At 66.8% G+C, this 57,671-nt stretch carries 54 protein-coding genes and 1 riboswitch (1 of these 55 cut by a window edge); of the genes, 26 read left to right on the forward strand and 28 right to left on the reverse strand.

All coding sequences use genetic code 11. From position 1 onward, the window contains the following. Positions 1-156 precede the first annotated feature (156 nt). A riboswitch (SAM riboswitch) is annotated at positions 157-276 on the forward strand. A gap of 170 nt (positions 277-446) precedes the next feature. From AB0I14_RS11275 to AB0I14_RS11285, 3 genes are read left to right on the forward strand one after another with little or no spacing between them, the layout of a single operon-like run. Further along, positions 447-1,775 (forward strand): bifunctional o-acetylhomoserine/o-acetylserine sulfhydrylase, encoded by a 1,329-nt coding sequence (locus AB0I14_RS11275; RefSeq protein ID WP_358020349.1) that lies wholly within the window; start codon positions 447-449, stop codon positions 1,773-1,775. A 20-nt stretch (positions 1,776-1,795) separates the two neighbouring features. Beyond that, on the forward strand, positions 1,796-2,926 hold the full coding sequence (locus tag AB0I14_RS11280; RefSeq protein WP_358020352.1) for a homoserine O-acetyltransferase: 1,131 nt from the start codon (positions 1,796-1,798) through the stop codon (positions 2,924-2,926). Beyond that, entirely contained in the window at positions 2,923-3,651 is a 729-nt protein-coding gene (locus tag AB0I14_RS11285; protein ID WP_358020355.1) for a class I SAM-dependent methyltransferase, read from the forward strand. Before AB0I14_RS11280 ends, AB0I14_RS11285 begins: the two co-directional genes overlap by 4 nt. Positions 3,652-3,657: 6 nt before the next feature. Here the strand turns inward: AB0I14_RS11285 and AB0I14_RS11290 are convergent, their stop codons facing one another. Beyond that, a complete protein-coding gene (locus AB0I14_RS11290; protein ID WP_358020358.1) occupies positions 3,658-4,155 on the reverse strand; it encodes a helix-turn-helix domain-containing protein in 498 nt (165 codons plus the stop codon). Positions 4,156-4,237: 82 nt separating this feature from the next. On the opposite strand from AB0I14_RS11290, the gene AB0I14_RS11295 reads away from it, so the two are divergent. Next, positions 4,238-4,657 carry a nuclear transport factor 2 family protein gene (locus AB0I14_RS11295; protein ID WP_358020361.1) on the forward strand — a complete coding sequence of 140 codons (420 nt, stop codon included), beginning with the start codon at positions 4,238-4,240 and terminating at the stop codon, positions 4,655-4,657. Here the strand turns inward: AB0I14_RS11295 and AB0I14_RS11300 are convergent. Together AB0I14_RS11300 and AB0I14_RS11305 are read right to left on the reverse strand one after the other, a co-directional pair. After that, a complete protein-coding gene (locus tag AB0I14_RS11300) occupies positions 4,647-6,191 on the reverse strand; it encodes an FAD-dependent monooxygenase (protein WP_358020364.1) in 1,545 nt (514 codons plus the stop codon). The genes AB0I14_RS11295 and AB0I14_RS11300 overlap by 11 nt on opposite strands. Continuing rightward, a complete protein-coding gene (locus AB0I14_RS11305; protein WP_358020366.1) occupies positions 6,188-6,811 on the reverse strand; it encodes a TetR family transcriptional regulator in 624 nt (207 codons plus the stop codon). The genes AB0I14_RS11300 and AB0I14_RS11305 overlap by 4 nt, the downstream gene beginning before the upstream one ends. Before the next feature lie 105 nt (positions 6,812-6,916). Between AB0I14_RS11305 and AB0I14_RS11310 the strand changes: the two genes are divergently transcribed. Further along, positions 6,917-7,264, forward strand: coding sequence for a type II toxin-antitoxin system Phd/YefM family antitoxin (locus AB0I14_RS11310; RefSeq protein WP_358020369.1), 348 nt, complete (start codon positions 6,917-6,919; stop codon positions 7,262-7,264). Positions 7,265-7,273: 9 nt separating this feature from the next. Next, the gene (locus AB0I14_RS11315) at positions 7,274-7,897 is read left to right on the forward strand and encodes a zeta toxin family protein (protein WP_358020372.1); all 624 of its coding nucleotides are present in this window, start codon (positions 7,274-7,276) and stop codon (positions 7,895-7,897) included. Between the two features lie 17 nt (positions 7,898-7,914). On the opposite strand, the gene AB0I14_RS11320 is transcribed toward AB0I14_RS11315, so the two are convergent. Genes AB0I14_RS11320 through AB0I14_RS11350 form a run of 7 tightly spaced genes read right to left on the reverse strand, consistent with a single transcriptional unit; the run spans position 7,915 to position 14,681 of the window. Further along, on the reverse strand, positions 7,915-9,564 hold the full coding sequence (locus AB0I14_RS11320) for an AMP-binding protein (RefSeq protein WP_358020375.1): 1,650 nt from the start codon (positions 9,562-9,564) through the stop codon (positions 7,915-7,917). Beyond that, positions 9,551-10,393 carry an SDR family NAD(P)-dependent oxidoreductase gene (locus tag AB0I14_RS11325; RefSeq protein ID WP_358020378.1) on the reverse strand — a complete coding sequence of 281 codons (843 nt, stop codon included), beginning with the start codon at positions 10,391-10,393 and terminating at the stop codon, positions 9,551-9,553. Before AB0I14_RS11325 ends, AB0I14_RS11320 begins: the two co-directional genes overlap by 14 nt. Before the next feature lie 18 nt (positions 10,394-10,411). After that, complete coding sequence (locus AB0I14_RS11330) at positions 10,412-11,272, reverse strand: alpha/beta hydrolase (protein ID WP_358020381.1); 861 nt, start codon at positions 11,270-11,272, stop codon at positions 10,412-10,414. Between the two features lie 4 nt (positions 11,273-11,276). Further along, positions 11,277-12,164, reverse strand: coding sequence for an SDR family oxidoreductase (locus AB0I14_RS11335; protein ID WP_358020384.1), 888 nt, complete (start codon positions 12,162-12,164; stop codon positions 11,277-11,279). A 1-nt stretch (position 12,165) separates the two neighbouring features. Next, positions 12,166-12,597: an SRPBCC family protein gene (locus tag AB0I14_RS11340; RefSeq protein WP_358020387.1), complete on the reverse strand. Its 432-nt coding sequence runs from the start codon at positions 12,595-12,597 to the stop codon at positions 12,166-12,168. A 33-nt stretch (positions 12,598-12,630) separates the two neighbouring features. Continuing rightward, positions 12,631-13,833: a lipid-transfer protein gene (locus AB0I14_RS11345; RefSeq protein WP_358020390.1), complete on the reverse strand. Its 1,203-nt coding sequence runs from the start codon at positions 13,831-13,833 to the stop codon at positions 12,631-12,633. Beyond that, positions 13,830-14,681, reverse strand: a complete 852-nt coding sequence (locus tag AB0I14_RS11350) for a MaoC/PaaZ C-terminal domain-containing protein (protein ID WP_358020393.1) — start codon at positions 14,679-14,681, stop codon at positions 13,830-13,832. Before AB0I14_RS11350 ends, AB0I14_RS11345 begins: the two co-directional genes overlap by 4 nt. 91 nt (positions 14,682-14,772) lie before the next feature. On the opposite strand from AB0I14_RS11350, the gene AB0I14_RS11355 reads away from it, so the two are divergent. From AB0I14_RS11355 to erm, 4 genes are all read left to right on the forward strand, one after another. Further along, complete coding sequence (locus AB0I14_RS11355) at positions 14,773-15,792, forward strand: AraC family transcriptional regulator (RefSeq protein WP_358020396.1); 1,020 nt, start codon at positions 14,773-14,775, stop codon at positions 15,790-15,792. Between the two features lie 74 nt (positions 15,793-15,866). Further along, positions 15,867-17,015 (forward strand): acyl-CoA dehydrogenase family protein, encoded by a 1,149-nt coding sequence (locus AB0I14_RS11360; protein WP_358020399.1) that lies wholly within the window; start codon positions 15,867-15,869, stop codon positions 17,013-17,015. Then, positions 17,012-18,193, forward strand: coding sequence for a CaiB/BaiF CoA-transferase family protein (locus tag AB0I14_RS11365; protein ID WP_358020402.1), 1,182 nt, complete (start codon positions 17,012-17,014; stop codon positions 18,191-18,193). The genes AB0I14_RS11360 and AB0I14_RS11365 overlap by 4 nt, the downstream gene beginning before the upstream one ends. 135 nt (positions 18,194-18,328) lie before the next feature. Then, positions 18,329-19,066, forward strand: a complete 738-nt coding sequence (erm, locus tag AB0I14_RS11370; RefSeq protein WP_358020404.1) for a 23S ribosomal RNA methyltransferase Erm — start codon at positions 18,329-18,331, stop codon at positions 19,064-19,066. On the opposite strand, the gene AB0I14_RS11375 is transcribed toward erm, so the two are convergent. Further along, on the reverse strand, positions 19,063-19,356 hold the full coding sequence (locus tag AB0I14_RS11375; RefSeq protein ID WP_358020407.1) for a DUF3017 domain-containing protein: 294 nt from the start codon (positions 19,354-19,356) through the stop codon (positions 19,063-19,065). The genes erm and AB0I14_RS11375 overlap by 4 nt on opposite strands. Beyond that, on the reverse strand, positions 19,353-20,204 hold the full coding sequence (locus AB0I14_RS11380; RefSeq protein WP_358020410.1) for a bifunctional methylenetetrahydrofolate dehydrogenase/methenyltetrahydrofolate cyclohydrolase: 852 nt from the start codon (positions 20,202-20,204) through the stop codon (positions 19,353-19,355). The genes AB0I14_RS11375 and AB0I14_RS11380 overlap by 4 nt, the downstream gene beginning before the upstream one ends. A gap of 37 nt (positions 20,205-20,241) precedes the next feature. On the opposite strand from AB0I14_RS11380, the gene AB0I14_RS11385 reads away from it, so the two are divergent. Both AB0I14_RS11385 and AB0I14_RS11390 read left to right on the forward strand, forming a co-directional pair. Further along, entirely contained in the window at positions 20,242-21,465 is a 1,224-nt protein-coding gene (locus AB0I14_RS11385) for an NADH:flavin oxidoreductase (RefSeq protein ID WP_358020413.1), read from the forward strand. A 23-nt stretch (positions 21,466-21,488) separates the two neighbouring features. Beyond that, positions 21,489-22,379, forward strand: a complete 891-nt coding sequence (locus tag AB0I14_RS11390; protein WP_358021247.1) for a diphosphate--fructose-6-phosphate 1-phosphotransferase — start codon at positions 21,489-21,491, stop codon at positions 22,377-22,379. Here AB0I14_RS11390 and AB0I14_RS11395 read toward each other — a convergent pair. Then, positions 22,367-24,136: a PQQ-binding-like beta-propeller repeat protein gene (locus AB0I14_RS11395; protein ID WP_358020416.1), complete on the reverse strand. Its 1,770-nt coding sequence runs from the start codon at positions 24,134-24,136 to the stop codon at positions 22,367-22,369. The two genes, AB0I14_RS11390 and AB0I14_RS11395, sit on opposite strands and share 13 nt — an antisense overlap. 76 nt (positions 24,137-24,212) lie before the next feature. Here AB0I14_RS11395 and AB0I14_RS11400 point away from each other — a divergent pair, with 76 nt between their 5' ends. Beyond that, entirely contained in the window at positions 24,213-26,852 is a 2,640-nt protein-coding gene (locus AB0I14_RS11400) for an FHA domain-containing protein (RefSeq protein ID WP_358020419.1), read from the forward strand. Positions 26,853-26,855: 3 nt separating this feature from the next. Here AB0I14_RS11400 and AB0I14_RS11405 read toward each other — a convergent pair whose 3' ends face one another. From AB0I14_RS11405 to AB0I14_RS11425, 5 genes are read right to left on the reverse strand one after another with little or no spacing between them, the layout of a single operon-like run. Further along, on the reverse strand, positions 26,856-27,419 hold the full coding sequence (locus tag AB0I14_RS11405; protein WP_358020422.1) for a pentapeptide repeat-containing protein: 564 nt from the start codon (positions 27,417-27,419) through the stop codon (positions 26,856-26,858). Positions 27,420-27,422: 3 nt separating this feature from the next. After that, a complete protein-coding gene (locus AB0I14_RS11410; RefSeq protein WP_358021250.1) occupies positions 27,423-27,959 on the reverse strand; it encodes an ATP/GTP-binding protein in 537 nt (178 codons plus the stop codon). Positions 27,960-28,014: 55 nt separating this feature from the next. Beyond that, complete coding sequence (locus tag AB0I14_RS11415; RefSeq protein WP_358020425.1) at positions 28,015-28,380, reverse strand: DUF742 domain-containing protein; 366 nt, start codon at positions 28,378-28,380, stop codon at positions 28,015-28,017. 34 nt (positions 28,381-28,414) lie between these two features. Further along, positions 28,415-28,822: a roadblock/LC7 domain-containing protein gene (locus AB0I14_RS11420; protein ID WP_029107096.1), complete on the reverse strand. Its 408-nt coding sequence runs from the start codon at positions 28,820-28,822 to the stop codon at positions 28,415-28,417. Further along, entirely contained in the window at positions 28,819-31,815 is a 2,997-nt protein-coding gene (locus tag AB0I14_RS11425) for a sensor histidine kinase (protein ID WP_358020428.1), read from the reverse strand. The genes AB0I14_RS11420 and AB0I14_RS11425 overlap by 4 nt, the downstream gene beginning before the upstream one ends. Before the next feature lie 331 nt (positions 31,816-32,146). On the opposite strand from AB0I14_RS11425, the gene AB0I14_RS11430 reads away from it, so the two are divergent. Then, positions 32,147-32,611 carry a tRNA (cytidine(34)-2'-O)-methyltransferase gene (locus AB0I14_RS11430; RefSeq protein WP_358020431.1) on the forward strand — a complete coding sequence of 155 codons (465 nt, stop codon included), beginning with the start codon at positions 32,147-32,149 and terminating at the stop codon, positions 32,609-32,611. Positions 32,612-32,722: 111 nt separating this feature from the next. Here the strand turns inward: AB0I14_RS11430 and AB0I14_RS11435 are convergent, their stop codons facing one another. Then, positions 32,723-33,376, reverse strand: a complete 654-nt coding sequence (locus AB0I14_RS11435) for a nitroreductase family protein (RefSeq protein WP_358020434.1) — start codon at positions 33,374-33,376, stop codon at positions 32,723-32,725. Between the two features lie 157 nt (positions 33,377-33,533). After that, complete coding sequence (locus tag AB0I14_RS11440) at positions 33,534-34,106, reverse strand: XRE family transcriptional regulator (RefSeq protein ID WP_358020437.1); 573 nt, start codon at positions 34,104-34,106, stop codon at positions 33,534-33,536. Positions 34,107-34,448: 342 nt separating this feature from the next. Here AB0I14_RS11440 and AB0I14_RS11445 point away from each other — a divergent pair, with 342 nt between their 5' ends. Continuing rightward, entirely contained in the window at positions 34,449-35,333 is an 885-nt protein-coding gene (locus AB0I14_RS11445; RefSeq protein WP_358020439.1) for a hypothetical protein, read from the forward strand. 4 nt (positions 35,334-35,337) lie between these two features. Here the strand turns inward: AB0I14_RS11445 and AB0I14_RS11450 are convergent, their stop codons facing one another. Then, positions 35,338-38,649: an error-prone DNA polymerase gene (locus AB0I14_RS11450; RefSeq protein ID WP_358020442.1), complete on the reverse strand. Its 3,312-nt coding sequence runs from the start codon at positions 38,647-38,649 to the stop codon at positions 35,338-35,340. A 131-nt stretch (positions 38,650-38,780) separates the two neighbouring features. On the opposite strand from AB0I14_RS11450, the gene AB0I14_RS11455 reads away from it, so the two are divergent. Continuing rightward, on the forward strand, positions 38,781-39,803 hold the full coding sequence (locus AB0I14_RS11455) for a hypothetical protein (RefSeq protein ID WP_358020445.1): 1,023 nt from the start codon (positions 38,781-38,783) through the stop codon (positions 39,801-39,803). Between the two features lie 23 nt (positions 39,804-39,826). Here AB0I14_RS11455 and AB0I14_RS11460 read toward each other — a convergent pair whose 3' ends face one another. The 3 genes from AB0I14_RS11460 to AB0I14_RS11470 all read right to left on the reverse strand — a co-directional run bounded on the left by AB0I14_RS11460 (position 39,827) and on the right by AB0I14_RS11470 (position 43,248). Continuing rightward, positions 39,827-41,383, reverse strand: a complete 1,557-nt coding sequence (locus tag AB0I14_RS11460) for an APC family permease (protein ID WP_358020448.1) — start codon at positions 41,381-41,383, stop codon at positions 39,827-39,829. Continuing rightward, positions 41,380-42,282: a universal stress protein gene (locus AB0I14_RS11465; RefSeq protein WP_358020451.1), complete on the reverse strand. Its 903-nt coding sequence runs from the start codon at positions 42,280-42,282 to the stop codon at positions 41,380-41,382. The genes AB0I14_RS11460 and AB0I14_RS11465 overlap by 4 nt, the downstream gene beginning before the upstream one ends. A 96-nt stretch (positions 42,283-42,378) precedes the next feature. Further along, the gene (locus AB0I14_RS11470; RefSeq protein WP_358020454.1) at positions 42,379-43,248 is read right to left on the reverse strand and encodes a MaoC/PaaZ C-terminal domain-containing protein; all 870 of its coding nucleotides are present in this window, start codon (positions 43,246-43,248) and stop codon (positions 42,379-42,381) included. Between the two features lie 80 nt (positions 43,249-43,328). Between AB0I14_RS11470 and AB0I14_RS11475 the strand changes: the two genes are divergently transcribed. Next, positions 43,329-45,356 carry an SDR family oxidoreductase gene (locus tag AB0I14_RS11475; RefSeq protein ID WP_358020457.1) on the forward strand — a complete coding sequence of 676 codons (2,028 nt, stop codon included), beginning with the start codon at positions 43,329-43,331 and terminating at the stop codon, positions 45,354-45,356. A gap of 1 nt (position 45,357) precedes the next feature. Here AB0I14_RS11475 and AB0I14_RS11480 read toward each other — a convergent pair whose 3' ends face one another. Continuing rightward, positions 45,358-45,993: a TetR/AcrR family transcriptional regulator gene (locus tag AB0I14_RS11480; RefSeq protein WP_358020460.1), complete on the reverse strand. Its 636-nt coding sequence runs from the start codon at positions 45,991-45,993 to the stop codon at positions 45,358-45,360. A gap of 51 nt (positions 45,994-46,044) precedes the next feature. On the opposite strand from AB0I14_RS11480, the gene AB0I14_RS11485 reads away from it, so the two are divergent. The 3 genes from AB0I14_RS11485 (at position 46,045) to AB0I14_RS11495 (ending at position 48,241) form a co-directional block, all read left to right on the forward strand. After that, positions 46,045-46,806, forward strand: a complete 762-nt coding sequence (locus AB0I14_RS11485; RefSeq protein ID WP_358020463.1) for an SDR family oxidoreductase — start codon at positions 46,045-46,047, stop codon at positions 46,804-46,806. 16 nt (positions 46,807-46,822) lie between these two features. After that, the gene (locus tag AB0I14_RS11490; RefSeq protein ID WP_358020466.1) at positions 46,823-47,140 is read left to right on the forward strand and encodes a multidrug efflux SMR transporter; all 318 of its coding nucleotides are present in this window, start codon (positions 46,823-46,825) and stop codon (positions 47,138-47,140) included. Positions 47,141-47,209: 69 nt separating this feature from the next. Next, positions 47,210-48,241 (forward strand): nucleoside hydrolase, encoded by a 1,032-nt coding sequence (locus AB0I14_RS11495; protein ID WP_358021252.1) that lies wholly within the window; start codon positions 47,210-47,212, stop codon positions 48,239-48,241. A 34-nt stretch (positions 48,242-48,275) separates the two neighbouring features. Here AB0I14_RS11495 and AB0I14_RS11500 read toward each other — a convergent pair whose 3' ends face one another. Further along, positions 48,276-49,862 (reverse strand): DNA polymerase Y family protein, encoded by a 1,587-nt coding sequence (locus AB0I14_RS11500; protein ID WP_358020469.1) that lies wholly within the window; start codon positions 49,860-49,862, stop codon positions 48,276-48,278. 3 nt (positions 49,863-49,865) lie between these two features. Next, positions 49,866-50,573: a hypothetical protein gene (locus AB0I14_RS11505; protein ID WP_358020472.1), complete on the reverse strand. Its 708-nt coding sequence runs from the start codon at positions 50,571-50,573 to the stop codon at positions 49,866-49,868. Positions 50,574-50,867: 294 nt separating this feature from the next. Here AB0I14_RS11505 and AB0I14_RS11510 point away from each other — a divergent pair, with 294 nt between their 5' ends. The 6 genes from AB0I14_RS11510 to AB0I14_RS11535 all read left to right on the forward strand — a co-directional run bounded on the left by AB0I14_RS11510 (position 50,868) and on the right by AB0I14_RS11535 (position 57,500). After that, positions 50,868-51,161, forward strand: a complete 294-nt coding sequence (locus AB0I14_RS11510; RefSeq protein ID WP_358020475.1) for a hypothetical protein — start codon at positions 50,868-50,870, stop codon at positions 51,159-51,161. A 250-nt stretch (positions 51,162-51,411) separates the two neighbouring features. Beyond that, positions 51,412-51,693, forward strand: coding sequence for a hypothetical protein (locus AB0I14_RS11515; protein ID WP_358020479.1), 282 nt, complete (start codon positions 51,412-51,414; stop codon positions 51,691-51,693). Positions 51,694-51,724: 31 nt separating this feature from the next. Continuing rightward, complete coding sequence (locus AB0I14_RS11520) at positions 51,725-53,347, forward strand: S53 family peptidase (protein WP_358020482.1); 1,623 nt, start codon at positions 51,725-51,727, stop codon at positions 53,345-53,347. Beyond that, positions 53,344-54,552, forward strand: a complete 1,209-nt coding sequence (locus tag AB0I14_RS11525; protein WP_358020485.1) for a zinc ribbon domain-containing protein — start codon at positions 53,344-53,346, stop codon at positions 54,550-54,552. Before AB0I14_RS11520 ends, AB0I14_RS11525 begins: the two co-directional genes overlap by 4 nt. Beyond that, a complete protein-coding gene (locus tag AB0I14_RS11530; RefSeq protein WP_358020488.1) occupies positions 54,549-55,268 on the forward strand; it encodes a hypothetical protein in 720 nt (239 codons plus the stop codon). The genes AB0I14_RS11525 and AB0I14_RS11530 overlap by 4 nt, the downstream gene beginning before the upstream one ends. A 519-nt stretch (positions 55,269-55,787) precedes the next feature. Next, on the forward strand, positions 55,788-57,500 hold the full coding sequence (locus AB0I14_RS11535; RefSeq protein WP_358020491.1) for a zinc ribbon domain-containing protein: 1,713 nt from the start codon (positions 55,788-55,790) through the stop codon (positions 57,498-57,500). A 6-nt stretch (positions 57,501-57,506) separates the two neighbouring features. Here AB0I14_RS11535 and guaA read toward each other — a convergent pair whose 3' ends face one another. Continuing rightward, positions 57,507-57,671: the final stretch of a glutamine-hydrolyzing GMP synthase gene (gene guaA, locus AB0I14_RS11540; protein WP_358020494.1), read on the reverse strand. Its footprint extends 1,395 nt past the window's final position; the window shows 165 of its 1,560 coding nt (coding positions 1,396-1,560); the start codon falls outside the window, past its right edge; it ends in the stop codon at positions 57,507-57,509.

Here is a 57,671-nt window from a genome sequence, read left to right on the forward strand (position 1 = left end):
TCATTACTGACCAGTAACTTTGGCTTACGTTCGGGCGTCCAACACCTCCACGCACCCGCCCAACCGAACGTGTTTCAGTCCAGCCCGCGCAGAACGGGCAAACACCCCGGGCAACCGACTGGCACGGCCTCAGCGCGTTGCGATAAGCTGCAGGCCGGTCATGAGTGTCAGCATCAAGCCCCGGCTTGCTGGCCGGCAACCCTCCAACCGCGGTGGGGTGCCCCGGGTGATGACCAGGTTGAGCAGTCGTTCGCGGCTGCAAGGCAAGCGCGGGTCCGAAGGTACGGGCCCCAGACAGACAGGGAAACCTGATGGAGGCCACCCATATGTATGTGTCCGTGAATTGCTGGTGTCTGCTGCCTGTCGTCGCTGACGACAGGCGCGACGCCCAGTAGCCGACCACACCCCTACCTTCCTCATCCCCTCACCGGAGGAGACACCAAGCCATGACAACCCCAGAGAGCGTCAACTGGTCGTTCGAGACCAAGCAGGTCCATGCCGGCCAGACGCCGGACAGCGCCACCAACGCCCGGGCCCTGCCGATCTACCAGACCACGTCGTACACATTCCGCGACACCGACCACGCCGCCGCCCTGTTCGGGCTGGCCGAGCCGGGCAATATCTACACCCGCATCATGAACCCCACCAACGACGTGGTCGAGCAGCGCATCGCCGCACTCGAAGGCGGCGTCGCCGCGCTGCTGCTGTCCTCCGGGCAGGCCGCCGAGACCTTCGCCATCCTCAACCTGGCCGGCGCCGGTGACCACATCGTGTCCAGCCCGCGCCTGTACGGCGGCACGTACAACCTCTTCCATTACACGCTGCCCAAGCTCGGCATCGAGGTCAGCTTCGTCGAGGACCCCGACAACCTGGACAGCTGGCGGGCGGCTGTACGGCCCAACACCAAGGCCTTCTTCGCCGAGACCATCTCCAACCCCCAGATCGACATCCTCGACATCCCGAACGTGTCCGCCGTGGCACACGAGAACGGTGTCCCGCTGATCGTCGACAACACCATCGCCACGCCCTACCTGATCCAGCCGATCGCCCTCGGCGCCGACATCGTGGTGCACTCGGCGACCAAGTACCTGGGCGGCCACGGCTCGGCGATCGCCGGTGTGATCGTCGACAGCGGCAACTTCGACTGGACGCAGGGCCGCCACCCCGGCTTCACCACCCCGGACCCCAGCTACCACGGCGTGGTGTTCGCCGAGCTCGGGGCGCCCGCCTACGCACTGAAGGCCCGGGTGCAGCTGCTGCGCGATTTGGGGTCGGCCCTTGCGCCGTTCAACGCCTTTTTGATCGCGCAGGGATTGGAAACGCTGTCACTGCGTGTTGAACGCCACGTGGCCAATGCACAGAAAGTCGCCGAGTACCTTGCCGGGCACTCCGGCGTCACCTCGGTGAACTACGCCGGACTCCCCACCTCGCCCTGGTACGAACTGGGTCAGAAGCTCGCGCCGAAGGGCACCGGCGCGGTGCTGGCGTTCGAGTTGGCCGGCGGTGTGGAGGCGGGCAAGGCGTTCGTCAACGCACTGACGCTGCACAGCCACGTCGCCAACATCGGTGACGTGCGCTCCCTGGTGATCCACCCCGCCTCCACCACCCACGCACAGCTCTCCCCTGAAGAACAGCTGTCCACCGGCGTCACGCCCGGTCTGGTGCGGTTGGCAGTCGGCATCGAGGGTATCGACGACATCCTGGCCGACCTGGAGCAGGGATTCGCCGCCGCCCGTCCGTTCAGCGGCGTCGCGCAGACTGCGGCGACGGTGTAGGACGGCGAGAGAAGACCGGCATGACGATCACCGAAGAACCGGCCGTGTCCACCCTCCCGTTGCCTGCCGAAGGCGAGATCGGCGTAGTGCACATCGGTGCCCTGACGCTCGAGAACGGCACCGTCCTGCCGGACGTGTCGATCGCCGTGCAGCGATGGGGCGAGCTGTCACCCGCACGCGACAACGTGGTGATGGTGCTGCACGCGCTGACCGGCGACTCCCACGTCACAGGACCGGCCGGCGACGGCCACCCGACCGCAGGCTGGTGGGACGGGGTGGCCGGACCGGGCGCCCCGATCGACACCGACCAGTGGTGCGCGATATCGACCAACGTCCTCGGCGGCTGCCAAGGCTCCACCGGTCCGGGTTCCCTTGCGCCCGACGGAAAGCCCTGGGGCTCAAGGTTTCCCCAGATCACGATCCGCGACCAGGTCGAGGCCGACCGGGCCGCACTGGCCGCCTTCGGCATCACCGAGGTGGCCGCGGTGGTCGGTGGCTCGATGGGTGGAGCCCGGGCGCTGGAATGGCTCGTCGCGCACCCCGACGAGGTACGAGCCGGGCTGGTCCTGGCCGTCGGCGCCCGCGCCACCGCCGATCAGATCGGCACCCAGAGCACCCAGGTCGCCGCGATCAAGGCCGATCCGGACTGGCAGGGCGGTGACTACTACGGCACCGGCCGGACACCGCTGGCCGGCATGGAGATCGCCCGGCGTTTCGCGCACCTGACCTATCGCGGCGAAGAGGAACTCGACGACCGCTTCGGCAACGATGCCCAGGGCGACGAGGACCCGACCACCGGCGGGCGTTACGGAGTGCAGAGCTACCTGGAATACCAGGGCGGCAAACTGGCCCGCCGATTCGACCCGGGCACCTATGTGGCCCTCTCGGATGCGCTGTCCACCCACGATGTGGGCCGCGGTCGCGGTGGGGTCGCCGGCGCACTGAGCGGTTGTCCGGTGCCCGTCATCGTCGGCGGGATCACCTCGGACCGGCTCTACCCCATCCGGCTACAGCAGGAACTGGCCGAGTTGCTGCCCGGCTGCAACGGCCTCGACGTCGTCGACTCGGCCTACGGCCACGACGGCTTCCTGGTCGAGACGGAGGTGGTGGGCAAGTTGGTCCGCCGCACACTGGAGCTGGCACAGCGGTGAGCTCGCCCAAAGCGCGTTCCCTGTCCTTCGGCTCAGAGGCCGCAGCCTACGAACGCGGCAGGCCGTCGTATCCACCGGAGACGATCGACTGGCTGCTTCCCGAGGGTGCCCACGATGTGCTGGACCTGGGCGCAGGCACCGGCAAGCTGACCACCCGGCTCGTCGAACGCGGACTGGACGTCATTGCCGTCGACCCGATCCCGGAAATGCTTGAGCTGCTGTCGAACTCACTGCCGGACACCCCGGCACTGCTGGGCACGGCCGAGGAGATCCCGCTGGCCGACAACAGCGTCGACGCGGTGCTGGTGGCCCAGGCCTGGCACTGGTTCGACCCCGAGCGGGCCGTGAAAGAGGTCAGCCGGGTGCTGCGCCCCGGCGGCCGGTTGGGCCTCGTGTGGAACGCCCGCGACGAGCGGTCGGGCTGGGTCAAGGATCTGGGCCGCATCATCGGGCCCGAACATGATCCGTTCAACGACGAGGTGACACTGGCCGAGCCGTTCTCCAGAGTCGAACGCCACCAGGTCGAGTGGACGAGTTACCTGACGCCCCAGGCGCTCATCGATCTGGTGGCGTCGCGCAGCTACTGCATCACCTCACCGGAGCAGGTCCGCACCCGAACCCTGGAGCAGGTCCGCGAACTGCTGGCCACCCACCCGGCCCTGGCCAACTCTTCGGGCCTGGCGCTGCCTTACGTCACGGTCGGGATCAGAGCCACCCTCGCCTGAGGTCAGTCAGGCGCCTGCGATGAACTCGCCGATGACGGCCGTGCCCGGGCCGGGCCGCGCGCCCGGTCCGCCCGTGGCGGTGGCCGTGTCGGCACGGAGTTCTCCACCGCACTGCGCACACACAGTCTTCGCCGTTGTGACACAACCACATTCGTTGTGAACAAGCAGGGCCGGTGGGCCATCCGGCCCGGCCTGCCACTTGTCTCCCCACGCCAGCATCGTCACGATCACCGGGTAGAGGTCGCGACCTTTGTCGGTGAGCAGGTACTCGTACCGCGGGGGCGCGCTCTGGTACTGCCGCCGTTCCACGACTCCGTGACCTTCGAGGTCGTCGAGACGCGCAGCCAGGATGTTCGACGCGATACCGAGGTCGCGCCGGATGTCCTCGAACCGGGCCAAACCCGCGAACAGGTCTCGCAGGATCAACGGGGTCCAGCGTTGCCCGACCACATCGACAGCACGCGCAATCGAGCACGCGATATCACCGAAGGACTGTTTGGGCACACTTCAACGGTAGTCCATTGCGAATTGCAATGAACTGGGATTAGGGTGGGTTGCAATTCGCAAGCGACTGAGGGATGTGGCGATGACAACGAAGACAGACTCGGTCACCGCGTTCTGCGAGGCCACCCGCACCAACGACGTCGACCGGCTGATGACCACATTGGCCCCGGACGCAGAACTCGTCTCCCCGCTGTCCGGTCGGATGGTCTTCCGTGGGCACGACGATCTCCGCGCTCTGCTCACCGCGGTATACGGCGGTCTGCGAGAGCTCGCTTGGCAGGAGCCGATCGGCGAAGGCCCGACGCGCGTGGCGGTCAGCGAAGGCAGGGTTGCAGGCGTCACCATCACCGATGCGCTGGTATTCGAGCTCGATGACAACGGCCAGATTCGGCGACTGCGCCCACACCTGCGGCCGTGGCTGGCGACCACGGTGTTCGCCCTCCTACTCGGACCGAAGATCGCCCGCCGCCCCGGCGTCCTGCGCCGCGCCCTCAGGCGCTGAGCGCCGCCAGATCTGTCTCCTGGCCGAACCAGCGCTGCAGCGCACCGCGGAGTCGGTCTTGGTCGCTCTCGGCGAATTCGTCTGCGGCCCAAGCGACGTAGCCGTCGGGCCGAATCAGCATCGCTGCGGCCGGCGGTTTGGCCGCTGTCGCCACTTCGACGTCGAGCCGGTCGCCCCAGCCCTCGATAGCGTCCGCGCAGTCGCCGCCGGACAAGTCGAGCAGCAACGGCCTGCCCGACTGCAGCAGCTCCGCAATCCGGCGCCCGTCGTCCAGGACGAAATCGGGCACGAAATATCCGGACAGCCGATGCTCGTCGCCGACGTCGTAACGGACATCCGACCCGGACAGCACCCCGGCGATGTGCGCCGAGCCGTCCGGCGTCGCCAGGAGCTCACCGAAAAGCGTTCGCAGTGCGGTGACTTCAGGACCGGCAGCCATCAGGGCGGCCTGGGCCATGGAGTGCATCATCACCCGCTGCCCCGCCGGCCACCGCTCGCTGTGATAGCTGTCCAGCAGACCGTGGGGCGCCCCACCCCGCACGGCGGCCGCCAGTTTCCAACCCAGGTTCATGGCATCCTGCAGTCCCAGGTTCAGACCGGGACCGCCCATGGCCGAGTGCACGTGGGCGGCATCGCCCACGAGGAAGACGTTACCCACGCGGTATTGCGCGGCCTGGCGGGTGTTCTGACCGTTGATCCGGCGCAGCGCATGCGGCCCTGGCCAGTTCGGCGGTTGGATCGGCAGGTCGGCCCCGACCACCCTTTTCGCGCTTGCCCGCAGCTCGTCGATCGTGAGCTCCGGCGCATCGTCGGGAAGGATCGAACCGTATTCGATGGTCCCGACCATCGAGTGTCCCGGCTGGAATTCGGCATAGATGAGAACTCCACCATCGAATCGATTGTGCCCGAATGGGATCCGCCCCACGCCCGGGAGGTTCAGCGCACCGTCGCCGCTGCGAACTTCGTCCGGCACGCTGACGTGGGAGACACGGGCGATGACGTCCGTGGTCAGCCCGGGAAACTCGATGCCGGCCTTCTTCCTGACCGGACTGCGGCCCCCGTCGGCGCCGACAAGGTAGGTGGTCGACAATCGATAGTTGCCCGCGGGCGCGGCGACGTCCACGGTGACGCCATCGGATTCCTGCTGGAGATCGACGAGCTCATGCCCCCAACGGATCTCGACACCCAGGCCTTGCACCCAGTCCACCAGCTGGCGCACCACCTTGGGCTGTTGAATCAACATGCCGTACATGGGGTTCTCGACGACATCGACGAACGGCACCTGCATGCCCGCGAAGATGTAGCCGCCCATCGGCTCCGGAGGCTCGTCCGATCCACTGAGCTTCCGATACAGACCCCGCAGGTCAAGCACACGGTTTGCCTGTCCGACAATGCCATTGGCCTTGAGGTCGGGGCTGGGCTCGGCCAGTTGCTCGAGCACCACCGGCCGTATCCCGGCCAGGGCCAACTCCCCCGCTACCAGCAGGCCGTTGGGGCCCGCACCCGCGATGACGACTTCCACCTGATCTTTCACTTGCTTCCTCCCGGTTCAGGTAGGCCCGCGGCCACTGCCGCGAACCCTTGGCGCAGCAGTGACGTGAAAGCCACTGGCGGATCAGAGATCCCGTACTCGTCCATCGCGACATCGCCGACCGCCCGCACCACGGCGGCCACCAGCCGCGGATACATGTCGCGTTGCGGGTCGGTGCCGGTCCGCTCGGCGATCACGGTCACCCACTCGTCGGACATCCCCCGGAAGGTGGCATCGCGGATCTCGGGGATCATCAACAGTTTTCGGACCTCAGCCAGCTGCTGGCGGGTCGGCAGTGCATGCTCCGCACCGTAGACGTCGGACATGTCGGCGTCCAAGGGTTCGAGCACCGATTCGGTGATGGCGGTCCACAGCGGCTCGTCAGCGGGACGCGCGCGCAGCATGTCGATACTGCGCCGCATGCGTTCCTGCTGCCGGTAGGCCAGCGCGTCGTACTTGCCGGCGAAGTAGTTGGTAAAGGTGCGCAGCGAGACCCCGGCCAGGTTGGCGATGTCTTCGCGGGTGATGTTCTCCAGTCCACGCTCGAACGCCAGGGTCAGCGCCGCATCGCTGAGCGCCCGTCGGGTGTCGAGCTTCTTGCGTTCCCGCAGTCCCGGTTCCATGCCACCACGGTAAACCAAATATTGCCTACTGGGCAATATTGCCTGCTGGGCATTTCCTGTGAGAATGTTGGTCGCCAAAATAGCCAAAATGGCTAAAATGGCCATATGGCTACCCTGACTTTCCGTAACCGCGCCGGCGAGCTGGTCGACGTACCGTCCGTGGCGGCCACCCGGTTCAAGAACGAGTTCGCCGCGATCGTCGAACAGGCCGCCCTCGGTGGCGCCGTCACGATCACCAAACACAATGCCCCCAAGGCGGTGCTGATCTCCTACGCCGAATTCGAGGCGCTCACCCGGGCCAACGCACCGGCCCTCGACGAACTGACCGACGAGTTCGACACCCTGCTGGAACGCATGCAGACACCGGAATCCACGGCGGCCATGGCGGCAGCCTTCGATGCCACACCCGAACAACTCGGAGCCGCCGCACAATCGGCAGCACACCAAGGCTGAGCCCGTCAGGTGCCTTGCATCTACGTCCTTGCCGGCGTCAACGGCGCCGGCAAGAGCAGTATCGGCGGTGCCGCCATCCGGTCCTTCGGAGGCGACTATTTCAACCCCGATGAGGCCGCCCGCGAGTTGATGGCCGCCAATCCTCAGCTCGACCAGACCCGGGCCAACAGCCTGGCGTGGCATCAGGGCAAGCGACTGCTGGAACGCGCCGTCGCCGAAAAGCTCGACCTGGCCATCGAATCCACACTCGCCGGCAGCACCATCCCCCGACTGTTGACCGAAGCCGCCGCCGAAGGCTTCGAGGTGCGGATCTGGTACGTCGGGCTGGCCTCCCCCGAACTGCACATCGAGCGGGTGCGGCACCGGGTGGGCACCGGCGGTCATGACATCCCGGAATCCTCGATCCGGCGCCGATGGCGGCACAGCAGGCAGAACCTCGTCCAGCTGCTCCCGGTGGTCACCGAACTGCGCGTCTACGACAACTCCGCCGACGCCGATCCGGCCGGTGATCATGCGCCGCTGCCGGTCCTGGTGCTGCATGTGGCCCGCGGTGAGATCGTCGGTCCCGCCGATCTGTCGAACACCCCGGAGTGGGCCAAGCCGATCGTGGCGGCCGCGCTGAAACTGGGTTGACCACCGGACCCCACCGCCTAGCCGCGGCCGACTCGGTCTCCTCGTTGTCCGGGCTCTGCGGATGGGAGCGCTCTTTTGACGATCTTGCCGGTGGGGTTGCGTGGAAGCTCATCGAGAAAGACGACGTGTCTGGGGACTTTGAAGCGTGCGAGGTTGGCCTTGACATGGTCGCGGATGTCTTGAGCGGTGAGGTGCGCGCCGGAGGCGGGTACGACATAGGCGCACAGTCGTTGTCCGAACTGATCATCGGCGATGCCGATGACGGCGGCTTCGACGATGTCGGGGTGGGCAGTCAGGGTCTCTTCCACTTCCGCGGGGTAGATGTTTTCCCCGCCCGACACGATCATGTCGTCGTCGCGGCCGTCGATGAACAGCAGTCCGAGCGAGTTGAGGTGGCCGACATCGCCGCTGGCCATGAGACCGTTGATGGTGTTCTTGGTGCGGCCGTCGGTATATCCCTGGAACTGGAAAGAGTTCGCGACGAAGATGCGGCCGGTTTCGTCCGGCCCCAGAAGTTCACCGTTGTCTCCCCGGATCTCCACGCGCGCACCGCGAACGATCGAGCCGACGCTGCCTGGTTCCCGTCGCAGCTCGTCGGGAGTCGCAATCGTCGCGTACGCGACTTCGGTGGAGCCGTAGAGGTTGTAGAGCACCGGGCCAAACGCCTGCATTGCGCGTCGGCACAGCGATGCCCCCAGCTGGGAGCCGGCCACGAAGATGATGCGCAGGTGCGAGAGATCATGTCCCTGGCGAGGATTCGGCTCGGTATCCAGCAACCGTTGCAGCATGATGGGTGCGACGATCATTGCGGTCGCGCGATGCCTGGCGAGGCTGTCCAGCGTGGCGCGGGCATCGAACCGCCGGCGGATGATCAACGTGGACCCGAACGACACAGCGAGGATGGCGTGGGTGAAACCGAGGGCGTGGAACATGGGCACACAGCATTCGGTGACTTCCCGCCCGCGGAACGGCACTTTGGCCAGCAGACCGCCCATGGGTGTCAATGACCGCGGGTCGGGCCGCTGCGCGCCTTTCGGAGTACCGGTGGTGCCGCTGGTCAGGATGACGACGCTGGCGTGCTTGCCGGGTGCCGGCACAACACCTGGGTCGCCGGTCTCGATGAGGGATTCCAGTGTGTCCGGTCCAGCGTCGTCTGCCCAGGACCGCCACCTACCGAAGGCGAATCGGTCGAGACCGCCAACACTGTCGGTGTACTCGTCGTCGTGTACGAGCAGGTCGACTTCCTCCCGCTCGACCACTGCCGCGACCTGCGGCCCGGCGAAATCGTAGTTGAGCATCACAATCCGGACGCCACATTTGGCCGCGGCGAACACTGCATCGAGTAGCCCCCGATGGTTGCGGCACATGATTCCGACGCAGTGTTCGGCTCGCAGGCCTTGGGATCTCCAGGCATTGGCGATGGCGTTGGATCGCGCATCCACTTCGGTGTAGGTCAGCGGGCCGCGTTCGTCGATGAGTGCAGTCAGTTCACGATGCCGCAGGGCGGATACGGTCGCGATGGCGCCGGTGGTGCCGAAACTGCGGATGGCATGGACGGCGGTGACCGCGGCAGACGGCGGCAACGGACCGAGAGCACCGGCCTGAAGGCAGGCGAGAAGTGCACGGCCTTCATCCACCGCGCGGATAGCTTTGTCAGACAACATCATCTAGGCCACCTGTGAGTCGTTGATGATATAGCCGACGGGTCGCCGGGTCGGCTTGTGTGAAGGCAGAGTCAAGACCGACAAAGCGATCAACACGCTGGCGTAGGGCAAACGGCAGCAGGCTTCTGACCGCGACTACCGAATCGAGGGAGCGTGGCACGGACACTCGTGTCCGCCGTGTTGCCACCACGGAGGTGATGGCCCGCGCTACGTCTTCGGGCTCGACGGCGGCGACGCGTCCCATCCACCGAGGATAGTGCGCGCCTGCCGACAGTTCGGTCCGAACCACCCCCGGCAGGACCACGGCCACATGGATGCCGTTGCCGGCGAACTCTTTTGCCACGGACTCACTGAACATCACCACGGCGGCCTTGGTCGCCGAGTACGTGGCGATGGCCGGAGCACCGAAAAGACCAGCCAGAGAGGCGACATTGACGATGCTCCCCGGCTGCCGGTGCTGTCGGAAACGGCTGGCCGCCAGCCGTGTCCCGGTGATCACGCCGCGCAGGTTGACCGCGATCAGCCGATCCGTCATCGCTTCATCTTCCTCGAAAAACGCTCCGGTCGGCATGATGCCGGCGTTGTTGACGACGACGTCGAGCCCTCCCATCGCTGTTCTGGCCTGGTCGAGGAAGTCGGCAAACGCTGCCGCGTCCGTGACATCCAACGGCAGTCCCGTCACCGAGGGACCGAGCTGAGCGGCGATGTCTCGGCAGTGGGCGCCGTCGAGGTCTCCTATCGCAACGTCTGCTCCCGCGGCTTGGAATGCCGCGGCGGTGGCGCGGCCGATGCCGCGAGCACCACCTGTGATGGCGATCTTTCGTGGAATCACGTAGTGCGGCCTTTCATCTCATGCCGACTGGGTGTCACGGACAATCCCGACCAGGTCCTGCAGTGCCACGAAAACCCGGTCGGGAGCGTCCAGTTGGGGGCAATGGCCCGCGTTGTCGAGAACATTCAGTCCCGCCCTGTCGATCGCAGTCGCGAGTCGGCGTGCCGCGGCAAGCGAGACGATGGGGTCAACGCGTCCATGCACGACCGTGGTCGCGCATCTCACCACGGGCACGATGTGGACAGCGTTCACCTCTGTGACGATTTCTCGGGCCAGGTCCAAGAGCTGCATTCGCTGAGAACGATGCTGGAGTTGGTCGGTGAGCAGCCGGATCATCACGGGGTCGACCGCAGCTCGTTTGTCTCCGTAGAGACAATGTCTGGCGATCACGTCAGATATCCGGCGCAGAACCGGCGCCGGTGCGGGTGCCGCGCCTAGCCAGCCCAAGCGCCGCCCGGCCGCGAAGGCAAGCGCCCGGCCCATGGGGGTCCAGCCAAATCCGGCCGCGTTGACCGGCATCACAGCTCCGACGCGGTCGTCACCGGATCTGGCGGCCGCGCGCACGGCGAGCAGACCGCCGAGCGAGTTGCCGACGACCACGGCCGGCGAAGGGGTGCCATGCCGGTCGACCAACTCATCGACGAATCTGTCGAGCTGCGGTAACCGCGGACCCGCACGAAACGGGTCCGCGGCACCGAAACCGGGCAGATCCGCGGCCACCGCGGGGATACCGGCTGCCGCGCAACGTTGCAGAAGTGCCTGCCACGCATCTGCGGGATGCGCAAAGCCATGCAACAGAATGACTTTCGGACCAGCCCCGGTGACCGACAGTTCCCGTGTCCGGTATCCCGCATAGGTGGCGCTGTCGATCGTCACCATCCGGCTAAGCTCCCGTCCCCCAGTTGTCGAGGTAGCCGGGGAGTTCATCGAGACGCCACGGGCCGTCAACTTCGATCGTCTCCTCGATCGTCCAGCCTTGCAGCCGTGAGATCGCACCGCCCTGGACCGCGAGCACATGACCGGTCAGCGGGCATTTCTCACTCGCCAGGTACGCCATGACCGGGGCGATGTTGGCTGGGCTGAAGGCATCGAACTCTCCCTCGGGGACCTCTTCGGCGAAGATCGCACCCATGCCCGGAGTGGCCAGCGTCAGCCGAGTGCGTGCCACCGGTGCGATGGCGTTGACTCGCACGCCGTAGCGCCCGAGTTCCTCGGCCGCCACCATGGTCAGGGCCGCGATGCCGGCCTTGGCCGCACCGTAGTTGGCCTGCCCGGCGAGCACCGAGAATGTCCCGGATGCCGAGGCGGTGTTGATCACCGCGGCATCCGGCTGATCACCCGCCTTGGATTGGGCTTTCCAGTACACGGCCGCATGGTGCAGCGTGTTGAAATGCCCCTTGAGGTGGACGGCGATGACGGCGTCGAACTGGCTTTCGTCCAGCCCGGCGATGAAGCCGTCCCGCAGGATACCGGCGTTGTTCACCAGGATGTCCAGGCCGCCGAACTCTGAGACTGCCTGATCAACAAGTTCTTTCGCACCGGTCCAGGCTGCGACGCTGCTGGTGTTGGCGACCGCGTTGCCGCCCCCGGCCCGGATCTCGTCCACGACAGCCTGCGCCGGTCCACTGTCGGCCCCGCGGCCGTCGTTGGCTCCGCCTGCATCGTTGACGACAACGTTGGCGCCTTCGGCCGCAAGCAGGAGAGCGTGCTCGCGGCCGATCCCGCGCCCGGCGCCGGTGACGATCGCCACTCGGTTATCGAAGCGCCCCATATCAACTCACCAGCCCGGCGAGCTTGTCCAGCGATGCCTCGAGTTCTTTCCTGGAGGCACGTTCGATTGCCCCGCCGATCGCGCCGACCATCATCTGGCTGATGAACTCCGCGTCGATGGTTACCAGGGAGGCTTCGCCTCTGGGTTCAACTGTCGTCGTCAGGCTGACCTTGGCGCCGGCCATGCCGGTCCCCGACACCGAGAACGAGTTGGGCGGGTCGTACTGGTCGACGGTTTGGGTGATGGTGTTCGCCATCCCCATGATGGTGAGTACCGCCGTCATCTGCGCACCTGCGGCCAGCTGGGCGGGCGGTTCGTCCTTCCACTGAGTGTGCAGGGTGTTCCATTCCGCGTTGCGGCGCGGGTCAGCGAGGACCGCCCACACCTTCTCCGGCGGTGCGACGATCTCTCTCGATGCGGTGGTTCGTGCCATGGTTGTTCTCCTTGTCTTGTGCGGGTGAGGGATTCAGCGGTCAGCGGGCCGATATGCGGTGACAACCGCCGAGCCGCCGAGTCCGATGTTGTGTTGCAGCGCCACCTTCGCGCCGTCCACTTGACGTTTTCCGGCAGCGCCGCGTAGTTGCCAGGTCAGTTCGGTGCACTGCGCCAACCCGGTGGCGCCGAGCGGATGCCCCTTGGAGATGAGGCCGCCGGACGGGTTGACCACCCATCTGCCGCCATAGGTGGTGTCCTGTGCATCGACGAGTTTGTGCCCGCTACCGATATCGCACAGCCCCAGCGCCTCATATGTGAGCAACTCGTTCGCCGCGAAGCAGTCGTGTAGTTCGATGACATCGATATCGTCCGGTCCGAGCTGCGCCTGCTCGTAAACGCGCTGCGCCGCAGCGCGACTCATGTCCGCTCCGACCAAGGTGGCGAAGCTGCCGGACTCAAAAGTGCCGGCGACGTCGGTGACCAGCGCCTGCCCCACGATCTCGACCGCGCGATGGGCAAGGCCGTGATCATCGACGAATCGTTCGCTCGCCAGGACCACCGCGGCCGACCCGTCGGAAGTCGGTGAGCACATCGGCCTGGTCATGCGGGCCGCGGGGTACACCATCTTGTCGTCGTTGATCTGCTCGGCGGTATACGGCTCCTGGAACTGCGCATACGGGTTGTTGGCCGAGTGCCGGTGATTCTTCACCGCGATCTGCACGAAGTGGTCTGGGGTTGATCCGTACTTCTCGTTGTGCTCCAGGCCGGCCGCCCCGAACATCCACGGGGCCGGCGGGAAGTAGATCTCGCGCAGTTCGGCCATCGCCATCAGATGGCGCTGCATCGGCTGCTCGCGGTCTTCGTATCCGTTGGTGCCCAGCGATCCAGGCTGCATTTTCTCGAATCCCAGCGCCAGGGTGCAGTCGACGATGCCGCCGCGAATCGCCTGTGCGGCAAGAAACAACGCACTGGATCCGGTCGAACAGTTGCTGTTGACGTTGAAAACGGGGATGGCGGTCAGGCCGAGCTCGTAGACGGCGCGATGACCGGACGTCGATTCGCCGTAACAGTATCCGGCATAGGCCTGTTCGACGCGATCGTAGGAGATACCGGCGTCAGCGAGAGCCTTGTTCCCCGATTCATCGGCCATAGCGGGATAGTCCCAACCGGCACGGCGGCCGGGCTTTTCGAACTTCGTCATACCCACTCCGATGACGAACACCCTATTGCTCACGCGAACTCTGCCCTTCCGTCGGTAATCACGTACTTGCCGGGCTTTTCGTCGCCCGCGGTCTGGAATGAGTAGTGCCCGCCCTGGCGCCACACCGACGTGGTGATCGTTTCCTTCGGTAGCGCGGGCTTGGACAGCCGCACCGCGAGTCGCTTGAGCCGGGTCGGATCGTCAGGGCTGACGGTGGTCAGCAAGGCATGTGAGATGAAGGCGATGGTGCACAGGCCGTGGATGATGATGCCGGGAAGGCCCATCGCCCTGGCGAACTCGTCGTCGAGGTGAATGGGCATCGGATCACCCGCGGGCTCGGCGTAGCGGAATGTCTGATCGTCGTCGAACCGTTGCTTCACGGTGTGGTCCGGCCGGCGGGCACGCAGTTCTTCGGGGAATCCGTGCTCAGGACTCAAATCGCCGACCGTGCCGTCGAAACTGCCGCCCCGGAAGAAGCCGACGAAATACTGTTCGTTGACCAGATCGCCGCGGTCACTGCGAGTCTCGGCCAGAGTTGTCACGACAACACCCGACTGCTTGCCGGTGATGCCGACCGGCTTGGCGCGAACGGTGAGCAGCTCGCCGGGCTCGATCGGGCGGTGGAGACGAAAGTCGTGCTCTCCGTGCAGGAGCCGCATCATCAACTCATCCGGCACCACGGCAAGCGTCGCGTCGGCCATCATCGCCGTGACCGGGACGACTGCGAACACCGGCGGTGCGTAGGTCCCGTCCAAGTGGGCGGCAATCGGATCGTTGGTGGCCTTCGCGTACGCGATGGTGCGCTCGGCCTCGACTTTGAATTCCTGTTCTTCGCCCCAGCGGCCGAGACGGTCGAGGGTGAACCCTTCAGGTGCTGACATGCGATCGACGTTATGGACCGCCGGGATCGTTTCCGATGACCGAACCACTCGGATCAATTGACCGAAACGCGCACGGGCTATGGTTCGGTACGTGACCGGAGCACCGGCAACCGACGTATCGCCCACCGTGCCGATCGGCCGCATCCAAGCGTTCGTGCGGTTCGCGCTGGCCAACGGCTGGGATGTCGCGGCCGTCATGCAGCGAGCCGGAATCTCGCCGATGCTGTTGGCCGAGGGCCGCTCCCGGGTCACCACTGACCAAGCGGCGATCTTCGTGCGTGAGCTGTGGCGAGTCACCGATGACGAACTCCTCGGCTTCGGCACCACACCGGTCCCCCGCGGCACGTTCCGGCTGGTCTGTCACGCGCTGCTCAGCACGTCCGGCGACCTACGCGACGGGCTACAGCGATTCGTGGAATTCAACGCCGCGTTGCCGGGCACCCCTCCTGTCGGCGTCACATTCGGTACCGAGGACTGCACCTTTTCGATCGACCTACATGCTGTCGACAGTCCGCTCGACGTTCTGGTGGACTCGCTGCTGGCGATCGTGCATCGATTCCTCGGGTGGGCGATCAACGCCACAGTGCCGTTGCGACGGGTCGAAGTGCCCTACCCGCAGCCTGCCGACATCGACGACTACGATGTGATATTCGGCGCCCCGGTGCGGTTTTCCGCGCCGACGGCCGCCTTGGTGATCGACAACAGGGTCCTCAGCGCACCGATCGTCCGTACCCAGGACGAAGTCGAGGCATTCGTTCGCAACGCCCCCGCCGACTTCCTGGTCCAACGCGACTACGCGACCTCACTGGCCGACCGGGTCCGGCGGATGCTTCAGCGTGGCCCCAGCGGTTCCTGGCCGACCACCGACGACATCGCCCGGGCAGTGGCGCTGAGCCCGCAGAGCGTGCGCCGCAAACTCCGCGAGGAGGGCACCTCAATCCGTGAACTGCGCGAGTCGGTGCTGCGTGACTCGGCGATCGCCAGCCTCGCCCGCGGCGACGAGACCATCGCCGAACTCTCCGCACGGTTGGGCTTTTCCGAACCGAGCGCATTCACCCGGGCGTTCCGCCGCTGGACCGGCAGCGCCCCTCGGTCATATCAGCCTCGATAGACGCGCGTTTCGGTCAAGCCATCTGATCGCAGCGGTCATGGCTGCGCTGATCGGTCAGCCATAGCGTCCCTGGCATGGCACAACACCGCTCTCAGTGGATGGACAAGGACCTCGACGCGCTGGCCGATCTGGCCAGGCGCTTTTTCGACGCGGAATGCGTTCCGCACGAGGCCCGCTGGGCCGACCAGCAACACGTCGACCGTGATGTCTGGGGCCGGGCCGGCGAACTCGGCCTCCTCTGCCTGAGCATTCCCGAGGCATACGGCGGCGGTGGCGGCACGTTCGCGCATGACGCGGTGGTCTCAATCGAACAGGTACGCGCTCTGGCCCCCAGCTTCGGCGGCATGCTGCACAGCGGGATCATCGCCCACTACATCAACAGCTACGGCACCGAGGCCCAGAAACAGCAGTGGCTGCCCAAGATGGCCACCGGCGAGCTCATCACTGCCATCGCGATGACCGAGCCCGGTACCGGATCAGACTTGCAGTCGATCAAGACCAAAGCGGTCAAGGACGGCGACAGCTACCTGATCAGCGGCGCCAAGACCTTCATCTCCAACGGACTGCTCGCCGATCTGGTGATTGTCGCCGCGAAGACCGATACCGAAAGCCGCGCCGTCGACAGTGTCTCGCTCATCGCCGTCGAGACCGACCGGGCCGGATTTCGTCGCGGCCGCAACCTGCACAAGATCGGCCAGCACGGACAGGACACCTGTGAACTGTTCTTCGACGATGTCCGGGTTCCGCAGACCAACCTCATCGGCGACACCGAGGGCCTCGGTTTCTTCCAGCTGATGCAACAACTTCCGCAGGAGCGGCTGCTTCTGGCCATCGCCGCCGCGGTGTCGATCGAGAAAGCCGTCGACCTCGCTGTCGCCTACACCAAAGAGCGCGAGGCGTTCGGGAGGCCGGTGTTCAACTTCCAGAACAGTCAGTTCGAGCTTGCCGAATGTGACACGCTCAAATCCGTCGCGTGGGCGTTCCTCGATGACTGCATCGTCAAACACCTCGGCGGCGAGCTCGACATCCCCACTGCCGCAAAGGCGAAGTGGTGGCTCACCGAACAACAGTGCCAGGTCATCGACCGATGCCTGCAGCTTTTCGGCGGCTACGGCTACATGGCCGAATACCCCATCGCGCGCATGTATGCCGACGCCCGCATCCAGAAGGTGTACGGCGGCACCAACGAAATCATGAAAACCATCATCGCGAAGGCGCTGTGATGGCGGGGCCGCTCACTGGACTCAGAGTCGTCGAGATTGCCGGGCTTGCCCCGGCACCGTTCGGTTGCATGATTCTCGCCGACCTCGGAGCCGAGGTCCTGCGTGTCGATCGCGCCACCGCCTCGGATGGACTGACGCCACCAGCCGGGCCGCTCGACCGCGGCAAGTACAGTCTGGCCCTTGATCTGAAGACGCCCGGCGACCGTGACAAGCTCTACGCGATCGCGGACAAAGCCGACGTCTTTGTCGAAGGATTCCGCCCGGGGGTCGCGGAGCGCCTCGGAATCGGCCCCGCCGACATCGGGGGCCGAAACCCGAGGGTGGTGTACGCGCGCATGACCGGCTGGGGACAACACGGTCCGCTCGCCCAGACCGCCGGCCATGACATCAACTACATCGCGTTGTCCGGCGTTCTCGACCTGATCGGACGCGCCGACGAACGCCCGACCCCACCCGGCAACATCATCGGCGACTTCGCCGGTGGCGGAATGCTTCTGGCCCTCGGCGTGATCGCCGCACTGTACGAACGCGCACAATCCGGCACCGGACAGGTCATCGACGCCGCAATGGTCGACGGTTCAGCGCTGTACACCGCGTTCATGCACGGCCTGCATGCCACCGGACTCTGGAATCAACCACGGGGCCGCAACATGCTCGATGGCGGTGCACCGTTCTACGACACCTATGAATGCGCCGACGGTCGCCACGTTGCTGTCGGATGCGTCGAGTACCCGTTCTACCTGCAAATGCTCGCCCACCTCGGTATCGACGACCCGGACCTGCCGTTCCAGCTCGACACCACCGGATGGGTGGAGCTCAGGCAGCGCGTCGGCGCGAAGTTCAAGGAACGCAGCCGCGACGAGTGGGCCGAACACTTCGCCGACACCGACGCATGCGTCACACCGGTCCTCTCACCGTGGGAGGCCCACGAACACCCGCACAACGATGCGCGGGATGCCTACCTCGACATCGACGGCATCCGGCAACCTGCACCAGCACCGCGGTTCAGTCGCACCGCCACAGCTGTGCCGCAACCACTGTCAACGGAACCGGCCGATGTCGATCGGCTCCTCGAGCGGTGGACCGTCACGTCTGCGAGTTCCCGATCTGTCGAACATCCCGGATCGGGCCAAGCCGATCGTGGCCGCAGCCCTGAAGCCACACCGAAAATCAGTTGAAGCCCGGCCGCCCCCTGCCTAACGTGGCAGCCATGTCAGTGACCTACATCCGCTTGCGCATCACATAGCGGCGGATCTTCACTTACCCGGAAAAATCCGCCGCAGCAGCTATGTCCCTGCGACTGCGGAGCGTCCGTGTCAACTCATCACGGCCGACATGAGTACGGCCAGAATTTCCTGTGCGATCGTCGCGTCATCGCCGATATCGTCACAATCGTCTCGCGCACAACAGGTCCCATCGTCGAGATCGGCGCCGGCGATGGTGCGCTCACCCTGCCACTGCAACGGCTCGGGCGGCCGCTGACCGCCATCGAGATCGATCGCAGACGGGCCCGGCGACTGGCGGAGCGAACGTCGGCGGAGGTGATCAGCGCCGACTTCCTCCGATATCGACTGCCACGGGTGCCGCACGTCATCGTCGGCAACCTGCCGTTCCACCTGACCACCGCGATCCTGCGACGTCTGCTGCACGGCCCGGGATGGACCGACGCCGTACTGGTGATGCAGTGGGAGGTGGCCCGACGTCGGGCTGCCGTCGGCGGCGCCACCATGATGACGGCACAGTGGTGGCCCTGGTTCGAATTCGATTTGGCTCGAAAGGTTTCCGCGGACGCCTTCCGGCCACGGCCCGGCGTGGACGGCGGGCTGCTGACCATCCAGCGCCGCGGCGAACCTCTGATCCCCTGGGCCGACCGGCGCCGGTATCAGGCACTGGTGCATCGGGTGTTCACCGGCCGTGGCCACGGTTTGGCCCAGATCCTGCGCCCGCACGTGGACCGACGCTGGTTGTCCGCCAACGGAGTTCGCCTGTCGGCACTGCCGCGGGAGCTGACCGCCCAACAGTGGGTGGCGTTGTTCGATGCCGCCGGCTAGCTGGTGCCCAGCGGATCGATGGTCCAGGCAATGTAGAGCACGATGGCACTCACCGTCGCGGTCGTCGTGAAGTCGATGGTCCGCGAACGCACCACCAGGAGTCCGGCCCGGTCATCGGTCAGGGCCAGCCGCAACGCTGCCGCCGCGCCCACCCCGATCCCGATGAACAGCGCGCCGCGGCGCCAGTAGCCCGCCACCACCAAGACGAACGCCGCGATGAAGATCAGCCCGACCACCAGGATCGGCCACTGCCCGGCGAACACCTTGCGGACGAACTCGTTCACTGTCACGCCAGTTTCGACTCTTCGAGCTCGACGACGTTGGTCAGCAGGAATGCCCGCGTCAGCGGTCCCACCCCGCCCGGGTTGGGTGACACGTGCCCGGCCACGTCCCAGACATCGGGCGCAACGTCACCGGTGAGCTTGCCGTCTACCCGGGTCACACCGACGTCGACGACGGCCGCGCCGGGCTTGACCATGTCGGCGGTCACCATGTGCGGCACACCGACCGCGGCGATGATGATGTCGGCCTGACGGGTGAGCGCGGGCAGATCCCTGGTGCCGGTGTGGCACAGCGTGACGGTGGCGTTCTCCGAGCGACGGGTGAGCAGCAGGCCCATCGGGCGGCCGACGGTGACCCCACGTCCGATCACCACCACGTGCGCCCCGGCGATCGGCACGTCGAACCGGCGCAGCAAGTGCACGATGCCACGCGGCGTGCACGGCAGCGGCGCTTCCTTACCGAGCACCAGCCGGCCCAGGTTGGTCGGGTGCAGACCGTCGGCGTCCTTGGCCGGGTCGATGCGTTCCAGCGCGGCGTTCTCGTCGAGCTGCTTGGGCAGCGGAAGCTGCACGATGTAACCCGTGCAGTCCGGGTTGGCGTTGAGCTCGTCGATGGTCTCGTCGAGAGTGGCCTGACTGATGTCGGCGGGCAGGTCCCGGCGGATCGAGTTGATCCCGACCTTGGCGCAGTCGGCATGCTTGCCGCGCACGTAGGCCTGCGAGCCGGGGTCGTCGCCGACCAACACGGTCCCGAGCCCGGGCGTCCGGCCCGCTTCGGTCAACTTCGCGACGCGCTGCTTGAGATCGACGAAGATCTCGTCGCGCGTGGCCTTACCGTCCAACACAATGGAACCCACGGGTGCCATTGTGTCAGCCCCGTGGCAGGCTCAGCATATGAACACCCAGCCCAATGTGTTCACTGATGTTTTCAGTGAGGCCAAACTCGGTCCGGTGACGCTGCGCAACCGCATCATCAAGGCCGCCACGTTCGAAGCGTCCACCCCCAATGCGCTGGTCACCGAGGATTTGATCAATTATCACCGGCTACCGGCGGCGGGCGGTGTCGGCATGACCACCGTCGCCTACTGCGCGGTGGCACCCGGTGGCCGCACCGACGGCTGGCAGATCTGGATGCGGCCCGAGGCCGTGCCCGGGCTGACCAAACTCACCGAGACCATCCACGCCGAGGGCGCCGCCATCAGTGCCCAGATCGGCCATGCCGGGCCGGTGGCCAACTCGCGTACCAACAGGGCCACGGCGCTGGCACCGGTGAGGTTCTTCAACCCGCTGTCGATGCGGTTCGCCAAGAAGGCCTCGATCGACGACATCCGCGACGTCACCGAGGCGCACGCCAATGCCGCACGGCTGGCTATCGACTCCGGATTCGACGCGGTCGAGGTTCACCTCGGCCACAACTATCTGGCCAGCTCGTTCCTGTCGCCGCTGATCAACCGGCGCACCGACGAGTTCGGTGGATCGCTGGAGAACCGGGCGAAGGTGGCCCGCGGGGTGGTGCGCGCGGTACGCGACGCCGTCGACAAGCACGGCGGCAAGAAGGTCGCCGTCATCGCCAAGCTCAACATGAGCGACGGCGTCCGCGGCGGCATCCCGATCGACGAGTCGCTGCAGACCGCGAAGTGGCTCGAGGAGGACGGCGGCCTGGACGCCATCGAACTCACCGCGGGCAGCTCGCTGGTCAACCCCATGTACCTGTTCCGCGGCGGCGCCCCGGTCAAGGAGTTCGCGGCGAACTTCAAACCCCCGATCAGCTGGGGCATCCGGCTGAGCGGCAACAAGTTCTTCCGCGAATACCCGTACCACGAGGCGTATCTGATGCGCGACGCCGAGAAATTCCGCGCCGAGCTCTCCATGCCGATCATCCTGCTCGGCGGTATCACCAATCGCGAGACCATGGACCGGGCGATGGCGGCGGGCTTCGAGTTCGTCGCGATGGGCCGGGCGCTGCTCGCCGAGCCGGACCTGCTCAACCGCATCAAGGCCGAGAGCGAAACCGGTTCCGTGAAATCGCTGTGCACACACTGCAACATGTGCATGCCGACCATCTACAGCCACACCCATTGCGTGGTGACGGGGGCTCCGGACACACTCGTGAAGTGAGCACCGATTTCACCAGCGACACGATGGTGACCTACCGCTACGTGCGGGTCGGCCTGGTCGCGCTGGTGGTGTTCCTGTTGACCTCGCTGGCGTTGACGTGGGCGCACAGTTGCACGCAGGGGTCGATCAGCGCGTTCTTCTACACCCGCACCCACGCGGTGTTCCTGGCCTCCCTGTGCGCGATCGGCATCTGCCTGATCGCCTACAAGGGCAGCCGGGTGGGCGAAGACGCGCTGCTGAACTACTCGGGGTTCATGGCCTTCATCGTGGCGCTGGTGCCGACGGGTCCCGACGACCTGTGCCGGCCATGGCTTCCCACGGTCACCGACCCGTTCGGCGGCGTCGCCAACAACGTCGCCGCATTGTTCGTGGCCGTCGCCGTCGGCACCGGGATGTATCTGGCGCTGAACCGCTGGCGCCGGCCGCAACAGGCACCCGTGGCGTCCGAACCATCCTGCGCCGACGCCGCCACCCTCTGGAAGACCGTCGCCACCGCGCTGCTTCGGGTCGAAAAATGGCTTCCGGCAGCACTGTTGGCCATCGCGATCGCCGGCGCCCCGCTGATGCTGTGGGACTGGTTCGCCGAGCACGCACACGTGATCGCCGCGGTGGCGATGTTCCTGGCCATCACGCTCGTGGCGGTCTACCACGCGTGCTACGCCAGGGCTGCCGTCCGCCAGCACCTGGCCCGGTTCTACGCGACCATCGCCGCGCTCATGCTCGTCACCATCGTCGTCGGCATCGTGTTGCTGATCCTCGGATGGCACTTCGGCGTGATCACCGTCGAACTCATCCTCATCGTGCTGTTCGCGGTGTTCTGGGCCGTGCAGACCTGGGACGTCTGGGACGCCCAGGACCGCTACCCCGAAGAGGCGGTCCCGGCCTTGGCCAACACGCCGACTCAGCCGGTGTAGCCGTCGATCTGCAGCGTCTGCCCGTCGCGTCGCAACACCAACACCGCACCCGGCACCGGGACAAGGCCTTCCACCGATTCGGCAGGCACCGCCGCGGTCTGAGCACACGTCTTCGCGTCGAAGGTGCGCAGCGATCCCGCGGTACCCCGCGCGCCGCGGTCGGCAAGGACCAGGGCGTCAGGGAACGCGACGTAGGCAGGTTGGTCGACTCGTCGGCTCGGTACGTTCGTCCGAACCGGCTCGACACCGTCGGGAAGCTGGCACCGTTGATGCCCGTCAGGCCCGAACAAAGTCAGCCGGGTAGTCCGGTCAGTCAGATACCACACCACGAAATCGTCACCGGGACCGTACGATTCGGCGAGGCGGCCGTCAGACGGCAACGCGGTGACAGTGCGGTGAACGATATCGGCATACATTGCGCCGTCGGGCGAACCGGAGCCCTGCAGAAACACGAAGACCCCGACACCGTTCGCCGGCCTGGCCCCGAGTTTGAGGTAACGCTGCTCTATCGGCACCGACGGGTCGATCTTTTTCTCCGACAGAACTGTATCCCAACCGATTTCCCCGGTTTCGGGATCGAGCACACTCAACCAGACCTTGCCGTCCGCACATTGAACCGTGGACACCACGCCGGAGGCTGTCACCAAGGGTTCGACAATGCCGCAACCGGGATGTGGTGCGGGCACACTCCACAACACGCGGCCCGTCCGGCCGTCATACCGGGTCCAGATGTGCTCGTCGTTCCAACCTACGAGGAACGGACCGGTCGCGACACGAAAACGCCCGCGTGCCGCCTCTTGCACGCCCGGATCGCCGCTGGTCCAAAGTTGCTTCCCGGTGATGGCATCGAGGCCGACCAGCCCACCGTCGATGAACGCCAACACCGTGGCGCCATCGTCGACCACCCGCATCCCGGTGACGAGCACACCTGCCGGCCCGGTACGCGCGTAGTGCCAGCGCTCCTTGCCGTCGGACCCGTAAGCCGTGACGCGTCCGTCCCGATACACCGCGAAACCGGCCCCGGCAGAATCGATGTCGTACGCCGGTACACCTTTGTCGATGAACGCATCGGGCACCGGCACCGTGAACGTGCGCTGCCCCAGCGCGGCGGGCACCGCCGCGACATCGGTAGCGGCAGCCGTCGTCGCCTCGACGTGGCGTCCGTCGTCACCGGCCCGCAACGCACCCACGGTCACCGCCGCGGCAACCACCACTGCGATCGCTGCACCGACAGCCAGCAACTTCACCGCACCGCGTTCCAACCGCGGGAAGGCCCGCGCGGCGAGGAACGTCGCCGCCGCGCCGGCCAGGCACAACCACCACGCCGCCGCACCGAGAGGCAACGCCGCGGTGACGGGGGCGCTGTCCATCACCCTGCGGTAGAACGCCGGGATGCCCTGGCTGACGTACGCGATGAACAGCACCGCCGCCACGCCTGCCGCGCCGGCCGGAGTGGCCGCCAGGTCACGGCCCGTGCGTCCGCGCCAGACGCTGTAGGCCATCGCCCCGATCAGCACCACCGCGATCACCGCCACGGCCAGCGCCATCCAGTTCGGCAGGGCGCTGCCCCACCGGTGCAAGCCGACCACATACCAGGCACTTTCACCTGCACTGCGCGGCGCAACCAGTCGCGCCCAGGCACCCAACACCGCGGCCCACACCAACCACACCGCCGCCGCCCCGGCCAGCACCGTGCCCACCTGTCGCAGCACGCCGAGCACCCGGCCGGCCACCTTCTGCGCTCCTTCAGAACCCATGGGTGTCATCGTCACACGCCGCGACACCCCCTCAACGGCCCAGCCCCGGTGAAAACTACCGATAGAGTTGAGCACGATGAGCCCCGCGCTGACCGTTCGTTACGACGGATCGACCCGTACCTTCGCCCCGGGCAACGATGTCGTCATCGGCCGCGACCTCCGCGCCGACGTCCGCATCGCCCACCCGCTGATCTCGCGTGCCCACGTGGTGCTGCGCTTCGACCAAGGCCGATGGATCGCGATCGACAACGGCAGCCTCAACGGCATGTACGCCAACGGCCGCCGGGTGCCCACGATCGACATCCACGACGGCCAGGTCGTCAACATCGGCAACCCGGACGGCCCACAGCTGACATTCGAGGTCGGCCGGGTCCAGGAAGGGTCCGTCGGCCGCACACCGACCGCGGCGGTACCGATCGCGAACCGGCCCAGTGGCGCCTGGCCCACCCAGGCCGCCGCCCCCGGCCGGCAGCAGTACGGCCAGCCGCCGGCGGCGCAGCGCCCCGGCTACTCGTCCGGCCCACAACCGCGCTACCCGACGCCGCCCACCGGGTATCCCAGCGGCCCGCAGGGCGGCTATCCGAGCGGACCACAGAGCGGCCACCCCAGCGGGCCCCAGGCCCGTCAGCCCCAACCGGTTCGCAACTCGAACCCGGCCGCGGCGCCGACGACGATGGGTCCGGCCGCCACCTCGGATCGCGGGAGCAGCGAGCCCGGCGGCAACATCGCGACCAGCATGCTCAAGATCCTGCGGCCCGGGCGCACCACCCCGGCCCCGGCAGGTGCGGTGAAGATCGGTCGCAACACCGACAACGACATCGTCATCCCCGACGTGCTGGCCTCGCGGCATCACGCCACGTTGATCCCGATGACCGGCGGCACCGCGATCCGTGATGAGCGGAGCATCAACGGCACGTTCGTCAACGGCGCGCGGGTGGACTCCGCGGTCCTGCACGACGGCGACGTGGTCACCATCGGCAACGTCGACCTGGTGTTCTCCGGCGGCACCCTGGTGCGCCGCAGCGAGACCGAGGCCGACACCCGCACCGGGGGGCTCGAGGTGCGTGCCCTGACCTGGACGATCGAGGGCAACAAGACGCTGCTCGAGAACATCTCGCTCGACGCGCGACCCGGCATGCTGACCGCCGTCATCGGTCCGTCGGGTGCAGGCAAGTCGACGTTCGCCCGACAGGTCGCCGGCCTGACCCATCCGACGAGCGGCACGGTCACGTTCGAGGGCCACGACGTCCACGCCGAGTACGCCTCGCTGCGATCCCGGATCGGCATGGTGCCGCAGGACGATGTCGTGCACGGTCAGCTCACCGTCCGGCAGGCACTCATGTACGCCGCCGAACTGCGGCTGCCGCCGGACACCACCAAAGCCGACCGCGAACAGGTCGTCATGCAGGTGCTCGAAGAACTCGAGATGACCAAGCACCTCGACACGCGGGTCGAAAAGCTGTCCGGTGGACAGCGCAAACGCGCCTCGGTCGCGCTGGAACTGCTGACCGGCCCGTCACTGCTGATCCTCGACGAACCGACCTCGGGTCTGGACCCGGCATTGGACCGCCAGGTCATGACGATGCTGCGCCAGCTGGCCGACGCCGGCCGCGTCGTACTCGTCATCACCCACTCGCTGACGTATCTCGACGTGTGCGACCAGGTGCTCCTGCTGGCGCCCGGGGGGAAGACCGCATTCTGCGGGCCACCTGACGAGATCGGCGAGGAGCTCGGCACCACCAACTGGGCCGACATCTTCAGCACCGTCGCGGGTGACCCTGAAGGAGCCAAGCAGCGTTACCTCGCCAAGCACGGCCCCCTACCCCCGAAACCACCCGCGGAGAAACCGGAAGACCTCGGCGAGCCGACGCACACCAGCCTGTTCCGCCAACTCTCCACGATCGCCCGCAGGCAAGTCCGGCTGATCGTGTCCGACCGCGGCTACACCGCGTTCCTGTTGATGCTGCCGTTCATCATGGGTGTGCTGTCGTTGTCGGTGCCCGGTGATGTCGGGTTCGGCCTGCCGGTGCCGGCCGTCCAAGGGGGCGAGGCCCCCAACGAACCGGGCCAGATCCTGGTGATGCTCAACGTCGGCGCAATTTTCATGGGCACCGCGCTGACCATCCGCGCTCTGATCGGTGAACAGGCAATCTTCCGGCGTGAGCAGGCCGTCGGCCTGTCGACCACGGCGTACCTGATGGCCAAGATCGCAGTCTTCGCGGTGTTCGCGGTGATCCAGTCCGCCATCGTCACGGTGATCACGATCGTCGGCAAGGGCTGGGGTCCGGGCGCAGTCGACAGCGGTGCCTTCATCGGCGGCCGCAACCTCGAATTGTTCATCGACATCTCGATGACGTGTGTGGCCTCGGCGATGGTCGGGCTCGCGCTTTCGGCACTGGCCCGCTCGGCCGAGCAGATCATGCCGCTGCTGGTGGTGACCGTGATGAGCCAGCTGGTGTTCTCCGGCGGCATGATCCCGGTGACCGACCGCGTCGTGCTGGATCAGTTGTCCTGGATCACCCCGGCGCGCTGGGGCTTCGCAGCCTCGGCATCGACCGTCGACCTGACCCGCCTGGTGCCGCCACCGCTGCTGCCCGCCGACTCGCACTGGAAGCACACCCCGTCGGTGTGGCTGATCAACATCGGCATCCTCGTACTGATCTGCGTTGTCTACACCGGGTTCGTCCGCTGGCGGATCCGACTGAAATCCGCCTGAGTTCTACCCGCCGTGGACGTCGAGGCCATGGGCGGCCGAGTAGGCCAGCGCCTGGCTGATGTCGATCTTGGCGCCGCGCAGCTTCGCCGTGGTCCAGAAGGTGGGGTCGACGCGGGCGCCGCGCAGATCCGCCTCGTCGAGCTTGGCGTCCTGCACCCGCGCCCCGGTCAGGTCGGCCTGCCGCAGCACCGCCTTGCGCAGATCCACCCCGACCAGGCTGGCTTCCCGTAACCGGCAGTCCGACAGGTCGACGCCCCGCAGATCGCAGCCGCCCAGCACGGCCAGCGTCAGATCCGACTCGACAATCTTGATCGGCCGCAGCCGGCACTCGGTGAACACCGAACCCAGCAGGCTGCAGTTGGTGAACGTGCTGTGCCACAGCGTGGCCCGGCGGAACGTACAGTTGCGGAACGCCGAGCCCGAATGCTGGGACTCGGACATGTCGACGCCGCTGAAATCGCACTCGGTGAACACCACACGCTCGGTGCTCAACCGACTCAGATCTTCGTCGCGGAAATCGTGGCCTGTGAATTCCCTGTCCGCCCAGGCGGTTTCGTCAGCTAGCACGCCTCAGCCAGGCAACGCAGACAGCGTGCTCAACGAGTACTCGGTGACCGCGATCAGCGCCGCCTTGGTCGAGTTGCGATCGCGGGCGTCCACGGCCACCACCGGGATGTGTTCGGCCAGCGCCAGGGCCTTGCGCACCGCCTGGGTGGGATGCTTCGGCGCATCGTCGAACTCGTTCACCGCGACGATGAACGGCAGCTTGCGCGCCTCGAAGAAGTCGACCGCGGCGAAGCTGTCCTGCAGGCGGCGGACGTCGACCAGGATGATCGCCCCGATCGCACCGCGCACCAGGTCGTCCCACATGAACCAGAACCGCCGCTGGCCGGGCGTGCCGAACAGGTACAGCACCAGATCCTCGTCCAGCGTGATCCGGCCGAAGTCCATCGCGACCGTGGTGGTGCGCTTGTCCGGGGTGCCGTCCAGGGCGTCGACGCCCTCAGAGACGTTGGTGACCAACGCTTCGGTACGCAGCGGCATGATCTCGGAGACCGCACCCACGAATGTTGTTTTCCCTGCCCCGAACCCGCCAGAAATGACGATCTTCGTCGAGGCAGCCCCACGTCGGGGGGCGCCGCCGCCGGAGGCCGAGCGGGGTTCAGAGTGCTCGTAGGCCACGCAGGGTCCTTCCAATCAATTCGCGGCGTTCGTCGAAGCTAGCCGAGTCATCAAGGGTGGCTTCCACCCGTAGATAACCCTGCGTCACCAAGTCCCCGATCAGCACGCGCGCCACGCCGAGCGGGAGAGATAAATGAGCGGCAATTTCGGCAACCGAAGGAGTGCCGGTGCACAACTCTACGATCTGTGCGCGCACATCGTGGCCAGTCCAGCGCGGTTCGCGCGTCGTGTCGGTTTTTTGCACCGGAGCTTCCAGCGGAAGGTGCACACGCGAGTCGGTACGGCCGGCCGTCAGGGTGTACGGCCGCACCAGACTCGGGCGATCAGTTGTTTCCGGTTCGTCCACAGGCACCTCGCGAAGGGCAGAAGGGGTCGGGGACTCAGGACGGTTGCGGCGTACGGCGCGAAGACTGCACCACCGCGCCGACCCGCTCGACCAGGATGGCCATCTCGTAGCCGACCTGCCCGATGTCACACGACGGGGCGGTCAGCGTGGCCAGGTTGGAGCCGTCACCCACCCGCATCAGCAGGAGATAGCCGTTCTCCATCTCGACCACCGACTGCATCACGTGGCCGCCGTTGAACAGCTGGGAGGCGCCGGTGGCCAAGCTCGCCAGGCCGGAGGAGACCGCGGCGAGCTGATCAGCCCGCTCGATCGGCATGTGTTCGCTGGCAGCCATCAGCAGTCCGTCGGCCGAGACGAGCACCGCATGGGACACCCCGGATACCTCGCGGGCGAACTTGGACACGAGCCAGTCCAGGGAGTCGCGCTGTGTCGGACGCGTCATTCGTTATCGGTTCCTCTGGTCTCACGGGCATGCGATCGCCCGGCGTGCACGCCCCCGAAAAGGTTGCTGGTGCTCGCGCGGACGGCCTCAGGATCGCGCGGTTTGAACGCCGCGAACATGCCGCTGTCAGGTTCGTCTGCCGATGCTACCGTCTCCGAGCCGTCGTCGTTGCGGTGTACTCCACCGTTGCGGTGACGACCGTTGGACTCACCGGCGGCCGCGGCCACAGCTGCAACGCCGCCCGGCACCAGGCGGGCACCCGGCGTACGCATGGGCAGGCCTTCCTCGGTGTGCTGCTCGACGGGCGCATCCTGCGCCGCGGCGGCCACCGACCAGCCCTTCTCCCAGACCGTCTTCCAGTCCAGGTCGGCGCTGCGCACGTGGGTTGTCGGATCGATATCGAATTCCGACATCATCGACTGATAGATCGAGTCGCCCTGGACGTCCGGGCTTTCGGCCTGGACCGGGGCGGATTCCAGCGGTTCTTCCGGTTCCTCGCCGGAATCATGAGCCGGTACGTGCACACCGTTGACGCCGTTGAGGCCGTTTACCCCGTTGAGTCCGTTGTGGCCATTGGCCCCGTTGAGGCCGCTGGCACCGTTGACGCCGTTGGTGGCGGCCTGCCCTCGGGAAGCGAAGAACGACGAGGTGTTGGTGGGTGACAGACGTCCGGAATCGACGTCGTCGTCGGCCGCAGTGTCGTCCGCTGCGTCCGCCGGGGTGTCGGCCGCTCCCCCGAGTTCACCCTTGGCTTCACCCTTGGCCAGGGCCGCGCTCTCTTCGGTGTGCACCGGCCACTGCTGCGGCCACCCGCTGACCGGCTCGTCGGCAGGCTCCTCGACCGGCTCCTCAGCCGCCGGCTCCGGCTGCGGGGCGAGCGTGCCCGGCAGCTCCGAGATACCGCTGGCTCCCGGACTGCGCTGCGGCAGCAGGTCGAACGGAACCTCGGCGCCGTTGAGGTGAGATTCAGCGAGCCCGGACCCGAACTCCGAGCCATCAGCGGGATCGGCGTCCAACGACAGCGCCGTGGCGATTCCCGCATGGGCGTCGACGGGCATGCCATACGGAAGGTCATCGACTGCGTCGCCACCGTCCCGGGCCAGCAGCGTGGCCGGGATGTAGACCCCTGCCGTGGTGCCCGAGCTCGGCTCTTCGGCGACGGTGCTGCGCAGCCGCACGACCAGACCGTGCTGCGTGGCCAGACGCCCGACCACGTACAGACCCATGTGACGCGCGGTGTAGGGGTTGACCTCACCGCCGGACTGCAGACGGGTGTTGGCGACCCGCAGGTCGGCCTCGGTCATGCCCAGGCCGACGTCGCTGACCTCGATGACCAATGCGCCCTTGGCCGCATGCACGGCCGACACCCGCACCTGCGAGATCGGCGGCGAGTAGCGCAGTGCGTTGTCGAGCAGCTCCGCCAGGAGGTGGATCAGGTCGCCGGCTACGGAACCGGTGATCTCGACGTCGGCCACCGACGCGGTGACCACGCGGGTGTAGTCCTCGACTTCCGAGGCGGCGGCGTTGATGACTGTCGCCAACTGCACCGGCCGGCTGTGCTCGCGTGCCAACTTGGACCCGGACAGCACCAACAGGTTGGCCCCGTTCCGGCGCATGCGGGCTGCGAGGTGGTCGAGCCGGAACAGGCTCTCCAGTCGTTGAGGGTCGTCCTCGTTACGTTCCAGCTGATCGATGAGCGACAACTGCTGGTCGACCAGGGAGCGGCTACGCCGCGACAACGTCTCGAACATGTCCGAGACCTGCAACTGCAGCTGAGCCTGTTCACCGGCGAGGAACACCGCCTGCTCGTGCAGCTCGTCGACGGCATGGGCGACCTGACCGACCTCTTCGGTGGTCTGCACCGGGATCGGGGTCACCGGTACCAGCTCGCCACCGGCGCGGACCCGTTCGATCTCCTTGGCCAGATCCTGGTGGGCCACCCGCAGCGCGCTGTCCCGAAGCGTCCGCAGCGGGCGCACCAGCGAGCGGGCCACCAACAACACGATGACGATTGCGCTGATGATCGCGGTCGCAACCAGGATCGCGTCGCGGATCGCGTCGTTGCGGGCATCGTTGGCCTGAGCCTCGACCGCAGCCGGAATCGCCGAAGTGGTGTTCTCGATGATCTGCCCGGCGATCTTGTCGGTGGTCTGCAACGAGGCCAGCATGTCCGGGTTACCGACCAGCGGAATCCCGGGGTTGGACATCATCGCCATGCGCTTGACCATCTCGGAGCGCAATGTTGCCGCCTCCTGGGAACCGCCCCCCAGCACCTTGGTCAGTGCCGCGACCGTGGACGGCTCGGTACCGGCCATCGTGATCATCGAGGTGCGCAGCAGCGGTTCCGGCTCAGCGCCGCCGGCGGTGACCAGCATCTGCTGAATGGCCATCTGCCCGCGGGCGCCGACCGCCCGGGCCAGCGCCTCGACCTGCGCCTGAAGCGACTGCTGGTTGCTGTGCACCGAACCGGTGATGGCAGCTTCCCCGGTCAGCAGCAGCGGGCCGTAGTTGAGGATGCGCTGGCGCAGGTCGATCGAGTTCGACATCACCGCATCGACCAGTTCCGGCCCCTTGCTGAGCAAGCCGCTCACCGCCTGATCCACGTCCTCGGCCGCGTCGGTGGCGTCCAGGCGTTGTTGGAGGTCCGATTTGCGCTCATTGAACGTGGACATCGCGGCCTGCCCATCGCCGCCTTCAGTAGCTGCGACGAGTACTCCCTCCATCGCAGCCATGTAGCCGTCGATGCCGGGAATCAATTCGGCCCGGTCAGCGGCCAACCGGAGATCTCCGGCGACGCTGGCACTGGCATAGATGCGCAAGCCACCGAACGTCGCGGCCAGGATCAACGGCACGACGACGATCGCAAGAACTTTCCGGTTGACCGGCCAGTTGGCCGGCGACCAGCGGGAAGGGCGCTTAGCCGGAGCCGATGGTGTTGGGGAGAATTCGACGAGGGTGCCGTCAGCCTGTTTCAGCTGCGTAAAGGCAGTCATCGGCACCCGACCGCACTACTGGCTGCGTGGCCGCAATTCACTCGTGGGGCGTGATTCATAAGACTTCCTGCTGTTTCCGCCCACGCTGGGGCGGGCGTCAAACGCCTTGGCAATTGCACGAGTATGACAGCAGCTCGCAAGCGTTTCTACAATTCTTACTGAACAGACAGAGTTCGTGACCGAGCTGTAGCGCAGTTGTGTGGTAATCGAGCAAACAGTGATGTGCTTGCCCAAACGTGTGCCGATTTCCGCTCCGATTCTCCAGGCCGAATCACGACTGCATTTGCATCCCGATTCGTCACAGGGCGGGCCGCCATACGATCATCATCGGATGTTCCGGGTGATGTTCTTTTCTCCCCGCATCGCACCCAACACCGGCAATGCGATCCGGATGGTGGCAGGCACCGGATGCGAACTGCATCTGGTCGAGCCGCTGGGTTTCGATCTGTCCGAACCCAAGCTGCGCCGGGCCGGCCTGGACTACCACGACCTGGCATCGGTGACGGTGCACGCAGATCTGGAGGCGGCGTGGCGCGCGCTGATGCCGGCCCGGGTCTATGCGTTCACCGCGCACGCGTCGACGTCGTTCACCGACGTCTCCTACCAACCCGGCGACGTGCTGATGTTCGGCCCGGAACCCACCGGACTCGATGCACAAACTCTGGCCGATCCCAATATCACCGCGCAGGTACGTATTCCGATGCTCGCCGGCAGGCGGTCGCTGAATTTGTCGAATGCGGCGGCCGTCGCCGCCTATGAGGCATGGCGCCAACACGGGTTCGCCGGCAGCGTCTAGTTACGCCGCGGGCGTGGGCCGACACGCGGCCCACGCCCGAATCTCACAGAGACTTCATACTCCGGCTTCACAATTTCATCTGGGACAACAGGCGCCCCAGGGCGCCACGGGTCACCAAGTGTCCCAGTGCGAGAACTGCTCGGCAGGAAGGCGCTTGGCCTTCTTGAAATCGGTGCCCAAGGTGTAGGCGATCGGGAACAAGCCCGCCTGGGCGTAGCGATCGAACGGGATGCCCAGCAGTTCGGCGGCCTGCTTCTCGCCGTCGCCGAGCAGGTGCAGCGTCGTCCAGGCCGATCCCAGGCCCCGAGACCGCAGCGCCAGCATGAAGCTCCACACTGCGGGCAGCAGTGACCCCCAGAACGATGCGCTCATGCCCGCCGGTGCGCCGTCGGGACGGCCCTCCAGGCACGGCACCATCAGCACCGGGGCCTTCTCGAAGTTGTCGGTGAGGTAGCGCGCCGAGCTCATCACCGCGCCGATCTGCTCATCGCGGACGTCGCCGCGCTCCGGCTTGGGCAGATCGAGATAGGGATTGGCATTGGCCCGGTAGATGTCGGCCAGCGCCTTCTTCTTTGCCGGATCCTCCACGAAAACCCATTGCCAGCCTTGCGCATTCGACCCGGTGGGGGCCTGTAGCGCCAGGTCGAGGCACTCCATGATGACCTCACGCGAGACCGGCTTCTCGAAGTCGAGGCGTTTGCGCACCGAGCGGGTCGTGGTGAGCAGTTCGTCAACGGTCAAGTTCAGGGCTGGTTCGGCTGTCATGCGGCGAGACTACAACCGTTCGCCAAACCAGAGAAGCTCCCCAGCAGTTTGCTGGGGAGCTTCCAATCATCGTGCGCTGCAGTGCAACTCAGCTAACCGATGAAAGTTGCGCGCCGGGGCCTGATCGACGACGGCGCACAGGGTCTTGCGTGGGGCTTCAGCCGGCGTTCTCGGAGACCAGCACAGGTTCCCAGCCGTTGGACTGCGACTCGTCCGACGACCCGAAGTCGGCCGGGGAGGGGACGGCATGGATCCCGTGATCGTCGCCGGGCAACCCGCCGAGCGCAGCGATCGTGTCGCGAATCTTGGCTGCTTCGGCGTCCGTCGGCGTTGCGCCGGCCTCGAGCTCGTCAAGCAGACCGTCACGCAGGCCGGCGCCGTTGGCCACTTCCTGAGCCGACAGCTTGGCGTGGATGCGCGTGACGTAGATCTGCTGCCCCAGAGAGGAACCCGGCGCCGATGCGGCGTGGGACATCAGCGAGTCATACCGCTGACGAACCCCGCTGAGCGCCACGATGACCGCCGGGGAAGGCCGGTTGCTGCCGGCCGCCTCGGCCAACGAGGCACGCAGCTTGCGCAGGCCGGACAGGACGACGTCGGCGCGCTTGTGGAACTTCTTGTCCTCCGGGAAGGGCAGTGCGTCGATAGCAGCGGAATACATATGCATCGCCGCTTCCGACAGACTGACGATGACCGCCGAATCACCTTCCAGCGTCGCGTTTTGTCCCATGGGCCCTCAATTCTCAAGCGAACAGATCAATAGAAGTGAGCGGCCGGTTGCCGGATCCGTTGGATCCGATCCACCACCGCTCACGGTGAGCACGCCGATGACACTAGCGGTTTCAGAGCCGTCCGTCATCGCTAGGGGCACTTGAAGAATGACGAAAAACAGGGTATGCGAGTGCGGGTGCCACCGGCCGGTAGCACGCGGCGCGGAGGGTGGCCCTACTCTGAACGCCGGCACGGTGGCAGGCTTGGCCGACGGGAGGTCGACATGGCCGGACTAACTGAATCGACAAGGGCCGCTGAGTCTTCAGGGGGTGCCCCGCCGAACTACGGCCAGGTGGGCGAGGTGACCGAGCCGATGAGGGTGGCTGTAGCGAATCCCGACCCGACGCCCAAGACGACATCGGTCGACCCCAAGGCCGGTATCGGGTGGCTGGTGTGTGGCGGCCTGGGCAGCCTGGCCATCATCTCGTACCTGCTGTTCAGCCCGGGCCAGCCCGGAAGCAAGGCCGAGTGGTTCTTCGGTGCCGTCGTCTTCGTCGTCGTGATGGTGACGATGTGGCTGACCCTCACCATCCAGCGTCAGGCCAAATACGACATCGCCCAGGCCGACGAGCGTCTGCGCCGTGAGCTGGCGGCAGCCGACGAGCGCTCTGCGCTCGAACTCGCGCTGACCCAGAAATGGCATCGGGCCCAGATGGAGTCCCAGCAGAAACTGCACCACGCCGAACTGGTGGCCCAACAGGAACTGGCCCGCATCGAACGCAACAACCTGCTCGAGCAACTGCAGAAGCAGGCGATGATCGAGGTGTCCCGCGCGGTCGGAGCCCACACCCGGATGCTGGCGACACTGTGGACCGAAGGCGCGACCCAACTGCGCAACCCGGACCGCGACGAGCGGGAAGCCGCGATGAACGCGCTCTTCGAGCAGATCGGCCAGGTGGTGAATGACGTTTCGGTCGAGCTGGACAACGCCCACCTGCTCAGCCAGGACGACCGCCTGCAGGATGCGCTGAACCGGGTCAACGACGCGGTGTTGTTGGCGATCCAGGTCGCCGAGGATCTGCACGCCGACGTGGTCGAGGGCCGCACCCCGGAAACCAACCCCATCCCGGCCGTCCAACACCTCCTGCACGAGCGGGCGACCGCCGCACGACGGTTGGCGTGGTCACTGCTGCGGACCGGACTCGAGGACAGCACCGCCGCTCCGGCCACGGACCTGTCCGTCTGAGCGCTCAGCGGAAGTCTCGCGACCGGGAGCCGACCCGCAGCGCGACCGGTTCCATCCGATCCGCGATCACGGTGACCGCACCACTGGCGTTCTGGACGATGCCGCGCACCACCAGTGCCGGGGACGTCTGCGCCAGCTTCCGGTAGCGCGCCCACACCCCGGGGGCGCACAGCACGTTGACCATCCCGGTCTCGTCTTCCAGGTTCATGAACGTCACCCCCTGCGCGGTCGCCGGGCGCTGGCGGTGAGTTACCGCCCCGGCAACCAGGATTCGAGTCCCGTCGACGACGTCCAGCAACTTGTCGGCGGGAATCACACCGAGGGCGTCGAGGTCGGCGCGCAGGTACTGGGTGGGATAGCTGTCCGGTGAGACGCCGGTGGCCCACACGTCGGCGGCCGACAGCTCCAGGGCGCTCATCCCAGGCAGCGGCGGCACGTGCGAGGAAGAGCCCACCCCCGGCAGCCGGTCCGGTCGCTGGGTGGCCGCCGCGCCCGCCGCCCACAGCGCCTCGCGCCGGCTGACCCCGAAACAACCCAACGCACCGGCAGTGGCCAGCGCCTCGGTCTGGGGTACCGACAGCTGAACCCGGTTGGTCAGGTCGATCAGGGTGGTGAACGGCCCGTTGGTATTTCGCTCGTCGACCAGAAGTTGGGCCAACTCGTCACCGATGTGTCGGACACTGCCCAGCCCCAACCGCACGTCCATGCCGCGGTTCTCGCACGTCGCGTAGGCCAGGCTGGCGTTCACATCGGGACCGTGCACCGTCACCCCATGGCGGCGCGCGTCGGCGACCAGGGACTGCGGGGAATAGAACCCCATCGGCTGGGCCCGAAGCAGTGCCGCGCAGAACGCCGCCGGATGATGCAGTTTGAACCACGACGAATAGAACACCAGCGACGCGAAGCTCAGCGAATGGCTTTCCGGGAAACCGAAATTGGCGAATGCCTCCAGCTTCTCGTAGATCCGCTCGGCCACTTCGCCGGTGATTCCGTGAAGTTCCCGCATGCCGTCATAGAACCGGCTGCGCAGCCGTCGCATCTTCTCGGTGGAGCGTTTGGAGCCCATCGCGCGGCGCAGCTGGTCGGCCTCTGCCGCGGTGAAACCCGCACAGTCGACCGCCAATTGCATGAGCTGCTCCTGGAACAGCGGGATGCCCAACGTTTTCTTCAGCGCGGATTTCATCGACGGATGGTCGTAGGTGACTTCCTCCAGACCGTTGCGACGACGGATATAGGGGTGCACCGAACCACCCTGGATCGGGCCCGGCCGGATCAGCGCCACCTCGACCACCAGGTCGTAGAACTCCCGTGGCTTGAGCCGGGGCAGGGTGGCCATCTGCGCGCGGGACTCGACCTGGAACACCCCGACCGAGTCGGCCTTCTGCAGCATCTCGTAGACCGCCGGCTCGGACAGATCCAGCTTGGCCAGGTCGACGGCGATGCCCTTGTGCTCGGCCAGCAGGTCGATGGCGTAGTGCAGCGCCGAGAGCATGCCGAGGCCGAGCAGGTCGAACTTCACCAAACCGATTGCCGCACAGTCATCTTTGTCCCACTGCAGCACGCTGCGGTTGGCCATGCGGGCCCACTCCACCGGGCACACGTCGGCGATCGGGCGATCACAGATCACCATGCCGCCGGAGTGGATACCGAGGTGCCGCGGCAGATTGGCGATCTGGGTGGCCAGCTCGATCACCGGCTGCGGGATGTCTTCCGCTTCCGGGGAGTCGGGGCGCCCGCTCCACCGGCTGAGCTGCTTGCTCCAGGCGTCCTGCTGCCCCTGGGAGAACCCCAGCGCCCGGGCCATGTCGCGGACCGCGCTGCGTCCGCGGTAGGTGATGACGTTGGCAACCTGGGCAGCGTAGTCCCGACCGTAGCGCTCGTAGACGTACTGAATGACGTTCTCGCGCAAGTCCGATTCGATGTCGATGTCGATATCGGGCGGCCCGTCGCGGGCCGGGGACAGAAACCGTTCGAACAGTAGCTCGTTGGCAATCGGGTCGACGTTGGTGACCTTGAGCGCGTAGCAGACCGCCGAGTTGGCCGCCGATCCCCTGCCCTGACACAGGATGTCGTTGTCCCGGCAGAACCGGGTGATGTCGTGCACCACCAGGAAGTATCCGGGGAACTTCAGCTGCTCGATGATCCGCAGTTCGTGTTCGATCTGCGCGTAGGCCTTGGGAGCCCGCTCCGGCGGCCCGTACCGCTCGGCCGCGCCTGCCATGACCAGATGGCGCAGCCAACTGTCTTCGGTGTACCCGGCCGGGACGTCGAACGGGGGCAACTGCGGGGCGATGAGCGCCAGGCCGAAGGCACACTGCTCACCGAGATCTGCTGCGGCCGTCACGATCTCGGTACCGAACAGCCGGGCCATCTCCTCCCCCGAGCGCAGATGAGACCCACCGAGCGGCGCCAGCCACCCCGCCGCGGTGTCCATCGAGTTACGGGCCCGGATCGCCGCCATCGCCATGGCCAGTCGGCCCCGGTCAGGCGCCGCGAAGTGCGCACCGGTGGTGACCACCACTGCGGTTCCGAACCGCTGGGCCAGCCCGGCCAGGACGGCATTGCGTTCGTCGTCACACGGATGGCCGTGATGGGTGAGTTCGATGCTGACCCGGTCGGCCCCGAAACGGTCAACCAGATCGCCCAGCGCGGCGGCGGCAGCCTCCGGACCACCGCGGGAAAGTGCCTGGCGGACATGCCCTTTACGACAACCGGTGAGGATGTGCCAGTGCCCACCGGCGGCCTCGGTGAGTCCGTCGAAGTCGTAGCGGGGCTTGCCCTTCTCACCACCGGCCAGGTGAGCCTTGGCGATCTCGCGGGACAACCGCCGGTACCCCTCCGGGCCGCGGGCCAGCACCAGCAGATGCGGGCCGGGCGGATCGGGATCCTCGGTGCGGGGAACGTTCCCCAGCGACAGCTCGGCACCGAATACCGTGGCCACGTCCAACTCCCTGGCCGCCTCGGCGAACCGGACCACGCCGTAGAGCCCGTCGTGATCGGTCAGCGCGATCGCCCGCAAGTTCAGCCGGGCCGCCTCCTCCACCAACTCCTCCGGCGTGCTCGCACCGTCGAGGAAGCTGTAGGCGCTGTGCGTGTGCAGCTCGGCATAACGCACCGACGTTCGCGGCCGGTCGAGTTCCGGCGGCTGATAGATACCGCGCTTACGAGACCAGGCCGGGCTGTCCCCGCCATCGCCGTCGGGCTCCAGTGGCAGGCCGGAACGACGCGGCTTGCCACCCGCGGCGGGCCGCGGCGACTGGCCAGAGAGCACCCGCTCCATTTCCGACCAGCTCGGCGGCCCATTATGCCAACCCACCGCCCCAGTATATCGAACATTTGTTCGACAACTCTCGGAACGTCCGCCTCTGCGGGCAGCCTCGTGATGCCGATCACGCCACCGCCCCCTACGATGCCGTTGGGCTGGGGATCGGCTGTGAAAGGACGGGCATGGCGTCGACGAAGTACATCGGGTATGTCGGTGGTGTCGCGGTGGCGGCGGGAGTGGGCGCGGCGCTCGCCGTGGCCGGACAGGGCACCGCCCACGCTGATTCGACCGACGGTGCGGCCAAGGACTCGAAGAACAGCACGTCACAGCACGTCAAGGCCGGACCCAAGCGCACTGCGGTCAAGGCCGGCAAGACGAAGACCGGCGAGGCCACGACCGGCGAGGCCAAGCGGCCCAAGCCACTGTCCAAGGTCAAGGACACCCTCGAGAAGCAGGCCGGCAAGATCGAGAACGCGGCTGCGCAGGTCACCGATGCCGTCAAATCCGCCAAACCGGTGGCCGCCACGCCCAAGCCGAAGCCCAGCGCCGAGGAGTTCGAGGCCGGTCAGGTCGCCAAGCTCAAGGACCTGTTCGCCCCGAAGCAGGCGGCAGCTGCCAGGCCGGACCCGGTAGTGGCCGACAAGTCGGACACCGAGGCCGTCGTGCAACCGGTCAGCAGGTCACTCGTCACACCGAAGGTGGGCGCCGTGCAGACCCAGGCCGACACCGCGGACGGTGGCCAGGCATGGGATCCCAACCCGTTCCGGGCCGACGATCCAGAGCCGAAGGACATCCCCGAGCCGATCCTGAATCTGCGGAACGCGTTGATGAACACCGCCCTTCCCGACGAACTCGACCCGTTCATCCGGGAAGCCACCGAGCAGATCTACCGGGGCAGTCAAATCGTGCCGTGGGTGAACGCGGTGATTCCGATCAGCAAGATTCTGCCAAGCCTGGCGCCCGCCCTCGGCGATGATGCCGCGGCCCGCGATGCACGGCAAACGATCATCAACGAGCTGATCAAGACCACTCCGCCGGGTTCGGCGGTGTACTACGGCTACGACATTGCCGCAGACCTGCTCAACGTGGAAGACCAGGGCGCCGATCTCAAGGTCCAGGCCGTCGCAACGGTGTGGGACCTGCTGGATCCGTTCCAGCTCGCGCACAACAAGGGCAACTCCGGTATCGGCGGCTCTGCCGGCTAGCAGCTGACCTCGCGGTAGCGCGCCTACTCCACGAGCGACGGGGTGTCGTGCCGCAGCGTCTCGCCCCGGAAGAACTCGGGGCTGCGGGACCGCCAGATCATCATCAGCACGGCACCGAGGATCAGCACGCCGAAGCCGATGTAGAACACCAGGCCGATGCCGCCGATTTCCGCACCGCTGGCGTTGTCCGGGTTCATACTCTCGCCAATCGAGATCACGAATACCGCGGCCAGCACGGTTCCGCCGAGCAGCGGGAACAGGAACTTGAACACCGCGTTGTGCGCGTTGGCGAACAGCTCACGGCGGAAGTACCAGACACACGCAAATGCCGTGATGCCGTAGTACCAACAGATCATGATGCCAAGGGCGGCAATGGTATCCAGCAGGGCACTCTCGGAGAGCAGGCTCACCACGGTGTAGAACACCCCGGTGACCACCCCGGCGGTGACGGTCGCGAACACGGGCACCAGGTACCGCGGGCTGACCTCGGCAAAGCGCGCCGGAAAGGCCTTGTAGGCGCCCATCGCCAGCATCGCGCGGGCCGCCGGCAGGAACGTGGTCTGCAGGCTGGCCACCGACGAGGCCAGGATCGCCAGGAACAGCAGCGGCCCGGTGTAGGTGCCCAGCACCGGATCGGCCAACGCGGCGAATACGTTCTCGGCATTGTCCGGATTGCCCAGCCCCAAGTCGGTTTCCCCGACGCCGGCGTACATCATCACCGCGACCGCAATCACCAGATATGTCGCCAGGATCGACAGCACGCACAGCAGCCCGGCCCGCCCCGGCACCTTCGTCGGATCCTTGGACTCCTCCCCCAAGGTCAGGCAGGTGTCCCAGCCCCAGAAAGCGAAGATCGATCCGGTCACACCAACCACGAAGGCGCTCAACGCAAGTCCGGTGAACGGGTTGAACCAGTCCAGATCGAACGACAAGCCGGCAGGTGCGTCGCCGCGGCCCACGTGCACGAAGGCCATCACCGCGAACGCCAGTAGCACCACCATCTGGAATCCGACCAATACGTACTGCACCCGTTCACTGGTGGTGATGCCGCGGCTGGCGACTGCGGTGGCGATGGCGAGGAACACCAGCGTGGTGAGGATGTTGATGGCCTTGTTGTCGGCCAACTCGGCGATGGACTGATGGTTGGTGATCCTGGCGATGAACAGGTAGAAGAACTCCACCGCGATGGCAGCCAGGTTGGACAGCACGATAATCGACGCGACCACCATGCCCCACCCGCACATCCACCCGACATACGGGCCAAACGCCTTGGTGGACCAGGTGAACGACGCCCCGCAGTCGGGTGCACGCGAGTTCAGTTCGCGGTAGGCGTAGGCGGTCAGGAACATCGGGATGAAGCCGGCGATGAAGATCGCCGGCATCTTGAGTCCGACGGCGGCGACGATCAGCCCGATGCTCGCAGTCAGCGTGTATCCGGGTGCCACACACGAGATGCCAAGGATCGCACCGGAGAACGTGCCGACCTTGCCCGCGGCCAGACCCTTGGAGACCAGCCCCGCAGAGTGCTCGGCAACTTCGAGCTTCTGGTGCGACGCGGATTCCGATGCGGACTCGGTCATGAGTAGTCCTCGCCATCTTTCAGTTCATCCCGGGGCACAACCACCATGGGAACGTCGAGCACCCGCAACATCTTGGCCGCGGTGGAACCGAGGAAGATCCGCCGCGGCGCACTGAGCCGGCTGGATCCGACCATGATGATGTCGCCGTCATCCCAGCCCAGCTGTTCGACGGCGGCCTCGACACTGGGACCGTTCACGATGGTGGAGGTCACCGGAAAATCGGCGGGCAGTTCATCTCTGGCGGCATCCAGTGTCCGTTCGGCGTGCGCGAGCGCATGTTCTCGCACCGCCTCGCTGTCGCCCCGCAGCGAGCCGAAGGTCGGATCGAGGGCGACCAGCGACACCAGGCGCAGCGGTATGTCCGCGGCCCGACTCGCCCGTACCGCGGTGGCGAGCAACAGATCCGACCCCTGGCGTTGGCCGATGGCGCAGGTGATTTCATGCACCCGCTCAACCTTGACAAAGCGGGTTCCGCGTGGCGCCACCGCGACCGGTACCGGCGATGAGTGCAACAGCTCGTTGACCACCGACCCCAGTGAGTAGCTGCCGACCAGTCCGCCGCCCGCGCCGCCGACCACGATTGCGGCCGCCTGCAGCCGCAGCGCTTCGCGGATCAAGCCGTCGGTGAACGACTCGTCGAAGCTCAGATGCGTGTGTGCCACAACGTCGTCGGGCACCGAGGCCAGGGCATCGTCCAACCAGCCCTGCGCCTGTTCGGCCAGCACTTCCTCGTAGCCGCCGCCTTTGGGGACGGTGCCCGGTGGCGCGGTGTCGGGCGGTAGCACGATGCAGATGTTGACCTCGGCGTCCAGGGTTCGGGCGAACCGGACTGCCAGGGCCAACGCATCGGCGCCACCGGGAGTGGCCAGATACCCAACGACCAGGTTTACCTGCGTCATCTGCCACCACCCATCCCGCACGGCACCGTGCGCGCGTAGTGGGTCGATCCTGTCAACCCACCACGCGGTGTGCAGGGCTTCTAAGAAATTGCCGGATCAGTCGGAATACTCGGCGGCGCCGTCCTCCAGCACGACCCGGGCATCGGCACCGTCGGGCCCGGCAGCCTCGGTGCGGAACACCGCCCGCCCCGGTTCGGTGCGCCAGATCGACGTGGTCAGCGTCTCACCCGGGAACACCGGCGAGCTGAACCGCGCCGCCACCGCCTGAACCTTCGTGGCGTCGCCGCCGCCGAGTTCGGCAACAAGCGCCCGCCCGGCCACACCGTAGGTGCACAGGCCGTGCAGGATCGGCTTCGGGAACCCGGCCAGATTCTGCGCGAACCACGGATCACTGTGCAACGGGTTGCGGTCCCCGGACAGTCGATAGATCAGCGCCTGATCCTCGCGGGTGGGCAGCACCACCTGGGCGTCGGGTTCGCGGTCGGGAATCTGCGGTGCCACGGGGCGCTGCCCCGGTTGTCCACCGAACCCGCCTTCACCCCGAATCACCACGGTGGTAAGGGTTTCCGCGACAACCTCGCCGCTGGCCGGATCGGCGCCGATGCCCTTGAGCATGACCACCGCGTTCTTGCCCTCGCCCTTGTCCTGGATGTCGACGACCTCCGAGACCACACTGAGCTTTCCGGCCGGGGGCAACGGCCGGCGCAGCCGGATCTCCTGGGAGCCGTGCAGCAGCATGCCGAAATTGAAGGTGCCGATCTTGAGTGCCGCCGGGAAGGCAGAGCAGGCGATCACCGCGTAGGTCGGCAACACCTGCTGTTCGATCTCGTGACTGTTCTCGGTGGTGAACGCGAGATCTGCGGTGCCTGCGCCCACGCCGATGGCGTACAGCAGAGTGTCACGGTCGGTCCATTCGAACGGAATCGGATCGGTGGTCTCGCCAATGGCTTCCGGATTGAGGGGCATGCGTGCCGACGATAGCGGCTCAGCGGTTCAGTTGACCGGCCTTGTTGACGTTTGCTCGATCTAAGGCCACGATGGCTCGCATGCGCTATGTCGTTACCGGCGGTACCGGGTTTATCGGCCGCCGAGTGATCACCCGGATTCTGTCCCGCGAACCCGGCGCCGAGGTGTGGGTGCTGGTGCGCCGTGAGTCGCTGACGCGGTTCGAGCAGCTGGCCCAGAACTGGGATGAGCGAGCAAAACCGCTGGTCGGTGACCTGACCTCGGCAGATCTCGGGCTGTCCGACACCGATGTCGCAGAGTTGGGCGATGTCTCGCATGTGGTGCACTGCGCAGCCATCTACGACATGACGATCGGTGAATCCGAACAGCGGGCGGCCAACGTGGAGGGCACCCGCGCGGTGATCGACCTGGCCCGGCGCCTGGACGCCACGTTGCACCACGTGTCCTCGATCGCGGTGGCCGGCAACCATCGGGGCGTGTTCACCGAGAACGATTTCGACGTAGCGCAGGACCTGCCCACGCCGTATCACCAGACGAAGTTCGAGGCCGAACTGCTGGTGCGCTCGACGCCGGGCCTGCGCTACCGGGTGTACCGGCCGGCCGTCGTGGTCGGCGATTCGGCGACCGGTGAGATGGACAAGGTCGACGGCCCGTACTACTTCTTCGGCGTGCTGGCACGCCTGGCCGCCCTCCCCAGATTCACGCCGATGATGCTGCCCGACACAGGCCGGACCAACGTGGTGCCGGTGGACTATGTCGTTGAAGCGATGGTCGCGCTGATGCACACCGACGACAAGGACGGTGAGACCTTCCATCTCACCGCGCCGAAGACAACCGGGCTGCGCGACATCTACCGCGGTGTGGCAGCAGAGGCCGGACTGCCTCCGCTGCGCGGGTCGCTGCCACGGGCCACCGCGGCGCCCGTCCTGCAGGCACGGGGACGGGTCAAGGCGGTGCGCAACATCGTCGCCACCCAGCTGGGCATCCCGGGCGAGGTGCTCGACGTGGTCGAGCTGCGGCCGACCTTCACCGCGGACAACACCACCGCCGCACTGCGCGGTACCGGGATCTCGGTACCCGAATTCTCTTCGTACGCACCGAAACTGTGGCGTTACTGGGCCCAGCACCTCGATCCCGACCGGGCCCGTCGCGACGATCCGGCCGGCCCCCTGGTGGGCAAGCACGTCATCATCACCGGCGCCTCCAGCGGTATCGGACGGGCTTCTGCCATCGCAGTCGCCGAACGCGGCGCGTGCGTCTTCGCGTTGGCCCGCAACGGTGACGCGCTCGACGACCTGGTCGCCGAGATCCGCTCGGCCGGCGGGCAGGCCTACGCATTTACCTGCGACGTCACCGATTCGGCGTCGGTCGAGCACACCGTCAAGGACATCCTCGGCCGGTTCGGCCACGTCGACTACCTGGTGAACAATGCCGGCCGGTCCATCCGCCGGTCGGTGGTGAACTCGACGGACCGCCTGCACGATTACGAACGGGTGATGGCCGTCAACTACTTCGGCTCGGTACGCATGGTGCTGGCGCTGCTTCCGCACTGGCGCGAGCGCCGGTTCGGCCACGTGGTCAACGTGTCCAGTGCGGGCGTGCAGGCCAACAGCCCGAAGTACAGCGCCTACCTACCGTCCAAGGCTGCACTCGACGCCTTCTCCGAGGTGGTCGGCACCGAGACCCTGTCGGATCACATCACCTTCACCAATATCCATATGCCCCTGGTGAAGACGCCGATGATCGCACCGTCGCGCAAGCTCAACCCGGTGCCGCCGATCTCTGCCGAGCATGCCGCGGCCATGGTGGTGCGCGGCCTGGTCGACAAGCCGGCCCGGATCGACACCCCGCTGGGCACCGTCGCCGATTTCGGTAATTACCTGACCCCGAAACTGTCGCGCCGTGTACTGCATCAGCTGTATCTGGGCTACCCGGACTCGGCGGCCGCGCAGGGCCAGATCGGTGAGAGCTCTCAGGAGACAGCCGGCGAGCCGGCGCAACGGCGGCCGAAGCGGCCGGTCCGCAGCGGCCGCACCTTGCGGGTCCCGCGCGCGGTGGCTCGCCCGGTCAAGCGCGCGGTGCGGTTGGTGCCCGGCGTGCACTGGTAGGTCAAGGCGTCTCAACAGCTTTCGCGACTGCACTGTCCCAGGCCAGCATTGCCAGGTCCGCGGTCGTGTCCATGTCGGCACGTGACGCTCCGTCCCTGGCCTGAATGGACAGCCCGTGGAGCACGGTGATCAAGAACGACGCGAGCCGCTGCGGGTCGAGATCGGACGGTAGCTCGCCGTCGGCCATGGCCGCCCGGATCCGGGCCAGCAGCCGCGCGCGGTCCTCGTCCCGGTAATTCTTGAGCAGGTCGCGCAACACCTCGGTCTCGGTCGAATAGGCGATTCCGGCGAGCACGATCAGGCAGCCGGGCGGGCTGTCGGGATCGGCGTACTGGTCCACGCTGTCGCGCAGCATGGCCTCGACCGCGTCGCGGATCGGAACCGGGCGCTGCAGCGCCATCGCGAGCGGCGAACGTTCCGGGGCACCGTAGTACGCGACCACCTCGCGGAACAGGTCTTCCTTGGAGCCGAATGTCGCGTACAGGCTTGGTGCGTTGAGCCCCATCGCCGCGGTCAGATCACTCACCCGGGTGCCTTCGTACCCACGCTCCCAGAACACGTCCATCGCGGCCCGCAGTGCGGTGTCGCGGTCGAACGCGCGTGGCCGGCCGCGGCGCGCGACGGGTTGACGGGACATACGGACAGTCTATATTTGTAGTGCCTATTACAAAATTGATTGGAGCCAGGTATGGCGTTGACGGCATCGACACCGAAAGCACTGACATCCAAGGCCGCACTGATCACCGGGGGCAGCCGCGGAATCGGTGCGGCAATCGCGTGCCGCCTCGCCGCCGAGGGCGCCGACGTGGCCTTCACCTACCACTCCTCACCCGGGCGGGCGGCCGAAGTGGTCGACGCGATCACCGCCGCCGGCGCGAAAGCTCTTGCACTACAGCTCGACAGCGCTGCACCCGACGCGGCGCGACGCGCCGTCGACGCCGTCCTCGAAGCGTTCGGCCGGCTGGACATCCTGGTGAACAACGCCGGGGTGTTCCCCAACGGTCCGCTGGACCAGGTGAGCGCCGCCGATATCGACCAGGCCATCAATCTGCACATCCGCGCGCCGTTCCTGTTCAGTCAGGCCGCCGCGACGGCCATGGGCGAGGGCGGCCGGATCATCACGATCGGCAGCAACCTCGCCGACCGCACCCCCTTTTCCGGGGTGACGCTGTATTCGACGACCAAGGCCGCCGTCGGCGCGCTCGCCCGGGGACTGGCCCGTGATCTCGGGCCCCGTGGAATCACCGCCAATGTGGTGCAGCCGGGCAATACCGACACCGAGATGAATCCGGCCGACAGTCCCGAGGCCGTCGCCGACCTACCGAATATTCCGCTGGGACGCTTCGCGCGGGCCGGCGAAATCGCCGCCGCTGTCGCCTACCTGGCCGGTCCGGATGCGCAATACGTGAACGGCACAACCCTGACCGTCGACGGCGGATACAACGCCTGACGCCGTGGAGGCAAGGATGTCGTGGGCATTGCTGGTCTTCGCCGGCCTGCTGGAAATCATTTGGGCACTGGCGATCAAGCAGTCGGACGGATTCACCCGGCTGTGGCCGAGTGTGGTGTGCGTGGTGGCCGCAGTAGCCAGCTTCGTGATCCTTGCGATGGTGGTCAGACACCTGCCGGTCGGCACCGCGTACGCGGCCTGGGCAGGCATCGGCGCGGTCGGTGTCACCATCGCAGGCGTGGTGATGTTCAGCGATGCGTTGACGCCGTTGCGGATGACGTTCATCGCGATGATCGTGGTGGGTCTCGTCGGGCTGCGATTCGTTGAGCAATGAGCCGGTCCACCGTGCCGTTGGCTTATCGTTGACGGTGTGACGCCACCGCCGCTGAGCGGCGAATCGATGATGCCCGTGTTCGCCGACGTCGATACCGGTGTCGATGACGCGATGGCGCTGGCGTATCTGCTGGCCAGCCCCGAAGCCGAGTTGGTCGGTATCGCATCGACCGCGGGAAACGTTCCGGTGCAACAGGTCTGCACCAACAACCTGGGCCTGCTGGAGCTGTGCGGGGTGACCGGGATCCCGGTCTCCAGGGGGGCCGAGCAGCCGCTGAGTGCACCGCTGCGCACCGCCGAGGACACCCACGGGCCACAGGGCCTTGGATACGCGCAGTTACCGGACAGCGACCGGCTGCTCACCGCGCACGACGCCGCCGAGGCCTGGGTCCGCGCCGCACGCGCGCACCCTGGTGAGTTGATCGGGCTGGCCACCGGACCGCTGACCAACCTGGCGCTGGCCATGCGCACCGAACCCACCCTGCCCAAGCTGCTTCGCCGGCTGGTGATCATGGGCGGGGCGTTCGACTACCGGGGCAACACGACACCGGTGTCTGAGTGGAACATCAGCGTCGACCCCGAGTCCGCCGCCGAGGTATTCAGCGGCTGGAACGCCGCCTGGGGTCTCGACGATGCCACCCATGTGCCAATCGTGCTGGGGCTCAACCTCACCGAGAACATCGCGTTGACACCTGCGCTGCTGAACCGACTGGCGGCCGCGGCCGGCTCACCGTCGGCGCCGATGAGCGTGCTCGACGAGCGGGGCACCCGGTCGACGGCCGGCAACCCGTTGATCCGCGTGCTCGAGGACGCCATGCGGTTCTACTTCGAGTTCCACTTCGACACCGGCGATGGGTACCTTGCGCACCTGCACGATCCCCTGGCCGCCGCGGTCGCCCTGGACCCGGAGTTGGTGAGCTACCGGGAAACCACGGTCGATGTCGAGCTGAGCGGCACCTTGACCCGTGGCATGACGGTGGCCGACTGGCGCGGACACTGGGGCCGTCAACCCAATGCGCTCATCGGCACGGAGGTCGACCCGACGGTGTTCTTCGACCGGTTCATCAGCCGGGTCGGGGCCTTCGCGCAGCACCTGGGCTGATTCCGTCTGGGCTGACAAAGCTCTGAGTCAGTCCTCATTCATAGGCGCCCTCCAGATACCACCGGCGCTGCCGGTAACACAGCAGCAGAGCGAGATCGTCTTCGTCCCTTTCTCCGGAACCCAGCAGCACCTGGACCCGTGCTGTGCGTCCGGCACCTCGGTTCTCCGGATCCCACCACCGCTCGTCGACCGGCCACGGCCCCGCCCACCAGCGCAGCCTGCCGTCACGACGGCCGGCACCGGCCAGCTGCGCCGGATCGGCCGAGAACAACCCGCGACCGGTGACCCGGACCAGATTTCCTTGTACGTCAAGCAATTCCACCGGGTCATCGAGCAGTACGGTCGGTGAGGGCTCGGGTAACTGGCCGGGCCAGGGCTGCCGCGGATCGGCTCGCGGTACCGGTTCGTCGCCCAACGGCGTGAGAGTGATGCGTTCGGCAGGACCGCGCCCGCCGCTGAGCACCGGAACCTGTACCGCTTCCGGGCCGAGCAGCCCCTGAACCCGCAGCAACGCACGCCGGGCCCGCAGCCGATCCTCCTCCCCCAGCCCGCCCCACAACGGCAATTGCAGCGCCGCCGCCGACACCACCTCCACCGGACGCAGGCGCAGCACCGTGACCGGGCCGGTGGGCCGCTCGGAGGTGCGGCGGTTCAGCCAGCCGTCCAGCTGCCAACGCACCCGGTCTGCGGTGGCATCCTCGGTCAGTGGTTCGGCACACCGCCAGACCCGTTCCAGCTCTTCACCGTTGGCAGTGACGGCGTGAATGGCCAACCGGGTACAGCCCACCCCGGCCGCCTCCAGATGACGATGCAGATCGCTGGCCAGGGACCGTCCCGCGAAAGCTGCGGCGTCCACCCTCTCGATCGGCGGGTCACAGTTCATCACCGCATCGAGTTCGGTGGCCGGATCCCGTCCGGAAGGACCCCGGTCCGGCTCCCCGCAGGCGAACCGGTGCGCCATCACCGCGTCGGCCCCGAACCGGGAGGCGACATCGGTGCGGGACAACTCGGCGAACTGCCCGAGGGTTCGGATACCCATCCGCCACAACAGGTCTGCCAGGTCCTCGCGGCCCGGGGCGGCCAGGGACGGTTCCGTGGACAGCTGCCGGATCGACAGCCCGGACAGAAACCGCGCGTCGTTCCCGGGTTCGACGATGCACCCCGCCCGGGCAGCGAAGACCGCGGTGGAGAGCTGATCGGCGATACCGACCTGGCATTCGGCCCCCGCCGCGGCGACGGCGTCGATCAATCGTTCGGCCGCAACCTGTTCGGACCCGAAGTACCGCGCCGCGCCGCGCACCGAGAGCACCAGCAGCCCTGGACGCAGCACCTCGGCGCGCGGCACCAGATCGTCGACGGCAAGCGTCACGTTCTCGAAATGGCGGGCGTCCCTGGCCGGGTCGGCGGTGACGACATGCAGTTGCGGGCACCGGGCCTGCGCCTCGCGCCGGCGCAGTCCGCGCCGAACCCCGGCCGCGCGTGCCGACGCCGAGCAGGCGATCACCCGGTTGGCCAGGGTGACCGCGACCGGCACCGTCGAGGTCAGACCTGCCGCCGTCGCCGCGGCCACTGCCGGCCAGTCCATACACCAGAGGGCCAGCACCCTGGAATCCGCGGGCACGAGCTACCCTCCTGCCGCACAAGCCGATCCGACGCCCCGTCCCCGGGCACGCATGGCCAGCCGGACCCGGCTGATCCGGCCACGCCCGGGCGTCGGGGTGTCCCCGCGGGCACCGGCCACCTCATAACCGCATACCCGGGCCTCCAGCCGAGCCGATGCTCCCTGCCAGTCACCGTCAGTGACCAGCAGGGTGCAGCCTTTCTGCCGGGCCCTCGCCACCATCACCCTGGCCCGACTCGGCGGCACCGAACGCCCGCCCAGCCCGAGCACCACCAGATCCATCCCGTCCATCAGCACCGAGGCCACCTCGACAGGGTCGGCACCCGGATCGGGGATCACCGCGAGCCGGCTCAGATCGGCGCCCATCTCCACCGCGGCCAGCAGGCCGACATCGGGTTGGCCGATGATCACCGCATGCCCGCCCCCGGCCGTCACCGCCGCCACCATGCCCAGCGACAGCGACCGGGCACCCGAGGCCACTGCGACGGACCCCCGTGGCAGCATCGTCGGTAAGCCCTCAGGCAACGCCTCAACCAGGGTTTCAGGTGGCGCCAGCAAAGATTCTGGAGCTGGTAACACCGCTTCGGACCGGGGCACGCCGCGATGCGCCGGGCCGACCTTCCCCGACACCGAGGCAATCTTTCTGCGGAGGTGTTCCACCTGTTCAGAGCGGGTAAGCGGGCGTAAATCAAGCTCGGCCGCAACAGTCACAACAACACCTCCCGCACCATCAGCAACCCATCATTTTCGAATATATGTTCGATGTCTCGAGTAAACACCTACCCCCCGACAGCGTCAAGCCGCGGCCAACGGCGACCGCCCAGGGAAGGCGGGGTGGGCAGGAACGGTTCTGCGGCCGCGCCGACTCTGAGCTAGAGTTCGCCCCACCAGCACCCGCTTCGGGATGGGACTGGACCGCCATTTGCGTTGCAGGTAGCGGGAATCCACCGCGATTCGCCGAAGGCCAGGTTCTGTAACAGCACGGGGGACAGTGAGGACAGCATCATGAAGTCAGGGCAGTTGACTCGTCGGCTCACCGCCATCGCAGGCGGTGCGGCAGTCATCGGGATGATCTCGTTCACCGCGGCGTGCGGTACCGAGGAGCAGAAGGGTCCCGAGACCACCACACCGACCACAACGACCACGACCACTACCGCTCCGGCCACTCCTGCCCCGCCGCCATCGGTCGAGCCGACCGAGAAGTCGATCAACCCCACCGGCGGCAACCTCTTCACGCCCGGCGTGAAGGCACCGGCGGCACCGACCGCCATCCCCGGCAACAGGTCGAACACCGGGTAGACCGCTGTTTCGGCGACTGCCGGGCTTGGTGCAACATGCCCGGCAGGCAACGCCGTCCTGTCACACCCCGATAAGCAGTGCCTGCAGCAAATGGCTCTGCGACTGCACGGACCTTCAGTTAGAGTTCGTTCACCAGAACCCGCTTCGGGATGGGACTGGCCACGACTTTGCGTTGCAGGTAGTGGGAATCCACCGCGATTCGCCGAAGGCCAGGTTCTGTAACAGCACGGGGGACAGTGAGGACAGCATCATGAAGTCAGGGCAGTTGACTCGTCGGCTCACCGTCATCGCAGGCGGTGCGGCAGTCATCGGGATGATTTCGTTCACCGCGGCGTGCGGTACCGAGGAGCAGAAGGGTCCCGAGACCACCACACCGACCACCACCACCACGACCACCGCTCCGCCGGCCACTCCTGCCCCGCCGCCATCGGTCGAGCCGACCGAGAAGTCGATCAACCCCACCGGCGGCAATCTCTTCACGCCCGGCGTGAAGGCACCGGCGGCACCGACCGCCATCCCCGGCGACAACTAGACGCGGAGCGCGGAAAGTCGGTCGTTCGCCCATGGCCGGGATGAACATCGCCCCCGGACGGGCGTTACTGGCGCTGATCCTGTTCAGCGCCCTGCTGGTCTCCGACCTGCGGGCCACGCCCGCCCCGGGCGGCACCGCGTACGGACCCACTCACATTGCGGGTCCGTACGCCCAACTGCTTTCTGCCTCAACCGATCTCGGCCCCGCCGAGAACCGCTCGGCACAGCTCACCATGACGCTGCACAGCGCCGACCGACCGGCTGCACTGTTCGGGTGGGCCCAGGAGCATTCACTGTCCATCCGGTGGCGGCCGGGCGACACCTGGGCGATCGCCGAAGGTCAATCCGCTGACCTGGCAACCGCTTTCGGAGTGGACATCCATGACTACCGGGGCCGGCGCGGTCAAGAGTTCTACGCCTCACCACAGCAGCCGTCGATACCCCGACGGCTGTCCGGGGAGGTCACCGAAGTCGGCCGCATCCTGGGCTATACGCCGTACCGGATGTCGCTGCCGGACCTGCATAACCTGCCAGCCGATGTTCCGGACCAGGGGTTGACTCCGCAGGGGGTGCGCAACACCTACAACCTCACCAACCTCGCAGAACAGGGGTTCACCGGCAAGGGCACCACCATCGTGTTCTTCGCGTTCGACGGCTTCGATCAGGCTGATCTGGACACCTTCGCCACCACCTTCGGTCTGCCGACCTTCACGCCGATCGTGGTCGGCGGGCAACCGAGTGCCCCGCACGGCGAGACCACCATGGATCTGCAGGTCGCCCATGCCATCGCCCCGGATGCGCAGAAGGTCGTGGTCAATGCCCGGCCGACAGTTCAGGGTGACGGCGCCTACGAGAAGATCGGGAAGATGCTCGAGTCCGCGGACCAGCAGTTTCCCGGTGCGGTGTGGAGCTTCTCGATCGGCTGGGGTTGCGACAAGCTGATCACCGCCGCCGATCTCGCCCCTGTCCGCTCGGCCCTGGCCGCCGCACACACCCACGGCACCACCGCATTCGATGCCAGCGGCGACCTGGCGGGTCTGGAATGCAAAGGCGGACAAGACTGGTCGTCTGCGCCCGGCGAGGACGACATCGGCCTGGACTCGGTGGCCTCCCTGCCGGAGATGACCGATGTCGGCGGCACGACGCTGTCCACCGACGCTCGTGGCGGCTGGCTGGCCGAGCAGGCCTGGTTCGACGTCCCGCTCTCGCAGGGAACCGGCGGTGGCGTCTCGGCGATCTTCGACCGCCCCGAGTGGCAGCGCGACGTGTCTGCACCCGGCGATGGCAGTGCCGGGCGGCGGCTGACCCCGGATGTGGCCGCAGTGGCCGACCCCTTCACCGGCGTGAAAATCGTTCTGAACAACCAGGTTCTGGTCGGTGGCGGCACATCGCAGTCCGCACCGTTGTGGGCCGGGATGGCTGCAGTGATGAATCAGTATCTGATCGCCAACGGCGGCCGGGCGCTCGGCGACCTCAACCCGATGCTGTACAGGATCGCCTCGGGCGCCCCGCTGCCGGCTTTCCGTGACGTCGACCTCGGCGGCAACGCGGTGGCCACCGCTTCACCCGGCTACGACGTGGTGACCGGACTGGGCTCACCCGACGTGGAGAACCTCGCCAAGAACATTCTTGTCCTGCAGAAGGCACGCCGATGACCGAAACACCCGACGACACTGACGTGCCCACCACCGAGTGCCGCGTCTGCAAGGTCGATGTGCCCGACGGTAAATACTGCGGGCTGTGCGGGGTACCGATCGACAAGGAGCGAGGTGACGGACCGGAGTGGTTGCGTCTCAGTGCATCCTGCGTGGCCCCCGATGAACGCCTGCTGTGGCCGTCGATCGCCAGCTCACTGTTCCCCCATCTGTCGCACCAGTCCCGCACCCCGTTCCGCATCGCGATGCTGGTCCTGTTGGCCGGGTTGGTGGCCTGTGCACTGCTGAGGTTGCCCGCGGCCCTGATCGCGGTTGCCGCACTCGGCCTCCCATTGCTGTTTCTCATCTACCTCTATGAGTCCGACGCCTTCCGCGACCTGCACCGAGCCAACCTGGTGCTGACCGTGGTGCTCGGAATTGCACTGGGGGTGGGATGGGTGCTTCTCACCGGCCACGCCATGGCCAAGTCCTACGGCGTCCCACTCGGTAGCGGGGTGACCGGGTTCCGGATCATGCGCAACGGGTTGGGGATTCCGCTGGGCGGTGCCGTCCTGATGCTGGCGCCTGCCGTTGTGGTCCGGCTGACCCACCGGTCGAGCCGGGAATCGTTGGACGGCTTCATGATCGGCGCCCTCGGCGCCACGGCTTTCACCGCGGCGACCACCCTGACCCGGCTGGCACCACAGCTCACCACCGGCATGGTGGCGCGAAACCGCCCGATCTCGGGCCTCGTCGTCGAGGCCGGAATCCGCGGTGTGGCCATGCCTTTGACCGCCGCGGCCATCGGCGGCCTGATCGGCGCGGCACTGTGGTTCACCCGCCCCGCCACCAAGGTCGACAAACACCTCGGTTATGTCCGGCTCGTGATGTTCTCCTGCGCGTTCGCGGTGCTGATCGTCTACTGCGCGCTGGGTCTGATCGATGTGGCGCGTGTTCCCCAGTGGATCCAGTTGGCGGTGCACCTCGCGGTTTCTGCGATGGCGTTGTTGGCGCTGCGTGTCGGTCTGCATCTGGCGCTGCTGCACGAGGCGCAGGACGAGATCGCCTCCGATCAGCCCATCTTCTGCGCCCGATGCGGCCACATCGTGCCCGATATGTCGTTCTGCCCGCACTGCGGTGCGGCCACCCACGCATCGTCGCGCACGTCCAGAGAAGTGCGACGCGAGCACCGGCCGTTGCGTGACTCGGGATCCGATGCCGGGTGAGCACGTTCTTTCCCGGATATGCGGTACCGATTTCCACGGGCAGGACCCGGGCCGTCCGCGGGACCTCGGCGCTGAAAGTGCTGACGATCCTGGGCATCGGAATCGCCCTGGTTGCGGGCGTGCTGGCCTGGGTCTCACATGCGACGAGCGAGCCGCCGGCCCGCTACATGTGCCCACCGGACTGCGGGCGGCCCCCGACCGGGCAGGCGGTGGCCATCAATCCGGTATTCACCGCCCCCGACGGAAGCTTCTCGGTTTCCTATCCGGTGGCCTCCTCGGCATACAAGGTCACCACCAATCCCACCGGTGTCACCGCGGAGTTCCAGGCAGGTGACGGTGGCATGCTGCAATTGTTCAGCGAGCCGGCGAGCGGACGTAGCGCCGAGGACATCGCCAATTCTCTGGTCGGGAAAACATTTCCGGACACCAAGACCGCCTACAACATCCCCAACGCCATGGTCGGTTACCACCCCGGGTTCGGGCTGGTCGCCGACTGCTGGCCACAGGGCGCCACAAGTAACTACATGCGGATGCGGGTGCTGGTGTTGGTCGCGGTGAAGAACGACCTCGCGCTCATCGCATCGGCCGTCGGACCGTACCGAGAATTCGGCCCCGGCTCGGGGGCCAGTAAACCCTCGGGCGCCAACCTGCAGCTGGCGCTGGACATGGGGAAATACGTCAACAGTTTCCGCTGGCGCGGAGATCCCGACCGCTGACCGCTTTCGGCCTACGCGTGGCACCCCGATCGGAAACACACAATTGACGCCCGCGCCGCAGCGCACTGGGTTAGAGTTTGCTAGCAGACCTGTTTGAGGGCTGTATCTGTATCGTCCGCGGGGGACAGTGAGGACTAATCATGAGGGCACGTCGATCAACTCGTCGCCTCGCAGCCGCGGCAGCCTCCGCAGCGATCATCGGGATGATCGGGCTGAGCGCTTGCGGTACCGGCGAAAAGGCACCGGAGACCACCACGCCGACCACTACCACGACGACAACCACGACGCCGGCGTCCCCGCCGCCTGCGGCGCCCACCGAGAAGCAGGTCTCCCCCGGTGGCGCCAACAGTTTCACGCCCACCCACGTAGAAACGCCGGCGCCCCCCACCGGGCGTCACGGCATCGGCAGCCCTCATAGGCAATAGCGCCGGAACCGGCTCTGACAACCCAGCGCTCACCTTCGAAGGCCGGGTATGCCGGGTATGCCGAACCGAAGTACCGGCGGGCACATTCTGCGCAGTGTGCGGCGCCTACCTGGACCCGCCGCGCCATGGGGCCGGGTGGTTACGCTCACGGGCGTACTGCGCCGGGCGCGAGCACCTGCTACGGCCGTCGGTGGTCAGCTCGCTGTTCCCAGCGCTACCGCACCATTCGCGCGCGCCGTACCGACTCGGGATAGCAGCGCTGGCGGTCGCGGTCCTCGCCTGCACGTTGCTGCGGGTACCCGCCGCGATGATCGCGCTCGCCGCGTTCGGTCTACCGCTGCTGTTCGTCACATATCTCCGTGAATCCGCTGTCTTTCAAAACCTTCCACCACGAACGCTGCTGTTGACCGCCGCCCTGGGCGCCGCCTTGGGTGCCGCCTGGACGCTGCTGACCGGAACCGCGGTGGCGCGCGAGTACGACATGCCGATGGGTGTCGACGTGCCGGAGTTCCGGGTCATGCGCGACGGTGTCGCCGTCCCGCTCGGTGCCCTGTTGTTGATGCTCACCCCGGCGGTGGTGATCCGCCTGCTCGGGCCGCGCACCCGAGAATCGTTGGAGGGCTTTGTGATCGGCGCTCTCGGGGCGCTCACCTTCAGCGCGGCAACCACATTGAGCCGGTTGGCTCCGCAGTTCGACGACGGACTGGTGGACCACGATCGCCCCTTGGGCGGCCTGCTGGTCCAGGCCGGCATCCAGGCGGTGGCGGTGCCGTTGACCGCCGCGGCCGCCGGCGCTCTCGTCGGTGTGGTCCTGTGGTTCACGCCAGCGGAAGACAGCGCTTGGCGCCCCACACATGTGCGCGCAGCCTTGGTGCTGACGGGCGCGGCCATCCCTGCGTTGTACACGGTCCTCGGCCTGATCGACGTCGCGCCGGCGCCCGAGATCGCCGTGCTGGCAGTGCATTTGATCGTGACGGCATTGGCCGTGCTGGCGTTGCGAGTCGGTCTGCAGCTCGCGTTGCTGTACGAGGCACACGGCACCGTCCACATGGGTGAATCGCTGCGGTGCCGGCAGTGCGATCACACCGTTCCCGATATGGCGTTCTGTCCGGATTGCGGCGCGGCGATCCAGGCATTGCAACGGACGGCACATCACCTGGGTCGCCCATTGCTGGTGGCGTGGGGTACGGGCGTCGCGCTGTCGACGGCCGCGCTTGTCGTGGTGTCGGCCGGGGTCAGCAGCCCACCCGCACGCTACCGATGTCCACCGGATTGCGGCCGTCCGCCGACCACCGATCCGGTGGCGACGAATCCCCGCTTCACCGCCGCAGACGGCGGGTTCTCGGTGTCCTACCCCGCGTCCGGCGCGGCGTACCGGATCACCACCGCCGACGACGGTGTGACGGCGGACTTTATCGCCGGAGACGGTGGGACCATGCAACTGATCGGCAGACCCGCACAGGGGCGAACGCCGAAAGAGATCGCCACGGCCCTGGTCGAGGACACCTACCCCGACACCGAGGTGGACTACGAGATTCCGAACGCCATGGTGGGTTACCAACCCGGCTACGGCATGGTGGTCGACAGCTGGCCGCAGAATGCCACCGGTGACTACATGCGGATGCGGGTCGTCATCCTGGCTGCCGTCAAGAACGACCTGTCACTGATCGCCATTGCGACGGGCCCGTACCACGCCTACGGCCCTGGTTTCGGCTCCGGCAAACCCTCGGGCGCCAACCTCGATCTCGCGCTGGATATGGGCAAGTACGTCAACAGTTTTCGTTGGCGCGGAGACCCGGCGCGCTGAGCCCCGTCATTCCCACTCGATGGTGCCCGGCGGCTTGCTGGTGACATCCAGCACCACCCGGTTGACCTCGGGCACCTCATTGGTTATGCGGGTCGAAATCCGTTCCAGCACTTCGTAAGGCACCCGGGTCCAGTCCGCGGTCATGGCGTCCTCACTGGACACCGGACGCAA

The sequence above is a fragment of the Mycobacterium sp. NPDC050441 genome, from assembly GCF_040655355.1.
Lineage (GTDB): Bacteria > Actinomycetota > Actinomycetes > Mycobacteriales > Mycobacteriaceae > Mycobacterium.

Bases quoted from the DNA above. Each gene is read 5' to 3' on its own strand.
- AB0I14_RS11275 (WP_358020349.1), top strand. From the start codon at position 447: ATGACAACCCCAGAGAGCGTCAACTGGTCGTTCGAGACCAAGCAGGTC.
- AB0I14_RS11280 (WP_358020352.1), top strand. From the start codon at position 1,796: ATGACGATCACCGAAGAACCGGCCGTGTCCACCCTCCCGTTGCCTGCC.
- AB0I14_RS11295 (WP_358020361.1), top strand. From the start codon at position 4,238: ATGACAACGAAGACAGACTCGGTCACCGCGTTCTGCGAGGCCACCCGC.
- AB0I14_RS11305 (WP_358020366.1), bottom strand. From the start codon at position 6,811: ATGGAACCGGGACTGCGGGAACGCAAGAAGCTCGACACCCGACGGGCG.
- AB0I14_RS11310 (WP_358020369.1), top strand. From the start codon at position 6,917: ATGGCTACCCTGACTTTCCGTAACCGCGCCGGCGAGCTGGTCGACGTA.
- AB0I14_RS11320 (WP_358020375.1), bottom strand. From the start codon at position 9,564: ATGATGTTGTCTGACAAAGCTATCCGCGCGGTGGATGAAGGCCGTGCA.
- AB0I14_RS11330 (WP_358020381.1), bottom strand. From the start codon at position 11,272: ATGGTGACGATCGACAGCGCCACCTATGCGGGATACCGGACACGGGAA.
- AB0I14_RS11335 (WP_358020384.1), bottom strand. From the start codon at position 12,164: ATGGGGCGCTTCGATAACCGAGTGGCGATCGTCACCGGCGCCGGGCGC.
- AB0I14_RS11340 (WP_358020387.1), bottom strand. From the start codon at position 12,597: ATGGCACGAACCACCGCATCGAGAGAGATCGTCGCACCGCCGGAGAAG.
- AB0I14_RS11350 (WP_358020393.1), bottom strand. From the start codon at position 14,681: ATGTCAGCACCTGAAGGGTTCACCCTCGACCGTCTCGGCCGCTGGGGC.
- AB0I14_RS11360 (WP_358020399.1), top strand. From the start codon at position 15,867: ATGGCACAACACCGCTCTCAGTGGATGGACAAGGACCTCGACGCGCTG.
- AB0I14_RS11385 (WP_358020413.1), top strand. From the start codon at position 20,242: ATGAACACCCAGCCCAATGTGTTCACTGATGTTTTCAGTGAGGCCAAA.
- AB0I14_RS11390 (WP_358021247.1), top strand. From the start codon at position 21,489: ATGGTGACCTACCGCTACGTGCGGGTCGGCCTGGTCGCGCTGGTGGTG.
- AB0I14_RS11395 (WP_358020416.1), bottom strand. From the start codon at position 24,136: ATGGGTTCTGAAGGAGCGCAGAAGGTGGCCGGCCGGGTGCTCGGCGTG.
- AB0I14_RS11400 (WP_358020419.1), top strand. From the start codon at position 24,213: ATGAGCCCCGCGCTGACCGTTCGTTACGACGGATCGACCCGTACCTTC.
- AB0I14_RS11420 (WP_029107096.1), bottom strand. From the start codon at position 28,822: ATGACGCGTCCGACACAGCGCGACTCCCTGGACTGGCTCGTGTCCAAG.
- AB0I14_RS11425 (WP_358020428.1), bottom strand. From the start codon at position 31,815: ATGACTGCCTTTACGCAGCTGAAACAGGCTGACGGCACCCTCGTCGAA.
- AB0I14_RS11430 (WP_358020431.1), top strand. From the start codon at position 32,147: ATGTTCCGGGTGATGTTCTTTTCTCCCCGCATCGCACCCAACACCGGC.
- AB0I14_RS11435 (WP_358020434.1), bottom strand. From the start codon at position 33,376: ATGACAGCCGAACCAGCCCTGAACTTGACCGTTGACGAACTGCTCACC.
- AB0I14_RS11440 (WP_358020437.1), bottom strand. From the start codon at position 34,106: ATGGGACAAAACGCGACGCTGGAAGGTGATTCGGCGGTCATCGTCAGT.
- AB0I14_RS11455 (WP_358020445.1), top strand. From the start codon at position 38,781: ATGGCGTCGACGAAGTACATCGGGTATGTCGGTGGTGTCGCGGTGGCG.
- AB0I14_RS11460 (WP_358020448.1), bottom strand. From the start codon at position 41,383: ATGACCGAGTCCGCATCGGAATCCGCGTCGCACCAGAAGCTCGAAGTT.
- AB0I14_RS11465 (WP_358020451.1), bottom strand. From the start codon at position 42,282: ATGACGCAGGTAAACCTGGTCGTTGGGTATCTGGCCACTCCCGGTGGC.
- AB0I14_RS11470 (WP_358020454.1), bottom strand. From the start codon at position 43,248: ATGCCCCTCAATCCGGAAGCCATTGGCGAGACCACCGATCCGATTCCG.
- AB0I14_RS11475 (WP_358020457.1), top strand. From the start codon at position 43,329: ATGCGCTATGTCGTTACCGGCGGTACCGGGTTTATCGGCCGCCGAGTG.
- AB0I14_RS11480 (WP_358020460.1), bottom strand. From the start codon at position 45,993: ATGTCCCGTCAACCCGTCGCGCGCCGCGGCCGGCCACGCGCGTTCGAC.
- AB0I14_RS11485 (WP_358020463.1), top strand. From the start codon at position 46,045: ATGGCGTTGACGGCATCGACACCGAAAGCACTGACATCCAAGGCCGCA.
- AB0I14_RS11490 (WP_358020466.1), top strand. From the start codon at position 46,823: ATGTCGTGGGCATTGCTGGTCTTCGCCGGCCTGCTGGAAATCATTTGG.
- AB0I14_RS11495 (WP_358021252.1), top strand. From the start codon at position 47,210: ATGCCCGTGTTCGCCGACGTCGATACCGGTGTCGATGACGCGATGGCG.
- AB0I14_RS11510 (WP_358020475.1), top strand. From the start codon at position 50,868: ATGAAGTCAGGGCAGTTGACTCGTCGGCTCACCGCCATCGCAGGCGGT.
- AB0I14_RS11515 (WP_358020479.1), top strand. From the start codon at position 51,412: ATGAAGTCAGGGCAGTTGACTCGTCGGCTCACCGTCATCGCAGGCGGT.
- AB0I14_RS11520 (WP_358020482.1), top strand. From the start codon at position 51,725: ATGGCCGGGATGAACATCGCCCCCGGACGGGCGTTACTGGCGCTGATC.
- AB0I14_RS11525 (WP_358020485.1), top strand. From the start codon at position 53,344: ATGACCGAAACACCCGACGACACTGACGTGCCCACCACCGAGTGCCGC.